Annotated in this window: 43 protein-coding genes and 1 pseudogene; 26 read left to right on the top strand and 18 right to left on the bottom strand. The window is 67.0% G+C overall.

What is annotated here, in order from left to right:
* From VEB62_RS10980 to VEB62_RS10990, 3 genes are all read left to right on the top strand, one after another.
* On the top strand, positions 1 to 5,089 hold a 5,089-nt coding region (locus VEB62_RS10980), incomplete at its 5' end, for a HAMP domain-containing protein (protein WP_324799312.1).
* Entirely contained in the window at positions 5,089 to 7,131 is a 2,043-nt protein-coding gene (locus tag VEB62_RS10985) for a response regulator (protein WP_324799314.1), read from the top strand. The genes VEB62_RS10980 and VEB62_RS10985, both read left to right, overlap by 1 nt.
* A gap of 57 nt (positions 7,132 to 7,188) precedes the next feature.
* Positions 7,189 to 8,337: an acyltransferase family protein gene (locus tag VEB62_RS10990; protein WP_324799317.1), complete on the top strand. Its 1,149-nt coding sequence runs from the start codon at positions 7,189 to 7,191 to the stop codon at positions 8,335 to 8,337.
* A gap of 68 nt (positions 8,338 to 8,405) precedes the next feature.
* Here VEB62_RS10990 and VEB62_RS10995 read toward each other — a convergent pair whose 3' ends face one another.
* The 4 genes from VEB62_RS10995 to flgB form a co-directional block, all read right to left on the bottom strand.
* The gene (locus VEB62_RS10995) at positions 8,406 to 8,789 is read right to left on the bottom strand and encodes a VOC family protein (RefSeq protein WP_324799319.1); all 384 of its coding nucleotides are present in this window, start codon (positions 8,787 to 8,789) and stop codon (positions 8,406 to 8,408) included.
* A 62-nt stretch (positions 8,790 to 8,851) separates the two neighbouring features.
* Positions 8,852 to 9,151 (bottom strand): flagellar hook-basal body complex protein FliE, encoded by a 300-nt coding sequence (fliE, locus tag VEB62_RS11000; protein ID WP_324799321.1) that lies wholly within the window; start codon positions 9,149 to 9,151, stop codon positions 8,852 to 8,854.
* A gap of 10 nt (positions 9,152 to 9,161) precedes the next feature.
* A complete protein-coding gene (gene flgC, locus VEB62_RS11005; RefSeq protein WP_324799415.1) occupies positions 9,162 to 9,548 on the bottom strand; it encodes a flagellar basal body rod protein FlgC in 387 nt (128 codons plus the stop codon).
* A 44-nt stretch (positions 9,549 to 9,592) separates the two neighbouring features.
* On the bottom strand, positions 9,593 to 9,997 hold the full coding sequence (flgB, locus tag VEB62_RS11010; RefSeq protein WP_324799324.1) for a flagellar basal body rod protein FlgB: 405 nt from the start codon (positions 9,995 to 9,997) through the stop codon (positions 9,593 to 9,595).
* Positions 9,998 to 10,160: 163 nt separating this feature from the next.
* On the opposite strand from flgB, the gene VEB62_RS11015 reads away from it, so the two are divergent.
* The 3 genes from VEB62_RS11015 (at position 10,161) to VEB62_RS11025 (ending at position 11,681) form a co-directional block, all read left to right on the top strand.
* Positions 10,161 to 10,448 (top strand): FliO/MopB family protein, encoded by a 288-nt coding sequence (locus VEB62_RS11015; RefSeq protein ID WP_324799326.1) that lies wholly within the window; start codon positions 10,161 to 10,163, stop codon positions 10,446 to 10,448.
* Positions 10,445 to 11,281, top strand: coding sequence for a flagellar type III secretion system pore protein FliP (gene fliP / locus VEB62_RS11020; protein ID WP_324799329.1), 837 nt, complete (start codon positions 10,445 to 10,447; stop codon positions 11,279 to 11,281). Before VEB62_RS11015 ends, fliP begins: the two co-directional genes overlap by 4 nt.
* A gap of 121 nt (positions 11,282 to 11,402) precedes the next feature.
* The gene (locus VEB62_RS11025) at positions 11,403 to 11,681 is read left to right on the top strand and encodes an HU family DNA-binding protein (protein ID WP_324799332.1); all 279 of its coding nucleotides are present in this window, start codon (positions 11,403 to 11,405) and stop codon (positions 11,679 to 11,681) included.
* Positions 11,682 to 11,728: 47 nt separating this feature from the next.
* On the opposite strand, the gene VEB62_RS11030 is transcribed toward VEB62_RS11025, so the two are convergent.
* Entirely contained in the window at positions 11,729 to 14,575 is a 2,847-nt protein-coding gene (locus tag VEB62_RS11030; protein ID WP_324799335.1) for a tetratricopeptide repeat protein, read from the bottom strand.
* Between the two features lie 37 nt (positions 14,576 to 14,612).
* A complete protein-coding gene (locus VEB62_RS11035; protein ID WP_324799338.1) occupies positions 14,613 to 15,125 on the bottom strand; it encodes a CinA family protein in 513 nt (170 codons plus the stop codon).
* A gap of 106 nt (positions 15,126 to 15,231) precedes the next feature.
* Between VEB62_RS11035 and VEB62_RS11040 the strand changes: the two genes are divergently transcribed.
* A complete protein-coding gene (locus VEB62_RS11040; protein WP_324799341.1) occupies positions 15,232 to 15,639 on the top strand; it encodes a DUF983 domain-containing protein in 408 nt (135 codons plus the stop codon).
* A gap of 10 nt (positions 15,640 to 15,649) precedes the next feature.
* Here VEB62_RS11040 and VEB62_RS11045 read toward each other — a convergent pair whose 3' ends face one another.
* The 4 genes from VEB62_RS11045 to VEB62_RS11060 form a co-directional block, all read right to left on the bottom strand.
* A complete protein-coding gene (locus VEB62_RS11045; protein WP_324799344.1) occupies positions 15,650 to 16,612 on the bottom strand; it encodes an NAD-dependent epimerase/dehydratase family protein in 963 nt (320 codons plus the stop codon).
* Positions 16,613 to 16,721: 109 nt separating this feature from the next.
* Positions 16,722 to 18,320 (bottom strand): sensor histidine kinase, encoded by a 1,599-nt coding sequence (locus VEB62_RS11050; RefSeq protein ID WP_324799348.1) that lies wholly within the window; start codon positions 18,318 to 18,320, stop codon positions 16,722 to 16,724.
* Positions 18,317 to 19,027: a response regulator gene (locus tag VEB62_RS11055; protein WP_324799351.1), complete on the bottom strand. Its 711-nt coding sequence runs from the start codon at positions 19,025 to 19,027 to the stop codon at positions 18,317 to 18,319. The genes VEB62_RS11050 and VEB62_RS11055 overlap by 4 nt, the downstream gene beginning before the upstream one ends.
* 2 nt (positions 19,028 to 19,029) lie before the next feature.
* Positions 19,030 to 20,616, bottom strand: coding sequence for a DUF4153 domain-containing protein (locus VEB62_RS11060; RefSeq protein WP_324799354.1), 1,587 nt, complete (start codon positions 20,614 to 20,616; stop codon positions 19,030 to 19,032).
* A gap of 356 nt (positions 20,617 to 20,972) precedes the next feature.
* On the opposite strand from VEB62_RS11060, the gene VEB62_RS11065 reads away from it, so the two are divergent.
* From VEB62_RS11065 to VEB62_RS11100, 8 genes are all read left to right on the top strand, one after another.
* Positions 20,973 to 22,313 (top strand): tyrosine-type recombinase/integrase, encoded by a 1,341-nt coding sequence (locus VEB62_RS11065; protein WP_324799357.1) that lies wholly within the window; start codon positions 20,973 to 20,975, stop codon positions 22,311 to 22,313.
* Positions 22,310 to 23,002 carry a hypothetical protein gene (locus tag VEB62_RS11070; RefSeq protein WP_324799361.1) on the top strand — a complete coding sequence of 231 codons (693 nt, stop codon included), beginning with the start codon at positions 22,310 to 22,312 and terminating at the stop codon, positions 23,000 to 23,002. Before VEB62_RS11065 ends, VEB62_RS11070 begins: the two co-directional genes overlap by 4 nt.
* Before the next feature lie 122 nt (positions 23,003 to 23,124).
* The gene (locus tag VEB62_RS11075) at positions 23,125 to 23,316 is read left to right on the top strand and encodes a helix-turn-helix transcriptional regulator (protein ID WP_324799363.1); all 192 of its coding nucleotides are present in this window, start codon (positions 23,125 to 23,127) and stop codon (positions 23,314 to 23,316) included.
* A complete protein-coding gene (locus VEB62_RS11080; protein ID WP_324799365.1) occupies positions 23,316 to 23,456 on the top strand; it encodes a hypothetical protein in 141 nt (46 codons plus the stop codon). Before VEB62_RS11075 ends, VEB62_RS11080 begins: the two co-directional genes overlap by 1 nt.
* A gap of 332 nt (positions 23,457 to 23,788) precedes the next feature.
* Positions 23,789 to 23,974 (top strand): hypothetical protein, encoded by a 186-nt coding sequence (locus tag VEB62_RS11085; RefSeq protein ID WP_324799368.1) that lies wholly within the window; start codon positions 23,789 to 23,791, stop codon positions 23,972 to 23,974.
* Between the two features lie 253 nt (positions 23,975 to 24,227).
* Positions 24,228 to 25,643 carry a replicative DNA helicase gene (locus VEB62_RS11090; RefSeq protein WP_324799370.1) on the top strand — a complete coding sequence of 472 codons (1,416 nt, stop codon included), beginning with the start codon at positions 24,228 to 24,230 and terminating at the stop codon, positions 25,641 to 25,643.
* Positions 25,640 to 26,587, top strand: a complete 948-nt coding sequence (locus VEB62_RS11095) for a DUF1376 domain-containing protein (protein WP_324799372.1) — start codon at positions 25,640 to 25,642, stop codon at positions 26,585 to 26,587. Before VEB62_RS11090 ends, VEB62_RS11095 begins: the two co-directional genes overlap by 4 nt.
* On the top strand, positions 26,584 to 26,961 hold the full coding sequence (locus VEB62_RS11100; protein WP_324799374.1) for a hypothetical protein: 378 nt from the start codon (positions 26,584 to 26,586) through the stop codon (positions 26,959 to 26,961). The genes VEB62_RS11095 and VEB62_RS11100 overlap by 4 nt, the downstream gene beginning before the upstream one ends.
* Before the next feature lie 507 nt (positions 26,962 to 27,468).
* Here the strand turns inward: VEB62_RS11100 and VEB62_RS16710 are convergent.
* Complete coding sequence (locus tag VEB62_RS16710) at positions 27,469 to 27,738, bottom strand: hypothetical protein (RefSeq protein WP_414642033.1); 270 nt, start codon at positions 27,736 to 27,738, stop codon at positions 27,469 to 27,471.
* Positions 27,739 to 27,763: 25 nt separating this feature from the next.
* Here VEB62_RS16710 and VEB62_RS16715 point away from each other — a divergent pair, with 25 nt between their 5' ends.
* The 9 genes from VEB62_RS16715 (at position 27,764) to VEB62_RS11145 (ending at position 39,603) form a co-directional block, all read left to right on the top strand.
* Complete coding sequence (locus VEB62_RS16715; protein WP_414642036.1) at positions 27,764 to 28,003, top strand: HGGxSTG domain-containing protein; 240 nt, start codon at positions 27,764 to 27,766, stop codon at positions 28,001 to 28,003.
* Positions 27,993 to 28,133, top strand: coding sequence for a hypothetical protein (locus tag VEB62_RS11110; protein WP_324799378.1), 141 nt, complete (start codon positions 27,993 to 27,995; stop codon positions 28,131 to 28,133). Before VEB62_RS16715 ends, VEB62_RS11110 begins: the two co-directional genes overlap by 11 nt.
* Positions 28,134 to 28,322: 189 nt before the next feature.
* A complete protein-coding gene (locus tag VEB62_RS11115) occupies positions 28,323 to 29,012 on the top strand; it encodes a hypothetical protein (protein ID WP_324799380.1) in 690 nt (229 codons plus the stop codon).
* A 114-nt stretch (positions 29,013 to 29,126) separates the two neighbouring features.
* Positions 29,127 to 29,699, top strand: coding sequence for a hypothetical protein (locus tag VEB62_RS11120; protein ID WP_324799383.1), 573 nt, complete (start codon positions 29,127 to 29,129; stop codon positions 29,697 to 29,699).
* Between the two features lie 11 nt (positions 29,700 to 29,710).
* A complete protein-coding gene (locus VEB62_RS11125; protein ID WP_324799386.1) occupies positions 29,711 to 31,150 on the top strand; it encodes a hypothetical protein in 1,440 nt (479 codons plus the stop codon).
* A 392-nt stretch (positions 31,151 to 31,542) separates the two neighbouring features.
* Positions 31,543 to 37,281 (top strand): LPD38 domain-containing protein, encoded by a 5,739-nt coding sequence (locus VEB62_RS11130; protein WP_324799388.1) that lies wholly within the window; start codon positions 31,543 to 31,545, stop codon positions 37,279 to 37,281.
* Between the two features lie 63 nt (positions 37,282 to 37,344).
* Positions 37,345 to 37,794, top strand: coding sequence for a hypothetical protein (locus VEB62_RS11135; RefSeq protein ID WP_324799390.1), 450 nt, complete (start codon positions 37,345 to 37,347; stop codon positions 37,792 to 37,794).
* Between the two features lie 99 nt (positions 37,795 to 37,893).
* Positions 37,894 to 38,973, top strand: a complete 1,080-nt coding sequence (locus tag VEB62_RS11140) for a hypothetical protein (protein WP_324799392.1) — start codon at positions 37,894 to 37,896, stop codon at positions 38,971 to 38,973.
* A gap of 9 nt (positions 38,974 to 38,982) precedes the next feature.
* Positions 38,983 to 39,603, top strand: a complete 621-nt coding sequence (locus VEB62_RS11145; protein WP_324799394.1) for a hypothetical protein — start codon at positions 38,983 to 38,985, stop codon at positions 39,601 to 39,603.
* Positions 39,604 to 39,605: 2 nt separating this feature from the next.
* Here the strand turns inward: VEB62_RS11145 and VEB62_RS16720 are convergent.
* Both VEB62_RS16720 and VEB62_RS11150 read right to left on the bottom strand, forming a co-directional pair.
* A pseudogene (locus VEB62_RS16720) lies at positions 39,606 to 39,701 on the bottom strand (DUF6471 domain-containing protein); the annotation flags it as partial.
* A 79-nt stretch (positions 39,702 to 39,780) separates the two neighbouring features.
* On the bottom strand, positions 39,781 to 41,001 hold the full coding sequence (locus tag VEB62_RS11150) for a hypothetical protein (RefSeq protein ID WP_324799397.1): 1,221 nt from the start codon (positions 40,999 to 41,001) through the stop codon (positions 39,781 to 39,783).
* A 130-nt stretch (positions 41,002 to 41,131) separates the two neighbouring features.
* Here VEB62_RS11150 and VEB62_RS16725 point away from each other — a divergent pair, with 130 nt between their 5' ends.
* On the top strand, positions 41,132 to 41,386 hold the full coding sequence (locus VEB62_RS16725; RefSeq protein WP_414642034.1) for a helix-turn-helix transcriptional regulator: 255 nt from the start codon (positions 41,132 to 41,134) through the stop codon (positions 41,384 to 41,386).
* Here the strand turns inward: VEB62_RS16725 and VEB62_RS11155 are convergent.
* Positions 41,379 to 42,137, bottom strand: coding sequence for a hypothetical protein (locus VEB62_RS11155; RefSeq protein ID WP_324799401.1), 759 nt, complete (start codon positions 42,135 to 42,137; stop codon positions 41,379 to 41,381). The genes VEB62_RS16725 and VEB62_RS11155 overlap by 8 nt on opposite strands.
* A 135-nt stretch (positions 42,138 to 42,272) precedes the next feature.
* Here VEB62_RS11155 and VEB62_RS11160 point away from each other — a divergent pair, with 135 nt between their 5' ends.
* Positions 42,273 to 42,704, top strand: a complete 432-nt coding sequence (locus VEB62_RS11160; protein ID WP_324799403.1) for a thermonuclease family protein — start codon at positions 42,273 to 42,275, stop codon at positions 42,702 to 42,704.
* A gap of 460 nt (positions 42,705 to 43,164) precedes the next feature.
* Here VEB62_RS11160 and VEB62_RS11165 read toward each other — a convergent pair whose 3' ends face one another.
* The 4 genes from VEB62_RS11165 to VEB62_RS11180 all read right to left on the bottom strand — a co-directional run.
* Positions 43,165 to 43,665 (bottom strand): hypothetical protein, encoded by a 501-nt coding sequence (locus VEB62_RS11165; RefSeq protein ID WP_324799406.1) that lies wholly within the window; start codon positions 43,663 to 43,665, stop codon positions 43,165 to 43,167.
* 806 nt (positions 43,666 to 44,471) lie between these two features.
* Entirely contained in the window at positions 44,472 to 44,633 is a 162-nt protein-coding gene (locus tag VEB62_RS11170; protein WP_324799408.1) for a DUF3606 domain-containing protein, read from the bottom strand.
* Between the two features lie 528 nt (positions 44,634 to 45,161).
* Positions 45,162 to 45,377: a hypothetical protein gene (locus VEB62_RS11175; RefSeq protein ID WP_324799410.1), complete on the bottom strand. Its 216-nt coding sequence runs from the start codon at positions 45,375 to 45,377 to the stop codon at positions 45,162 to 45,164.
* Positions 45,378 to 45,666: 289 nt separating this feature from the next.
* Positions 45,667 to 45,906, bottom strand: a 240-nt coding sequence (locus VEB62_RS11180) for a GNAT family N-acetyltransferase (RefSeq protein WP_324799412.1), incomplete at its 5' end; no start/stop codon positions are given.

A 45,906-nucleotide genomic window follows, 5' to 3' on the forward strand; every position in this document is an offset into this window, starting at 1 on the left:
GGACCAGCTGAACGCCTTCGCCTCGGAAGTGACCCGGATGGCCCGCGAGGTCGGCACCGAGGGCAAGCTGGGCGGTCAGGCCCAGGTGAAGGGCGTGACCGGCACCTGGAAGGACCTGACCGACAACGTGAACTTCATGGCGGCGAACCTGACCAGCCAGGTGCGCAACATCGCCGAGGTCACCACCGCCGTGGCCAAGGGCGACCTCAGCAAGAAGATCACCGTCGACGTGAAGGGCGAGATCCTCGAGCTGAAGATCACCATCAACACCATGGTGGACCAGCTGAACGCCTTCGCCTCGGAGGTCACGCGCGTGGCGCGCGAGGTCGGCACCGAGGGCAAGCTGGGCGGTCAGGCGCGGGTGGAAGGCGTCGGCGGCACCTGGAAGGACCTGACCGACAACGTCAACCTGATGGCTGACAACCTGACCGGCCAGGTCCGCAACATCGCCGAGGTGACCACCGCGGTGGCCAAGGGCGACCTGTCCAAGAAGATCACCGTGCAGGTGCGCGGCGAGGTGCTGGAGCTGAAGAACACCATCAACGTCATGGTGGACCAGCTGAACGCCTTCGCCTCGGAAGTGACGCGCGTGGCCAAGGAGGTCGGCACCGACGGCAAGCTGGGCGGCCAGGCCCAGGTGGAGGGCGTCACCGGGGCCTGGAAGGACCTGACCGACAACGTCAACCTGATGGCCGACAACCTGACCGGTCAGGTCCGCAACATCGCCGAGGTGACCACCGCCGTGGCCAACGGCGACCTGTCCAAGAAGATCACCGTCGACGTGAAGGGCGAGATCCTCGAGCTGAAGTCGACCATCAACGTCATGGTCGACCAGCTGAACTCGTTCGCCTCGGAAGTGTCGCGGGTGGCGCGCGAGGTCGGCACCGAGGGCAAGCTGGGCGGTCAGGCGAACGTGAAGGGCGTCGGCGGGGCGTGGAAGGACCTGACCGACAACGTGAACTTCATGGCCGCGAACCTGACGGGTCAGGTGCGCAACATCGCCGAGGTCACCACCGCCGTGGCCAACGGCGACCTCTCCAAGAAGATCACCGTCGACGTGAAGGGCGAGATCCTCGAGCTGAAGTCGACCATCAACGTCATGGTCGACCAGCTGAACGCCTTCGCATCCGAGGTGACGCGCGTGGCGCGCGAGGTCGGCACCGAAGGCAAGCTGGGCGGCCAGGCCCAGGTCACCGGCGTGACCGGGACGTGGAAGGACCTGACCGACAACGTCAACCTGATGGCCGACAACCTGACCGGCCAGGTCCGCAACATCGCCGAGGTGACCACCGCCGTGGCCAACGGCGACCTGTCGAAGAAGATCACCGTCGACGTGAAGGGCGAGATCCTCGAGCTGAAGTCGACCATCAACACCATGGTGGACCAGCTGAACGCCTTCGCCTCGGAGGTCACGCGCGTGGCCCGCGAAGTGGGCACCGAGGGCAAGCTGGGCGGCCAGGCCTCGGTCAAGGGGGTGGCCGGCACCTGGAAGGACCTCACCGATAGCGTGAACCTGATGGCCTCCAACCTCACCGCCCAGGTGCGCAACATCGCCGACGTCACCACCGCGGTGGCACGCGGCGATCTCTCCAAGAAGATCACCGTGGACGTGAAGGGCGAGATGCTCGAGCTGAAGTCGACCATCAACACCATGGTGGACCAGCTGAACGCCTTCGCCTCGGAAGTGACCCTGGTGGCCAAGGAAGTCGGCACCGAGGGCAAGCTGGGCGGTCAGGCGCGGGTGGAAGGCGTCGGCGGCACCTGGAAGGACCTGACCGACAACGTCAACTCGATGGCCGCCAACCTGACCGGTCAGGTGCGCGGCATCGCCGACATCGTGACCGCGGTGGCCAACGGCGACCTGAAGCGCAAGCTGACGCTGGACGCCAAGGGCGAGATCGCCTCGCTGGCCGACACCATCAACGGCATGATCGAGACGCTGGCCACCTTCGCCGACCAGGTCACCAACGTGGCCCGCGAGGTGGGCATCGAGGGCAAGCTGGGCGGCCAGGCGCGGGTGCCCGGCGCCGCGGGCCTGTGGCGCGACCTGACCGACAACGTCAACCAGCTGGCCGGCAACCTGACCACCCAGGTGCGCGCCATCGCCGAGGTGTCGACCGCGGTGACCAAGGGCGAGCTGACCCGCTCCATCACCGTCGAGGCCTCGGGCGAGGTCGCGGCGCTGAAGGACAACATCAACGAGATGATCCGCAATCTGAAGGATCAGACGCTGAAGAATACCGAGCAGGACTGGCTGAAGACCAACCTGGCCCGGTTCACCCGCATGCTGCAGGGCGAGCGCGACCTGGCCACCGTGTCGAACATGGTGCTGTCCGAGCTGGCCCCGCTGATCAACGCCCAGCACGCGGTCTTCTACGTGGCCGACAAGGACGCCGAGGACGAGCCGATGCTGGTTCTGGCCGCAGCCTACGCCTCGACCGAGCGGGAGCAGCTGTCCCCGACCTTCCGCCTCGGCCAGAGCCTGATCGGGCAGTGCGCCAAGGAGAAGGAGCGCATCCTGCTGACCAATGTGCCGAAGGACTATGTGCAGATCGGCTCGGGGCTGGGCGGCGCGGCGCCGCTGAACATCATCATCCTGCCGGCCCTCTTCGAGGGCGAGGTCAAGGCGGTGATCGAGCTGGCGACGTTCGGCGAATTCTCGGAAACCCACCAGTCCTTCCTGAGCCAGTTGATGGAATCGGTCGGCATCGTGCTGAGCACCATCGCCGCCAACATGCGAACCGAAGGCCTGCTGAGCCAGTCGCAGCTGCTGACCGCCGAGCTCCAGGCGCAGCAGGAAGAGCTGAAGATGACCAACGACCGGCTGGAACAGCAGGCCGCGAGCCTGCGTCAGTCGGAAGAGCTGCTGCGCGCCAAGCAGGAGGAGCTGCAACAGTCCAACGCCGAGCTGGAGGAGAAGGCGGTCCTGCTCTCGACCCAGAACAAACAGGTCGAGGCCAAGAATATCGAGGTCGAACAGGCCCGCTTCGCGCTGGAGGAAAAGGCCGAGCAGCTGGCGCTGACGTCCAAGTACAAGTCCGAGTTCCTGGCCAATATGAGCCACGAGCTGCGGACGCCGCTGAACAGCCTGCTGATCCTGTCGAAGATGCTCAGCGAGAACACCCAGGGGAACCTGACCGGCAAGCAGGTCGAGTTCGCCAAGAACATCCACGCCGCCGGTTCGGACCTGCTGGGGCTGATCAACGACATCCTCGACCTGTCCAAGATCGAGTCGGGCACGGTCACCCTCGACATCGGCGAGACCCGGTTCGACTCGCTGCGCGACCAGATGGAGCGGACGTTCGCCCAGATCGCCCAGGACAAGCGGCTCGACTTCCGGATCGATCTCGACCCGGCCCTGCCGCCGGCCATGTACACCGACGACAAGCGGCTGCAGCAGATCATCAAGAACCTGCTGTCCAACGCCTTCAAATTCACCGCCTCGGGCGAGGTCCGCCTGAGCGTGCGGCGGGTGGACGGCGGCTGGAACCGGGGCAACGAGCACCTGAACACGGCCGGGCAGGTGCTGGCCTTCTCGGTGAGCGACAGCGGCATCGGCATCCCCGAGGACAAGCAGCGCATCATCTTCGAGGCCTTCCAGCAGGCGGACGGCACGACCAGCCGGAAATACGGCGGCACCGGCCTGGGCCTGTCGATCAGCCGGGAGATCACCCGCACCCTGGGCGGCGAACTGAAGGTCGAGAGCGAGCCGGACAAGGGCTCGACCTTCACCCTCTATCTGCCGCTGAACTTCAGCCCGACCGCAGCGGTCGTCGGACCGGCGGGCCGCGACCCGGGCAAGGCCGTGACGGTGCGCACCCTGCCGGTGGAGGAAGAGGCCGAGACGATCGAAACGGTCAGCGACGATCGCGACAGCCTCGCCCCCGGCGAGCCGGTGATCCTGATCGTCGAGGACGATCCGCGCTTCGCCGCCATCCTGCTGGCGCTGGTGCGCGACTGCGGCTTCAAGGGCGTCACCACCCAGCAAGGCGCCGCCGTCGCCTCGCTGGCGCGGCGGTATGCGCCGGAAGCCATCATGCTGGACGTCGGCCTGCCGGACATGGACGGGCTGGCGCTGCTGGATCTGCTGAAGCGGACGCCGGAGACCCGCCACATCCCGGTGCACGTCATTTCGGCCGACGACCAGGCCGCGCTCGGCCTGTCGATCGGGGCGTTCGGCTACACGTCCAAGCCGATCGACCGCGAGGGCGTCGTGGCCAGTCTGGACGGGGTGCGGAATTTCATCACCGCCACCGACCGCCGGCTGATCTTCGTCGGGCCGACCGGCCCGGCCGCCGCGAGCCTGAAGAAGGCCTTCAAGTCCGTTACCCGCGTGGACAGCCTCAAGGCGCTGGCCAAGGCCAGGGTCAAGGCGGCCGACAGCCTGGTCGTGGACACGGCCGGCACGCCCGTGCGGGCGCTGGTCGACTATATGAAGGCCGCGGACCGGCCCGTGCTGGTCTATGCGGCGGAGCGGCTGGATGCGGCCGACGAGCGCCGGCTGCGCCTGGCGGTGTTCGCCGGACAGGCGCGGATGGCGCGGACGCCGGAGCAACTGCTGGAGCAGGCCACCCTGCTGCTGCACGAGCCGACGGAGCGGCTGTCGGAGCAGGCGCGCACGACGCTGGCCCTGACCCGAAAGGAAGACGCCATCCTGACCGGGCGGACGGCGCTGGTGATCGACGACGACATCCGCAACATCTTCTCGATGGCTAGCGCGCTGGAGGAGTTCGGCGTTGGCCTGCACTACGCCGAAAGCGGTCGGGCGGGGCTGGACCTGTTGCGGCAGCATCCCGAGGTCGACATCGTCCTGGTCGATATCATGATGCCGGACATGGACGGCTACGAGACGATCCGGGAGATCCGGTCGATCGCGCAGTTCGCCGACCTGCCGATCATCGCCGTGACGGCCAAGGCGATGAAGGGCGACCGCTCGAAATGCATCCAGGCCGGGGCGTCCGACTATGTCTCCAAGCCGGTCGACATCGACTATCTGATCTCGGTGATGCGGGTCTCGATCCAGCGGACCGACGCGCACCGGCTGGCCGACGAACCGGCGAGGACGCCGCGCGAGTCGGCGGACGCCTGATGCCGCGCCCCCGCCGCAAACCGCCGGTCCCGGGCCCGCTGACCGCGCGCGTGCTGATCGTCGACGACGACGACCGCAACGCGTTCGCGGCGTCCGAGGCGCTGGAGATCCTCGGCCATGAACTGGTCGTGGCGCGGTCCGGCGAGGAGGCGCTGCGCCTGCTGCTGCAGCAGGAGTTCGCGGTCATCCTGCTGGACCTGCACATGCCCGGCATGGACGGCTACGAGACGGCGCGCCTGATCCGCGAACACCCCCGCACCCGGGATACGCCGATCGTCTTCGTCACCGCCGTGTTCCGCGACGAGGCGCACATCTTCCAAGCCTATTCCGTCGGCGCGGTCGACGTGGTGTTCAAGCCGGTCGACCCCTTCATCCTGCGCTCCAAGGTGGCCATTCTGGCCGACCTGTACCTGAAGACCATCGAGGTCCGGCGCCAGGGCGAGGAGCGCTCGGCCCTGCTGGAGGAGAACGCCCGGATCAGCGAGGCGAAACTGGCGGCGGAGCTGGCGCTGAGGAAGACCCGGGAGCGGCAGGACGCCATCCTCAAGTCGCTGCCCGTCGTCTTCACCGCCCGGACCAGCGCCCATCCGTTCGGCGCGCGGTTCGTCAGCGACAGCATCACGCCGCTGACCGGGTTCGCGCCGAACCGCTTCGTCGAGGAGCCCGAGATCGGGCTGGGCCGTGTCCACCCCGACGACGTCGAGGAGGTGGCGAACTGCCTGATGAAGGCGGCGGAGACCGGAGCCTACGCCTGCGAATACCGCTGGCGATGCGCCGACGGCCAGTACCGAACCTTCCTCGACCAGGGCGTCTGGACGGTGGACGAGGACGGCGAGAGCCAGATCCTCGGCACCCTGCTGGACGTGACCGAGCGGCGGCAGCTCGAGGAGCAGCTGACGCAGGCCCGCAAGATGGAGGCGGTCGGCCAGCTGACCGGCGGCGTGGCGCACGACTTCAACAATCTGCTGACGGTGGTGCTGGGCAACGCCGACATCCTGCTGCGCCGGATCGAGGGCCAGCCGAACGTGGTCAAGCATCTGGCCGCCATCCGCGCCGCCGCGGACAAGGGGCAGACGCTGACCCGACAGCTGCTGGCCTTCTCGCGCCGGCAGCAGTTGAACCCCAGCGTCGTCGATCTGAACACGCTGATCCGCAACTTCCTGCCGCTGATGAAGCAGGCGGTCGGAGAGGGCGTCCAGATCGAACTGGAGCTGGGGGCGGAGCCGCTGCACGCCTTCGTCGACCCGACCCATCTGGAGACCGCGCTGCTGAACCTGGCGGTCAACGCCCGCGACGCCATGGACAGCGACGGGGTGCTGATGATCAACGCCCGACGCGCCTCGAGGGACGACAGCGCCGACCTCGCGGTGATCCGGGTGTCCGACACCGGCTCGGGCATGACCGCCGAGGTGGCCGACCGGGTGTTCGAGCCGTTCTACACCACCAAGGACATCGGCCGCGGATCCGGTCTCGGCCTGTCCCAGGTCTATGGCTTCGTCGCCCAGTCGGGCGGACAGGTCGAGGTGTCCAGCACGCCGGGCGAGGGCGCGGCCTTCACCCTGACCCTGCCCCTGACCGCCGAGCAGCCGGCGGAGATAGTCAACCGTGGCGAAGCCCCGGAGGCGGAGACCGGTTCGGAACGGATCCTGATCGTCGAGGACGATCCGGCCGTGCTGAGCGTCTGCCTCGATATGCTCAACGGCCTGGGCTACCGGTGCGAGGTGGCGGCCGACGCCGCCGGCGCCCTGCACAGACTGGCCGGCGACCAGGCCTATGACCTGCTGTTCTCGGACGTGGTCATGCCGGGCGGCCTGAACGGCATCGAGCTGGCCCGCCGGGCCCAGGCGAAGCGCCCGGAAATGAAGGTCCTGCTGACGTCCGGATACCTCGGCGACGCCGCCCAGGGCCTGTCCCACGAGTTCGCCCTGATCGAGAAGCCCTACGAACGGGCGGCGCTGGCGACGCAGATCCGCAGGGTGCTGGCGGACAAGCCGATGCCGGTCATGCCGCGTTCCGCCAGCCGGGAGGCGTCGTCTCACTGAGTTTGCGCCCGCCGCGGCCCGGTCCTTGCGGAATTCGCCTCCGAGGAGGCTTTTCGGATGGCCTGGACCGCGATTTCGACCCGGAATGAGACACTTCCCATCGTCAGGGGAGGATGGCTCGACGCGCTGCGTTTCATCGTGGCCGGACTGATCATCCTGCACCACTTCCAGGGCGCGGGCCCGATCGCGCTGGCCGAGGGCCTGCATCCGGTGTTCGAGCGCGGCGGTTTCCTGCTGACCAACTTCTTCCTGATCGACAGCGGCTATGTGCTGATGCGGGTCTACGGCGCCTCGGTGGCGGCGGGCCGGATGTCGGCGGGCGACTTCTTCCTCAAGCGCTATCTACGGGTGCTGCCCGCCCATCTGATCATGGGCCTTGGGCTGGTCGCCCTGATCGTCGGCGGCGGCGCGCTGGGCTTCTCGCCGCGGGCCCCCGAGTGGTTCCGCTGGGACCAGCTGTGGGCGCAACTGTCCCTGACGCAGGCCTACGGGGTTCCGGGGGGCTACGGCTGGAACGCGCCGAGCTGGTCGATCTCGGCCCTGATCGGTTGCTACCTGGCCTTCCCGTGGCTGCTGAAGGGCATCGTCCGTCTGGGGCCGTGGAGCGTGCTGGCTCTGGGCGTCGGCGGCTACCTGCTGGTCAACCAGCTGACCTGGAGCCTGTTCGGCTATCCGGTCTACCAGATGCCGATGGGCTACGGCTTCATCCGCGCCCTGCCCCTGTTCTTCCTCGGCGTGGCGCTGGCCTGGTTCGCGCAGAAGGTCTGGATCAGCCCGAAACTGGCCGGCTGGGCCGGGATCGGCGCGGCGCTGCTGCTCGCCTTCGTCCAGTATTTCGACAAGCACGCCCTGGTCTCGCTGGCCTGCATCTCGGTCATCATTCTGGCGGCGGGCGCCACGCCCACGCCCCGACCCTCGAAATGGGTCGAGAAGGCCGCGCAGGTCTCGTTCTCGATGTTCATCACCAATGAGGTGGTGCGGATCGCCTGGTTCGGCGTGGCCAATGTCGCCATCGCCCGCCTCGCCCTGCCGGTCGGCGTGCAATGGGCGCTGTGGGTCGCGGGCGTGGTCGCGGCCTTCGCCTTCGCCTTCCTGTTCCACTTCATGATCGACAACCCCATCCAGAACCGGATTCGCGGCTGGCTCAAGGGGCGGTCGAGGCGCCCGGCGGCGGCCGCGCAGCCGGTGGCTTCGCTGGAGGGGTGAGGCCTCCCTTCCCGGTCATCCTCGGGCTTGACCCGAGGATGACGGGACGGTGAGGTGATGAGGGGATGCTACATCCCCTCGATCAGATGCAGGAAATTGCCGTCCGGGTCCCTGAACCAGGCCAGCTTCACGGGCCCGGCCTCATGGACGCCGTCGCGCCACTCCATGCCGGGGAAGTCATAGCGCTCGAAGGTCACGCCCTTCGTCTTCAGGTCCTTCACCGTCTCGACCAGATCGCCCTTCATCCGCCAGGTGACGGCGTTGGCCTTGTTGGTCCCGGCGAATTCGGACTTGTAGACGGTCAGGTGGGTGTCGCCGGTGCGAAAGCCGAGTGTGCACTCCTCCTCGCCGCCCGGCTCTCGGGCCAGGCCGAGGGTGTCCTCGTAGAAGGCGCGGGCGCGCTCGAGGTCGCTGACGGCGACGATGGCGGACGAGTTGCGGTCCTTCAGCATGACGGTCTCTCCGGGTGCCGCCAGAAAGCGGGCGCCGCGCCGGACGGTTCCCGCCAACGCCGTCAGATCGGCATCCGCATGATCTCCTGATAGGCGGAGATGACCTGGTCGCGGACCGCCATCACCGTCTCCAGCGAGGCCTCGGCCGAGGAGACGGCGGTGACGACGTCGATCAGGCTGCCCTGGCCCTGGACCATGGCGGTCATCTGGGTCTCGGCGGCCTTCGAGGTCTGGGTCATGTCGCCCAGGACGTTGCTCAGCAGGCCGGCGAAGTCGGAACCGGCCGGAGCGGCGGCCGGCGATGTGGGCATGGCCCCGCCCTGAACCGCCGCATAGGCCTTGGCCGCCATCAAGGGATTCATCGGTCAGCCTCTATCGCTTCAGAAGGTCGAGGGTGCGGCTGTCCATCGACCGCGCCGTCTCGATGACGTTCAGGTTGGCTTCGTAGGCGCGCTGGGCCTCGCGCATGTCCATGGCCTCGACCAGGGTGTCGACGTTGGGACGCAGGACGTAGCCCTCGGCGTTGGCGGCCGGGTGGGACGGATCGTATTCGGAGCGGAAGTCGCTCTGGTCCGGGCGGACCTCGGCGAGGGTGACGCCGGTGGCGCCGTCGATCTCGCGGGCCTGGAAGACCGGGATCTGGCGGCGGTAGGGCTCGCCGCCGGCCACCTCGGCCGTCGACTGGGCGTTGGCGATGTTCTCGGCGATGACGCGCATGCGCGACTGCTGGGCCTTGAGCGCGCTGGCGGCGACGGCCATGGCGCTGTTCCGGGGCGGGACGGGATCGGTCATCGGCTAGTCCCTCATCGGCCGGGCGGCTTGGCCGCCATGCGCAGCATCTGCATGGATTTCTGGTAGAGGCCGATGGCGGCGTCATAGGCCATGCGGCTCTCGGCCATCTTGAGCATCTGCTCCTCGACCACGACGGAGTTGCCGTCGAGGGTGGTTTCCGAGTCGGGCGCCGCCTTCGCCTCGAAGCGGGCGGTCGGGCCGGCGGGCGCGATATGCATGGCGCTGGTGCGCGTCATCGACAGCGGCCCGCCCCCGCGCAGGGCGGAGGCGAAGTCGGCCGGCTGGTTCAGATCGCGGCCGACGTAGCCGGGCGTATCGGCGTTGGCGACGTTCTCGGCGATGACGCGCTGGCGCTCGTCCAGCCAGGCGAGGCGGCCCTTGATCTGGCCGAGCAGCGGCAGGTCGGTGATGGCCAAGGGCGTCGGGCTCGCTCTGGGTTTCCGGCGGGCGTGATTCGCCCACGGTTCGATGGGCAGAAACTGCCGCCCGCATGGTTAACGGGGCGTTATCTCAACACCTCGTTAACCATGATCGCGGAAGGCTGGGCCGCCGGACATGCTTCGCCGGCGGGGCTGTCGCATGAATTTTCTCGATCTGCTGCGGGCGGTGTTCGCCCTGGCCTTCACTCTCGGCATCATCGGCCTGGCCGCCTGGGCCGCACGGCGCTACGCGCCCCAGATCATGGCCCGGCTGAGCGCCGAACGCGGCGAGCGCCGGATGACGGTGGTCGAGACCCTGGTGCTGGATCCGGCGCGGCGGCTGGTGCTGGTGAAGATCGACGACGAGGAGCGGCTGCTGATTCTCGGCGAGGGCCGGGAGCTGATCGAGCCGCGCGGCCGGGAACCGGGCACGGGAGCGGACACGTGAGTCTCAAGGACGTCTTCGTCCTGCCCGACCGCGCCGAGCTCAAGCGGGCGGCGCTGCTGTCGTTGTTGACCACGGGTCTGTGCCTGCTGTGGCCGCTGGCGGCGCTGGCGCAGGATGTGGCGGGAGCGGCGGCGGCGGCAGGCGGTCCCGGCGCGGCGATCAATGTCGACCTCGGCACCGGCGCCGGCCTGACCGAACGGGTGGTGCAGCTGGTCGGTCTCATGACCGTGCTGTCGCTGGCCCCGTCGATCGTGATCATGACCACCAGCTTCGTGCGCATCGTGGTGGTGCTGTCGCTGCTGCGCACCGCCCTGGGCATGCAGCAGGCGCCCCCCAACGCCGTGCTGGTGTCGCTGGCCCTGTTCCTGAGCGCCATCGTCATGGCCCCGACGTGGCAGGACGCCTATGATTCGGGCATCCGACCCCTGCTGGACCAGCAGATGGAGCTGCCCCAGGCCTTCGATGCGGCGTCGGAACCTGTGAAGACTTTCATGCTCGGCCAGGTGGACCGGGACGACCTCGCGCTGTTCACCCGCCTGTCCGAAGTTGAGGCCGCCACGCCCCCCGCCGACCTGCCCCTCAGGGTAGTCACTCCGGCCTTCATGATCAGCGAGTTGAAGCGGGCCTTCGAAATCGGATTTCTCCTTTTCGTTCCGTTCCTTGTGATCGATCTGGTGGTCGCCAGCGTGCTCATGTCGATGGGTATGATGATGCTGCCTCCAGTGGTGATTTCCCTGCCGTTCAAGCTGATCTTTTTCGTGCTCGTGGACGGCTGGAGACTGGTCGCCGGGAGCCTCGTCGAGAGCTTCCAGAGGGCGTCCGGAAGCGGTTAAATCCCCAGCCCGTGGGGGTTTGAACGGCAAAGTCGCTTGCCAAGGGAAGAAAAAGCGGCGTCAATCCATCCGTCATCGCCCTTGAATTGGGGGGCGAGCTTCAATCGGGAAACGACCCACAATGACCACTCAAGCCGAACTCATCGCCGCCGTCGCCAAGGACGCGGGCGTCTCGCAAGCCGACGCCGGCAAGGTGTTGGCCGCCATCGTCGAGAACATTCAGAAGTCGCTGACCTCGGGCGGCGATGTTCGCATCTCGAACCTGGGCGTGTTCGACACCGCCGCCCGCGCCGCCCGCGAAGGCCGCAACCCGGCCACCGGCGCGACCATCAAGATCGCCGCCTCCAAGGCCGTGCGCTTCCGCGTGTCGAAGCCGCTCAAGGACGCGGTCAACAAGTAAGACCCACCCGATACCCGCTCACCCCGGCGAAGGCCGGGATGAGCGGATCAGTTGGATGCTTGAGGACGGGCGGGGGCCGCGGGTCGGTTCCCGCCCGTTTTCTGTCTGAGCTCGGCCTTCATGGCCGAGACCCATCCGGCGAAGGTGTCGGCCGAGGCGGTCAGGGCGGCGAAGTCGCCGGCGGAGGGACCGTCGCCCTCCCCCGCGTCCAGCGCGATGGCCAGGGCCGACTTCCCCCGCGCCCCGGCGACGAAGGGGCGGTAGTTGCGCGACAGGCGCGTCAGGGCGCCGGCGTCCCGGCCCAGCGAATAGCCGACGCCGGCGCGGATCAGCCGGGCCTCCTCGTCGACGCTCAGCGCGGCCGGATTCCTGAAGCGGTCGCCGAGGCGCGCTTCGTAGAGGGCGGCGGCCTCAGCCCATTTCTCCTGCTTCCACAGCACCTCGGCGCGGACGTCGCGGCCCTCCGGGCTGGCGTCGGCGCCGAGCACCTCCAGTGCATGGTCGTAGCGGCCGAGGCCGGCCAGGGCGCGGGCCTCAAGCGCGCGGCGCTCGGCGTTCAGCGGCGTCGGCAGCAGGGTGGTGCGGGAGCCCCAGATCGCCTGCAGGGCGGCCTCGGGCTGGCGGTCCATCAGATAGACGGTGGCCAGATCGGTGGCGACCTGCGCCTTGGCGACGCCCTCCAGCCGGTTGTCGACCTGGTATTTGAGCAGTTCGGCGGCCTGGTCGAGCAGGTCGACATCGACCAGCCGGCGGGCGAGGCGGCGGACCATCTCGTCGCCGTCCGCGCCGATCGGGGTCAGTTCGCGGAAATCGTAGAACAGGCCGAGCGCCTGCACCGGCTGGAGCCCGTCCGCGCCGCCCTCAAGGAACAGCATGCGGAAGGCGGCGCCGAGGTCGGCCTGGATGTCGGCGGCCTCGTCGAGCCTGTTCAGCCCGGGGCCGGCGCCCTTCAGGGCGGTCAGAGCCTCTCGGTACAGGCCCTGCGACAGATACAGCTGACCCAGCTGACGGATCACGGCCAGTTCGGTGGCGTCGCCGCGCCAGCGCCAGCGCAGGCTCTCGAGGGCCGCGGCGGCGGCGTCGGGCTTCATCGCCCCCCTGGCCAGCGACAGGCGGACCACGGCGAGCCTGGCGGGGACGGCGACGGCGTCGCGCGGCGCGCGGCCGATCGCGGTGTAGACCGCCAGGGCGCGATCCGACTGTCCGTCCAGCTCGAACAGCCGGGCCTGGACGAGGCGGGCGGTCAGCTGGTCGGCGGCGGGGGCGTTCTGGCTGAAGCTGTAGGCCAGCAGCGACCGGGCGGCCTCGAGATCGCCGGTCTCCAGCGCCGACAGGGCGTGGGCCGCGCCGAAGCGGGCGCGCCAGGCCGTCGGGAAGGCGTCGACCGCCTTGGCCCCGGCGGCGAAGGCCTGGCGGGCCGCGGCATGGTCGCCCGCCGCCGAGGCCATGTAGCCGCGCCAGACGGCGGAGGCGGGATCGCCGGCGACGGCGGCGGAGGCGAAGTCGCCCCCGGCCTCCTCGAAGCGGCCGATCGAGGCGCGGGCGGCGCCCCGCAGGCCGCGCAGTTCGGGCTCGCCGGCCATGTTCGGGGCCTTGGCGACGATGGCGTTGAGCACGCCGATGGCCTCATAGCCGAGGCCGGAGCCCACGAGGAACCGGGCGAAGGCGAAGCGGGCCTCGACGGGCGCGCGCGGATCCTCGCCGGCCGCATTGGCCTCAAGGGCGGCGGCGTCCTGGAGCTGGCGATAGCGGGCCGGGAAGCCGGCGTGGCCCACGTCGGCCCACTGGCTGAGGATCAGGCCGGGATGGCGGGCCCGGACCGGGGCGCCGCCGTCGACGGCGGCGGCGTCCAGTCCGGCGGACGGCGACGACAGGGTCAGGCCGCCGGGCCGGCTGAGGGTGACCAGATCGCCGTCGGCGTGGACGGCCAGATCGGCGGCGGCGGTCTCCACCGCGAGGCCGTGGGCGGTCGGCAGGAGCGCCAGATCGACCGTCCGGCGGCGATCCGCGAAGCCCTTGCCGGGCGCCAGGGCGGTGACGGCGGCGAAGCGGTCGCCGACCAGCGGATCGGTCAGCCAGATCGCCCGGGTCGCCCCGGCCATGCGGGCGATGAGGACGGGCTTGCCCGTGTCGTCGCGGTCGATGCGCACGCCTTCGACGGCGACGGGCGGTCCGCCGATGGACACGGTCCAGGTCGAGCCGTCGGCGGCGGCCGAGACCGGGGCGTTGGCGGGGGCGGCGACGCGGATGGCGACGTGGTCGGGCCCGGCGGTCCAGTGCGCGTCCGAGGCGGGGCCCAGCTGCGTGGCGCCGGACATGTCCAGCCGTGCCGGCGTGTCGAACACGATCCACACCGCCTCGCCGCGCCGGAACACGGCGGCGCCGACGGGGACCGGCCACCGGAAGGCCAGGGTGACCTTGCCCGCGGAGGCCTGGGCGACGACCGGCACGGTGCGGGCGGCCGAACCGGCCGGAGCGGCCGGAGCCTCGGCGTAGAGGTTCAGATAGACGGCGCCGTCGGCGACGCCCGAGCGGGCGTCGGCGCCGGCCGCGAGGGTCAGGACCAGTTCGGTGGCGCCCTGGACCGCGCGGGTCTCGACCCGGACCACGCCCTTCGGCGGATCGACCTTGAGGCGCGAAACGTCGGGCGCGGCGGTGGAGCCAATGCGGACGATGACCTGATCGCCCTCGCGACGCACGCGGGAGCGGGAGCCGACAACACCCGCGAACTCGATGCGGGTGAACTCGGCGTTGGCGCCGATCCGGATGCTGATCGGGTCCAGCGCGGCGCCGGCCTCCTGGGCCAGCGGCGCCAGGGGCGCGAAGACGACCGCGCCGGCCGCGGCGGCGGCGACGGTGGTTCGCAGGATACGCTTTGAGGTGGCCCCGGACATGCGCGCGCACCCTCGCGCGAGCCGCCTTTAAACGCGGTTAACGGTTGGTGACCGCGCGCTCCAGCATGCGCATCGCCGTCCGCAGGCATTCCAGCCGGACCGGCCCGCGCCCGCGATCGCCGAAATGATGCTCCTCGTGCACCGTCGGCGCCTCGGCCGCGGCCAGGGCGAAGTGAACCAGGCCCGGCTCGTCGTCCGGACCGGCGGGACCGGCGAACCCGGTGACGGCGATGGCCACGCCGGCGCCGGAAGACCGCAGCGCGCCCTCGGCCATGGCCCGGGCCACGGGTTCGGAGACGGCCCCGTTCTGCTCGATCAGCCGCAGCGGCACCGCCAGTTCGTCGGCCTTGGCGTCGTCGGTGTAGACCACATAGCCGCGCTCGAAGACGTGCGACCGTCCCTCCACGTCGGTCAGGACGGAGGCGATCAGCCCGCCGGTGCAGCTCTCGGCGGTGGCGAGGGTGACGCCGCGATCGCCGGCGGCCTTCAGCACGCGCTCGATCGAGGCCTCGATATCATTCGGCAAGGCCGGGCTCAGGGTTTCGGTCATGGACCCGGAACGGTCGCGCTTGCCCCCGCGTTCCCCGCGACAATGACGCCGGTTGCACCGGCCGCCGCCGAGGCCGACATCCGGGCCATCCCATCGAGGACACGCCGTGACCGACCCGGACTATCCCCGTCTCAACACGCTGTCGACCGGCCTGCGCTGCCGCTGCCCGCGGTGCGGCAAGGGGCCGTTGCTGAGGGGCTATCTGACCATTCGCGACGCCTGCCCCGAATGCGGGCTCGATTACAGCTTCGCCGAGCCCGCCGACGGCCCGGCCTTCTTCGGCATGAGCCTGGTCGGCGTGGTCGGCATGGCGCTGTTCATGTGGTTCGAGTTCACGGTGCACCCGCCGATCTGGGTGCACATGGTCGTCACCATGCCGCTGCTGGTGGTCGGCTGCCTCGGCGTGCTGCGGCCGCTGAAAGGCTGGCTGGTGTCCGAACAGTATGTCCACAAGGCCGCGCCGCCCGAGTTCGAGAGCATCGGCAAGCACGGCGAGGGGTCGAAGTGGCGCTGATCCGCCGGGGTCAGTGAGCGGCGCTTCCGCCGTCGCGCTCAAGATACCAGCGGGCCGTTCGCTCGATGCCCTCTTCCATGTCGATGCGGGTGCGGCCGTGGACCTCCTCGATCGGGCCGACGTCGTAGACGTACTCGGTCAGCATATTGTCCAGCCGCTGACTGGTCAGGGGAAAGCGGACGCCGCGCCTCGTCAGGATATCGCCCGTCAGGGCCAGCGACCTCGCCAGCGGCGTGGGCATGGTCGGAATGGGCTTGTGGAATCGTTTGGCGAAGCCCCGGGCCCAGTCGCGCAGATCGATCGGGTCGCTGTCGGCCAGATAGAAGGTGCGGCCATGCACCTGGTTGGCCGAGGCCGTCGCGAGGGTCACGAGCTGTTCGGCCAGGTTCTCGATGTAGGAGTAGGACTTCATCAGCGGCCGGCCGCCGACATGGAAATACAGGCCGCGGCGGATCATGCCGAGGACGGCGGCGTAGTGTTCGCTCATGCCCGGCCCCCAGATGGTCGTTGAGCGGAAGATCACCCATTCCTTGCCGCCGCCGTTGCGGGACCGGATCATCTTTTCGGCCAGGACCTTGCTCTCGCCGTAGCCGCCTTCGGGATCGTAATCGGTGTCGTGGGCCGGGGTCTTGCCCGGCTTGCAGACCAGCTGTGACGAGGCCCAGATCACCCGCCTGACCGACGGCGCGTGGGCCAGGGCGTCCAGCAGGTTCCTGACCCCCGCCGTGTTGGCCGCATAGCCGCCCTTCGCCACGCCCTTGAGATCGGTCTCGGCCGCGAGATTGAAGACGACCTCAGGCCGGAATTCGCCGAGGGCCCTGGCGATGGAATCCGGATTCAGCAGGTCGCCGACCAGGGTGCGGCCGTCCCTCGCCTGCCGGCTGAAGCCCATGGCCTCGTGCCCGTTCGCCTGGAGCTCCCGCATCAGCGCCTTGCCGACGAAGCCCGAGCTTCCCGTCACCAATACCCGCATGGTCCACGCCCCGGCGCGGAGACCCCGCGCATGCCGGGCGAGCCCTCCCGCGCTCGGCGCGGGTCAACCGGGATGAAACGGGATTGTTCCCAAGGGCTTCCAAGAAATTTCAGGTCGCGGGCGGTGCGGCTCCGGCGGCGGGAAAGCCGAGCTCGAACACCGCTCCCCGATCGGAGGGCCGCAAGTCGAGGGTGGCCTGGTTGGCGGCGAGCAGGGCGCGGGCGATCGACAGGCCCAGACCAGCCCCGCCCTCGCCCCGCCGGGTGGTGAAGAAGGGTTCGAAGATGCGCCGGGCGTCGGCGGGGGCGACCCCGGGACCGTCGTCGCTGACGGTCAGCATGACCAGTTCGCCGGCCTCGCGCGCCTCGATCCGCACCGTGGTGGCGCCCGCCTGACGGCTGTTCTCAAGCAGGGTCGAGACGACCATCTCCAGCGTGGCGGCGGGGGCGGCGACCGGCGGCAGATCGTCCGGCAGGACGAGGTCGACGTTCAGGTCCGGAGCCCGCGCGTCCACGGCCTTTCTCAGGGCGGGGCGGAGGTCGACCGCCAGCCCGGCCTCGGGACGGGCCATATCCGCCCGGGCCAGATCCAGCAGGCGCGTGACGAGGGCGGAGAGCCGGCGGCCGTCGGCGGCGATATTGTCGAGGAAGCGGCGGCGCTGGGCGGGCTCCATGCCGTCGCCGTGGTCCTGCAGCAGTTCGACCGCGCCCTGTATCCCCGCCAGCGGGGTCTTGAACTCGTGGCTGACGGCGGCGGCGAAGTCGCGCAGGTAGCGGGAGCGCCGCTCGACGGCCTCGGCCATGCGGCCGAAGTCTTCGTACAGGGTGCGGATCTCGACCGCCGCCGTGGCCGGGGGCGGCGGCAGCGAGCCGGCGCCGGAGGTGACGTCGCGGGCGGCGCGGCTGAGCGCCTCGATGGGCCGGGCGATGCCGCGCGAGACCAGAACGGCGAGCAGGGCGATCAGCGCCAGGGTGCCCCCGGCGCCGAGCCCGATCTTGATGCGGTCCTGGTAGATGCCGCGGAACAGGGCGCGGGGCGAGCGGGAGGTCAGGATCACCCCCCTCACCTCGCCGCCGACGACCACCGGCCGGGCGTGGTGGATGCGCAGGGCGGAGGCGCGGCTGAGCCATTCCATCGAATAGCGCGGATGGTAGGAATCGTTGCGCCGCAGCACCGTCTGCGCACGGCCGGCGAGCGCGGCGCGGATCTCCGGGAGGTCGCGCCAGCTGCCTCCCTCGCCAAAACCCTCGACCACGACGCCCGAGCGATCGAGGAAGATGATCGAGGCCAGGGTGGTCTGGCTGGTGCGCTCCATCACCGGCGCCAGCCGCTCGCTGACGATGACGGCGGCGGGATCGGCCGGGGCCCGGGGCGCGCCGGGCGAGGGACGGGCCGGCAGCACCGGCGTCGAGCCCAGGTCGATCGTGGCCGGCTCGGGCCGGTAGTAGCCGGGCGCGTCGCGGCGGACGGCGTCCGGGTCGAAGACGGGCGCGCCCGGCCAGAAGGTTTCCGCGGTCGCGGCGAGGGTCGCGGCCTGGGCGACCAGTTCCGCCTCGGTCTGGCGCACCAGGGTGTTCTCGTAGACCCTGAGGAAGATGGCGCTGATCCCCGGCAGGATGGCCGCGAAGAGCAGCACCGACAGCAGGATGGTGCGCAGCCTCAGCGCCGGCCAGTGCGCCCGGAGCCAGGCGCGCAGGCGGCCGATCACGCCGGTCCGCCGAGGCAGGGTCCGAGCTGGTAGCCGACCCCGGCGCGGGTCTCGACCACGTCGGTCCCGCCGGCGGCGGCGAATTTGATGCGCAGGTTGCGGACGTGGCTGTCGATGGTGCGGTCGGTCATGGCGAAGCCGGGGCCATGGACGCGATCGATGATGGCGTCGCGGCTGAACACCCGGCGCGGGCCGTCGGCCAGCACCCGCACGATGCTGAACTCGGTCACCGTCAGGGGCACCTCGGCGCCGTTCCAGCGGGCCCGCCAGCCGTCGGCGTCGAGCGTCAGGCGGCCATGGGTCAGCATCCCTGACGGCTCGACGGGCGGCGTGCGCGCGGTGCGGCGCAGAATGGCGGCGACGCGGGCCACGACCTCGCGCGGGCTGAACGGCTTGACCACATAGTCGTCGGCCCCGAGCTCGATGCCCAGCACCCGGTCGATCTCGTCGTCGCGCGACGACAGAAACAGCACCGGCAGGTCGCTCCGGGCGCGGATGCGGCGGCAGACCTCGATCCCGTCCATGCGCGGCATGTTGATGTCCAGCACCACCAGATCGGGGGCGTGGGCGGCGATATCGGCCAGCGCCGCCTCGCCGTCCGCCGCCTCGCGCGTGGCGAGGCCGGCCTTCTGCAGCGCGAAGGTCAACAGGTCGCGGATGTGCGGGTCGTCGTCGACCACAAGGACGGTGCGCTGCATGGCGGTCATGTTCAGGCTCCCGGTCTCGAGGTCAACGGCTGGACCGGAAAGGCTTGTCCCGAGAGGACCGGAACCGGCGCCGGGAGCGACCCGGGCCGACCCTCCCGGTCGCGGGGTCCGGGCCGCGGTCCCATGAGGGGGCGATCCCTCGTCAGCGCCTCGATCCGCTCCAGCCGGCGCGCGTCGCGCCAGGTCCAGACACGCCAGTCCGACTGCCGGCGTCGGACGTCGGCGTGAAGTTCGGCCCGCACGGCGGCGGCGCGGTCCCGCAGCTCCGGGTCGCGGGCGGTCTGCTCCAGCTCGACCAGCGAGACCAGCGCCGGGGCGCCGAGGAAGCGGAGATAGTCGAGATCCAGTTCCGCGCCCGTGCCGTCGATCTCGCGGGCGTGACGGACGTTCCACGCGGCGGCGACCGCGCCCAGGTCGACCGTGCTGACCGCCGCCAGCACGACCAGCATCAGGCGGACGTTGGCGTCGATCAGCCAGTGCCCGTCCTTGCCACGCAGCATCCGCCAGAGGATCAGCAGCAGGCCGGCGGCGACGAGGACCATCCAGATCATCGCGGCGATGCGGAAGCGGGTCAGGGCGTAGGCCTCGATATAGTCGGCGGTCCGCAGCAGGCTGGAGGCCACCAGCAGCATGTTCTGGCCGACCCAGAGCACGACCAGGGCGCGGACCAGCGGCCTTTTCGCCGTCTCCGAGCCGGGCCGCAGCGCGACCAGCACGAACAGGCCGGCCAGCAGGGCGGTGGCGATCAACGGATAAGCCCCGCGGTGGGCGTACTCCGCCAGCGTCACGCCCTCCGGAAGCTCTGCACCGCTCCACAGGAAGGCCAGGTCGAGGCCGTTCTGCAGGGCGAACAGGGCGTTGAACACGACCAGCGACAGGGTGATCGAGGCCCCGGTCACGCCCGGCATCCGGGCCCCCGCGAAGGACGGCAGGGCGATCAGCTTGCGCCGCCAGCGCGGCCTGAACGTCGCGCCGACCGTCAGCAGGACAAGGCCCCAGAACCAGGCGCGGAGGATGGTCTCCACCGAGAAGGCGGGCAGGCGGACCTGGTCGAGGGCGTCGGAGATCAGCGGATTGGCGCTGGCGAACAGCATCAGGAAGACCGCCCCGCCGATGAGGGGCAGGACCAGCATCTTAACCAGGGTCCACAGCGACAGCCCGCCCCGCCGGCTGCGGCGGCGCGGGCGGGTCAGCCGGACGAGATCGATCACCGGACCGACCGCGGAGACGACGCCGTGCACGATCAACCGCTGGGCCCAGCGCCACACCGAATCGCCCGCCCGCACCCGCGCAGACAGGACGGCGACGCTCAACATCAGGCCGAACAGCGCCCACGCCAGCGGACCGGGGCGATCGACCAGCACGAGGGCCAGCAGCACAGCGGCGGCCATGGCGAAGAGGGCGCGGGGGTCGCGGGCCAGGCCGGGTCGGACGAAGACAACGCCGATCCCCCAGGCCAGGGCGAAGGCCCCGAGCGTGGCCCCGGCCGGATGGATGAAGAACAGCGCATCGGCCAGACCGGCCAGCAGGACGCCGACGCCGACCTTCAGCCAGAAGGACGCGCGGGTGAATGGATGACTTCGCAGCATGAACCGCCTCCCCTTTCGAGGCCGCCGTTGTCGCGCGGCGGGGTCCAGACGTGCGGGGGACCGGGAGGAGGTTGCACGCAGGCCCGGTGCAGAAGCGGTGCAGTGGGGGATGGCGACCCCGGCAGGACTCCAACCTGCGACCTCGGCTTTAGGAAAGCCCTTATCCCCCGATCCAAGGGCATCCATCCCCGTCTATAATCTCCTGTGCTGGCGGGCTCTATTGTCTATCCCGGTCAATCAGCGCACATAGCTAGCAAGGTGTTTTGTGTCCCCCGCTTCGGTTCGGGGACACAGGCCGCCCGGATATTCGGACAACTTGTCCGAATAAGTCCGAACGTCTGGCGACGGGAACAATCATGGCGCGGGTCTTTCTGACCGATAGCGCGGTCAAGGCGGCGAAGGCCGAACCGGGCAAGCGGCTAGAGCTAAGCGACACCGGAACCCCTTGGCTGTGGCTGAGGGTCACGGACGCTGGCGTGAAGTCGTGGGTGCTGCGCTACCGGAACGCCAAGGGCGAGGCTCGCCGGTTCAAGTTCGGCGATGCGGCGACTATGAGCCTCAAGGCCGCTCGCCAGAGGGCCGCCAGTCTGAAAGCCGACATAGACAATGGCGCGGACCCTGCCGCCGCAAAGCGTCAGGTCAGGGCGGAGGCTCAGTCCCTGACCATCCGCACCGTTGGCGATCTGCTGGACGCATACGAGAAGGCTTGCGCCTCGGGCGAGTGGAAACCGAAGAAGAAGAAGAAGCGCGCTTCGACCATCGCTTATGAGAAGCGGCTGACTGATCGGCATATCCGCCCCGTCATCGGTAAGCTGGCCGTCGTGGACGTGAAGCGGGCCACGGTTAAGGCCCTGCTGCGCGGGATGATTGACGCCGGGATAGGGGCACAGACCAACCGCGTTCACGCGATCATCCGCCAAGCCTTCAACTTCGCGATTGCGGAGGAACTATTGCCAGTCAACCCGGCTATGGGCTTCGACACCTTCCACGACTCCAAGCCCCGGCAACGCATCTGGACGGATGCTGAGCTTAAGGCGGTGTGGCCGGTCCTGCGCGAACCTACGAACCTCAAGGATGCGGAGGGCGAACCGGTCTATGTCGGTCGCCCTGTCGCCATTGCCTTGCAGCTCTGCGCCCTGCTCTTGCAGCGCCGGAGCGAGGTCGCGGGCATGGCCCTATCCGAGCTGGACCTAGACGGGGCCGCGTGGCTGATACCGGGCGAGCGGATGAAGGCCGACAAGCCGCACCGCGTTCCTCTCCCACCCCACGCCCTGAGCCTGATACGCGAGGCCATTGCCTTGGCCGCGCTCCGCACCAATGAGCCGCTAACGGTCGTGTTCCCCTCCCCGTCTGACGTTCATTCGGCCATCACGGCGGATAGCCTGACCCACGCCCTAGCCAAGCTGCGGCCCGTCGCGGGTATCGAGGGCGTGACGGTTCACGATCTGCGCCGCACGGGCTCAACGCTGATGACCGGCGAACGGCTGGGCGTCTCTCCGTTCATCCGGTCCAAGGTGCTGGGCCACGGGTCGGACGCGGGCGGCGGGGCTTCCGTGTCGATGCTCCACTATGACGCCAACGAATATCTAACCGAGAAGCGGCGAGCCCTAGAGGCTTGGGAAAACCTGCTGCTTGAAATCGTCGGGGAGCGCGAGCGCGCCTCAAACGTTACGCCCATGCGGGAGGCCGCGCATTGAGCATCGCTGATCTGAAAGAAGCCATACGCCCCACGGCTGCGGAGGTAGCTGAGGCGCGTGAGCGCGACCCCGGCGAGGGCATGGTTGCCGCGCTGGTTCGGACGGCGATGGCGACGGTGTTCACGTTGGCGGAGGAAGGAATAACGCTGGGGGTCACGCGCGGGACGCTGACCAATGAACAGTATCTAGACGCCCTATGGCCGCCAGCCCTCGCACTGGCCGAACGACAAGCGCCCGGCTCCCGCGCACACATGGCCGCTGAGCTACTCGGGATGATCTGCACCCTGTTTGACCATTGGCGGGCTTTGGCAGACCGCGACCTCGCTCCTAGCGCTGTCGATTTCAAGAGCCTCAACCTGTCGTTGGCAATCGGCTATCGCGCCGGGATGCTGACCCTTGATGAAGCTGGATTGTTCGACGTTGCCGGGAAAGCGGAGAAGGCGAAGCAAGGCCGGTCGGACGCCATCCGAAAGCGGAATCTCGAAAAGACCGCGTGGCATGAACCGGCGCTCGCCCTCGCTCGCCGTCACCGTCAGACCTTCCCGCACCGGGCGACGGCCCAAATAGCTAGCGTTATCGACAACGACGCCTCTATTCACTCGCCTAGCCCTACTCAGGTGCTGGAAACCCTGCGGGAATGGGAGCGGACCGGTAAGCTTCCGAAGCGAAAACGGGCGGGCGAAAAGTAGGGGCTCAGTTCTGAAAGGTTCGGGTTCTGTTCTGTGCCCCGGCGCGGGCCGCTGAACCCTCCGCCATCTTCCTTGTCGAACCGGGGGCAAACACGCCGAACCGGTGACAAGGAACGCACCTGATGGCGGACGAAACCCCCCGGTTTGTCTCTATCCCTCAGTTCTGCGAGCGAACCACGCTCTGCCGACAAACAGTCTACAACATGATCGAACGGGGCGAGATTGCGCCGCCGGTTCGCCTCACGCCAAACCGCGTCGCCTTCCCGGCTCCCGTGGTCGATGCGTGGTTCGCCTCTCGCGCGGAGGCCGCATGATGCGTCTGGACGCCAACAAACTGCGGCGCTTCATCGCCGCCGCTCGCCAAGGCTTCGGGTCTGCCCGTCGCCAGCAAGCCGCCCGTATCGCTATTTTCCGCCGCGCTTTCGTCGCCGCTCGCAAGACGGGGGGCGCTTGAAACATGACGCACAGTGAAAAGCCCGCCACGCGGGCAACGCGGGCAGGCCTCTCGGTCGTTCATTTGTCTGGCGAGGACAAGGAACAACGTAGCGGGAGCCGGACCGAAACTCAAGGGACGGGCTCCTGTCCCCTCTTCAACCCCAAGACCCGTGACGCCGCCTTGCACACGGCGAACGAACTCAACGCCGCCGCCGTCCGTCATCGGCAATCCGCACTCACTAACCCCGACGCCGGGGCTGTCCTGCATCGGGTCGCTGCCCTCTACGCTCAACAGGCTGCTGATTGGTTCAGGCGTGCGGACACGCTGCCCTCGATCATGGGAGCGGCGCATTGACCTACCCTAACACCACGCCCGGCTGTGGAGTGAAGGCTCAAACCTCTACGATCATCCGGGGCCTTCGAGCTCAAGCCAACGATGGTCGCCTGCCGCTTCGCCACCAACTGGCGGCGTTCGTCGCCATCCTCGCCGCGCTGCTTATCGCCCTCTCCCTCTGGATCAAGGGGGACAGCCAATGACCGCGCCTCCGATGCGAACCATTGCGACAATCCCCCTGCCGCGCGACTGCGAACTGCGCGCCATTCTGACCGAAGAGCGGGGGGAGCCCGTCTTGGATCTCCGCGTCTACTGGCCCCCAGAGACACCCGCTCGGGTGCGTATGCCGCGAGGCGGAGTGGCCGTTCCGCTCTCCCAACTGCCGACCCTAGCGCTCGCCCTCAGTGAGGCGGAAAGCCTCGCCCGGTCGATGGGCTTGATCGGCGGTGACGACGCATGACCGCTCAGAGCCTTCATGCGCTCGCGTCCAGCTACACCACGGCTCCGCAGTCCGACGCATGGCTTGAGGCGCAACAGGCCGCTATCGGCGTCATGCTGTTGGACGCGGACGCGGCGCACCGTCTGGCCCCACATTTAGCACCCCACCACTTCGGAGAGCCCGCATTTAGCGCCATCGCCGGGGCCATCGACAAGCTGCGGGCGGACGGCAAGCGGGTTGACGCTGTGACCGTGAAGGATGCGGCCCCGGAAGCGGTCGAGGCGCTGGGAGGGTTTCACCAGCTCGTGACCCTTATGGACCAAGCGCCGATCACCCCGGCCATTGTCGATCACGCGGCCATCGTGACCGACCAATATGCCCGCCGTGAAATGGCGCGGCTATGTGGCGAGGCGTTCAGCGACGACGGCCCGGCAACCGAAGTCCTGTCCCGTCTCAAGGGGCAGCTTGAGGCCCTAGCATGCGAGGCTGCACCGGAGCCGACGACGGCGATTGACGCCCGCTCCTCTGCGCTGGCGATGCTGGCGGAAAAAGTCGCGGACCAAAAGGCGGGGCGGATGCGCGGGGCCGCTACGAGTCTGCACTGCTTCGACCGTCGCCTAGGCGGTCTGGTTCCCGGCTGCTTGCTGGTCATCGGCGGCCGCCCGTCGATGGGCAAGACCGCCTTGATGCGCTCGGCCATGTATGGGGCCGCCCGCAATCAACCCGGGGATCTGTTCGGCGTGTTCTCTCTCGAAATGGACGACGCGGAAGTGTCGGAGCGGGCGGTTTCGGAGCTTTCGATTGATGAAGCCGCGCCGGTCGAGACGGACGCCCTGCACAAGGGGTTGGTGAAGGCTGACCGGCTGGTGGGGCTGATCGAAGCTGCGGACGCCATCCCGTCAAACCTGCTGATCGACTGCCGGGGAAGCGTGTCTGTGGACGACGTTCGTAAGGCGGTGTGGGCTTGGAAGCGCAAGGGCAAGCTGCGGGCTGTCGCTATCGACTACCTGCAACTCATGCGCCGCCCCCGGTCCGACGGCCGGAACGACGCCGCCGTTATCGGTCAGATGACACGCGAGCTTAAGCAACTCGCTCGGGACGCCCAAATCTGCATCGTCCTGCTGTCGCAACTCTCGCGTCAGGTTGAGCAGCGCGAGGACAAGCGCCCCACGATGGCCGATCTGCGGGAGTCAGGGACCATTGAACAGGACGCCAACGTGGTCCTGTTTCCCTACCGGGAAGCCTACTATCTGGAGCGGGCGGAGGTGCCGATTGGCAAGCCGGGCCGGGCAGAATGGGAAATGGCCTTCTATGGCTGTCGCACCCGGCTAGACGTGATCTGCGCCAAGGTCCGGCAAGGGTCCATCGGGACGGACGTTCAGGAGTATGAGGCCGCCTTTGACGCGATCTCCAATCCGGGGGAACGCCGATGACCGCAACCCCGATCACGAAGCTGGGCCACGCCAAGACGCGCCCTTGGCACAAGCGCTGGCATGGCAACGCCCTCAATGGGTACCGCCCGCTCTCGCTTGAGGAGCGAGGGGCCTACACGACGTTCCTGGACACCATGTACGACCAAGGCGGCCCGATCCGCGACAACAAGTGGAACCTCGCCAATATCCTCGGCACCGATCCCCGCGTGACGAGCCGCCTTCGGACGCGTTTGATCGAGACCGGGAAGCTGGTCGCGGTCGCGGATGATGATGGGGAATGGCTCGTCAATGACCGTGTTCAGCAAGAGCTAGGACTACCAACTAGCGACCTACTTACGCCGGACCTAGGCCGAACATTGCCGATAGCTACGGCGGACGTAACTGATAGCGCGCTCCAAAACGCCAACGAAAACAGTAAATCGGCCGAAGCTGGCGGGTCCAAAAGTGCCTCTAAGAAGAAGAGGATAGAGAAAGAAACCCCTACCCCTTCGGGTTCGGGGGTCTCAGAGGCTGTCCGGGTTTGGAATGAGGCTGCAGTCCGCGCCGGACTTCCCCGCTGTCTCGGCCTGAACGACAAGCGGGAGAAGTCCATTGCCGCCCGCCTCGCCGATCATGGCCCGGATGGCTGGGCGAAGGCCGTCCAAGCTGTCGAGCGGTCCCGGTTCTGCTGCGGAGAAAATGACCGCAAGTGGAAGGCAGGGATTGATTACGTCGCAAGCCCGGCGGGCTTCCTCAAGCTGATTGAAGGCACATGGGCGGCAGACCGGGAGACGAGCGGCCCCGCCATCGTGGTCGATATTGAAGACGTGTGGCGCGAGCGGCTCGCCCGGCACCGTGAAAGCAACGGGCGGTTCTGGAAATCAGCGGATTGGGGTCCCCGCCCCGGCGAGGAAGGCTGCACCGTCCCGCCTGCCCTACTAGCCGAAAGGGGGGAAGCCGCATGACCCGGGACCTCCGCAAACAGGCGCGCGGACCTCGGATGGTGAACGGGGAGAAGCGCAACGAGACGGTCAAGGCCTCGATCACCTATAGCGAGCTTCAACGAACGGACGCCAACAGGGCTCGCCTAGGAATGTCACGCGCCCTCTACGCGGCCACGGCGCTGGAGGCGATGAACGATCTGGTAGAGTCCGGATCCGTCCCGACCGGCCCGATGGAACATTGGCAACAGATAGCCGTGGCCGCTCGGGGCTCGCTGATCGCCATGCGAGATCAGGTTGACCGGCAGATTGAAGCGCTCGGAACGATAGCTCTGGCGGCAAGCGGAGAGATCGCAGCGACGGAAGCCGAAGCGGAGGGCGAGCGCCATGCAGCCTGATCGGACCCGCAAACTCCCGATAGAGGGCCTTTCCCGCTGGCTAGGCCCCGTCAAACTCAGCGGCATGGAAACCCGCCACCAATGCAGCGGAGGCCCCGCATGACCAAGGCGAAGGCCCCGGCCAAACCGGGGAAGCCCGACCCCTCGGAACGGGAGGCGACGGAGGGCAAGGCCGCCGCAAGGCGGGTGATTGATGAGCGTGACACCCGCGCCGCAAGCCGGTCGGCGTTGCCGTTCATGGAGGGCGCATGGACCGACGCGGGATGGGTGTCAGTAACGTCGTCCCATAACGATACGAACATTTGGACCGCCGCGCTGGTGGAATCTCTCGGGGTCAACGACCCTCGGGCTGGTAGCTTCCTGCTGGTCGGCGCACTCAATGGCGGATGGTCGCCAACCAAGCCGCATGACGAGGCTTCGGCACAGGCTTTCGGCCAAGCGGTAGAGTGCGCCCTAGCGTTCGTGAGCGACATGCAGCCGACGAACGCCGTTGAGGCCGCGCTGATCCTACAGATGGCCGCCGCGCACAACGCCACCATGACATTGAGCCGTCATGCCGCTCGCGCCGATGACCGGGAAGAACTGAGCGAGCACACCCGGATGATGAACGCCACCATGCGGACGTTCACGGCGCAGGCCGAAGCCCTGCACAAGCTCCGCACCGGAGGGAAACAGCAAGTTGAGGTCCGACACGTCTATGTCGATGCGAGAACCCAAACCGTCTTCAAAGCTGGGGGTCAGGGGGGAATCGTCCCCGATTATCTCCAACAACCCCATGCACCCGCTGGCGGAGCCCTTGGTTATGCGCCTCCGCAGGGCTTGCCGGTGTGGGGCGAGAACGCGCGCGGGGACGCCCTGCCAGTCGCCAGCGATCAAGGGGAAGCGACGTTGCCGGATGCACGGAGGCAAGAGCCCCGGAGCACCGCGCGGCGAGGCGAACGGAAACTACGTCCGGGGACGCTGGACGCAACAGACCATCGCGGCGAGGGGAAGCGTTCGGGCTCTCGTCAAAATGTGCCGGGAGACGCTGCGTGACCTGTGACCCAGACGAGACGGGGGACGGCGAGACCCCGGACATTGACCCGGCTGAGTTCCCGGCGATCATCGCCCACCTTCGGGAGCATGACGCCGCCGCCTATGTCGCCGCCGTGGTTCGACTGCTGTTCGACTAGCCAATGGGTTGCGCGGAGGCGGTCGTTGATCTCGCCGAGCCTGAGTTTTCCCGCACGGTAAAAAGGGCGCGGGCCTGAGTTCCGGCGGCCCCGTAATCGGCCCCTGTTTCTCCCGTTATCGGCCCTTTCCTGCTGGCGCAGCTCCCGCAGTGTGGGCGGCATGGAAACCCGCGCCGGAGCCGTTGCGACATGGGCATGATTTACACGCAAGACACCGACCGCAAGAACCAGACGCCGGTCAGCGCGACCAACCCGCTTCCAACGACCACTGCGGGTGCGGCGGCCGACGGTGCGGCGGCCACGGCCAATCCGATCCCCGTCGGTGGCAAGTTCAACACCACGCGCCCGACGTACGACAACGGCGACCAGACAGTTCTTCAGGCCGACAGCCGGGGCAACATCGCCGTGGCTCTCTACACCGGCGGGACCCCGGCGGGCATCGCGGCGGCCACTGTCGTCACGTTGGTTTCTGCGGCTACGGTCGGGCTGGACACCAGAGCCTATCAGTACAAGGCGGACGGCACCGGCTGGAGGGCGGATAGCCGTCCCGCCTCATCCTCGTTGCTGCCCTCTGCTGCGGCCTCGGTCAACGCCACTATCGTCAAGGCTGCTGCTGGAGACCTTCATCGCCTCTCCGGCTACAACGCCGCCGCGTCGGTCCGCTATCTCAAGTTCTACAACAAGGCCACGGAACCGAGCGAAGCCGACACGCCCATCCTGATCTACGCGCTTCAGCCTACGTCCGACTTCGCCATAGACGCAGGCGGCTTCTACTGTTCGGCGGGCATCAGCTACCGCATGACGACTGGCGCGGCCAACAACGATACCGGCGCGCTGACGCTGGCTGACATCGTGGCGCTGACGGTGACGTACGCCTGATGACCCCGACGAAGCCCCTAGCTGTGGCCCATTCCGCCTTCGCTCCTGACCCGAACTGTAAGGCCTTCGGCCACACCCCCTCGCGACAACTCACCGTCGAAAAGGCCCATTGATATGTCGTTCTCCCTCGGTGGCGGAAAGAACAAGTCCAAGTCCAGCGAACAGTCCAAGTTCAGCCAGACCAACACGCTGTCTAACCGGGCGGCGGGCTTGCTGGGCGGCGGGATCAGCGATCTTCGCGGCAAGTCCTACAAGGACTTCGACCCGGCTTCGCTCGGAAAGTTCCAAGATCCCTACGCGGCGGACGTTCGCGACGCCACTTTGGCGCAAATGGACCACGCCGATAGCGTCGCCTTCACCAAGCTCAAGGACCAGATTGCAGGCTCCGGAGGTTTCAACAACAGCCGCCGGGGCGTCATGGAGGCCGAGCTTGCCGGGCAGCAGGCCCGTGACCGGGCGTCGATGATCGCCGGAATGAATCAGCAGGGCTGGCAACAGGCTCTCGAAGCCGCGTTGGGCGAGAACCAGAACCGCAACACCTACGACCTCGGCACCCAAGACCTGATCACCCGCCTGCTTTCGGAGTTCGGCAGAGAGGGGACGTCCAGCGGAACGTCGAGCGGCACGTCGAAAAGCTCGGGCACAAACCTCGGGTTCAGCTTCTCCCCGTTTGCCCCGCAAAAGTGAGGCGCTGACGCATGGCCCGTAAACCCCAACGCACTCCCGACCCGCCCACCATCGAAACCCTGTTGCAGGAGATTGAGAAGCGCGAGGGACCGGAGTTCCTTTCCTCGGTCATCTCGAACCGGGGCACCGGCAACGCGCCACCCTCGAGCCCCATGCGCGAAGGCCTGCCGGTTCTGCGAGAAATAGAGGACCGGTTCGCGGCCAATCCCGGCATGACTGAGCCTCCCGCCGGCGCGCGCTCGCCGGACAGAACCGCGAACAGGTTCGGGGGCCTGTTGGCCTCGGGTACGCCAGCGTCCGGCGCGACGGGTCGTGGACCTGTAGACGTGAACCAGCCCAAGCCGGGCCTTCTCGGGATGGGATCACCTAAATATGGCGGGTTGCTGAGCCAAACACCGCCCCCGCCTCGCCCCGCGCCGCCCCAACCGGCCGCCCGATCGTCGCTGGCCCGTGCCGGAAACTTTCTTGACGACCTATTCCTCGGGGGCGCCGCAGGCGAACGTCGGGACGAACGCCGGACCCGTGACGAAAACCGCGCCGCCGCCGCTGCCCACCGCGACGCGTTCGCCTTCGCCAGCCAAGGGCCGGGAGGCTTCAACCCGGACCTCTATTCCGCCCGCCTCGCATCGCTCGGGCAGGCCCCGGATATGTCCGGCCTCATGAACCTTGAGGGAATGGAAGACAGTCAGGATGTGCGCGGGTATCGCGGACGGCAAGAGCGCCGGGGCGTAGTCGCCGGAGCCGTGGCCCCGACCCTCACGATCCCGCCCGACCAACGCCCCGGTGTGATGGGCAACGTGGCCGAATATCTGCGGAACCAAGAGGGTTACGAGATTGATCCGGCTATGGACCCGCGCGCCGCTGTCGGCGTCGGTATCGGTGCGGGCGCGTATCTGGACAACGACCGGGGCGACCGCTCGCTGGCCGAGCAACAGCGCCAAGCCCAAGCGGGAGAGATGTTCCGCGAAAGGGACTTGGGCTTCCGTGAAGGTGAAAGCGAATGGGAGCGGCGGTTCCGGGAAAGCCGAGCGACAGCGGACGACCTGTACCGGGAACAATCCCTAGACGTTCAGCGTCTTGGCATCTCGACGCCGAACACAACGGCGGACGTTGTTGCACCGATCCTGAACCAGATTGCGACGCAGGGGGAGGAGTCGCTCAATCCCGGCCAACTCGCGATATGGGAAAACTACAAACGCCAACAGCAGCTCGGGCCGTTTGCTGGTCTGCCCGGCTTCGGCGGCGCTCCCCCGGCCAATCCTTACGCCGCTCCGGCCGCCGCTGGACCGCTGCAGGCTCGTCCGGCCCCGAACACACCTGCTCGCGCTGCACCCAGCGGCGACGGGACGGCGGGCAACCCTGCGCGCCCGCAATCGCAAGCGGACCTCGATGCGCTCCCGGCGGGCAGCTACTTCCTCGATCCCGGCGACGGCGCGCTGTACCAAAAATGACCTTTCAAGAGCCCACCCGCCGTCGCTTGAGCGGGGGCGTCCGCGTTGGTGAACCGGCCACCTCTCCTCCGGCTCCGTCCCTTTCGACGGGACGCCCGGCGCTGGCTCATGACTCGCGGCGCATCGCCCGCTTTGACACGGACGCCGGCCCCGCATGGGTTTCCGCCGTAAACGATGATGGCCCTTGGGTTCGGACCAGTGACGGGCGATCCGCGCCGCTTAGTAGCTTCTCAGGCGTACGGCCGGTCTATGCGAGACCCGGCGACACGTCGCGCGGCGACGGTTCAAGTGTAACCGACTGGCAACCCCATCGCTCGCTAGGCGAACGGTTCAGCTCGACGGCGGACGCTCAGGTCGGCGAGACCCTGTTGCAGGCGGGCGGACGGCTGTCGATGCGCGGCGGCGATCAGCGCCACGTTGACCCGGCTTCGGGCGAGACGTTCGTTTATCAGTCCCTTGGCAACGCGTTGGCGCAGAACGAACGGCGGGCGCGCGACGACTACGCAACGAGGGTTCGGGGCGACGAATGGTATCGAGCGCCGGGCGGCCTGCCGGGCAAGTTCGCAGCCGGTGTCGCTACGCTGGCGGGCGCTGTCGGCGGCACGATGACCGATCCGACAAACCTGATCGGCTTGGGCGGACGCACCTTCGTTCAAAAGGCTATCGGCGAAGGTGTAGTCAACGCCGCGTCCGACGCGGGCGCGCAGGGGCTGGATCTGGCCGGAGACGTTCGCGACACATACGATCCGATGCAAACCGCCCTGTCCGGCGCGCTGGGCAGCGGCATCGGCGCGGCGGCGCATGGTGCGCCCATCGCTGGCCAGTTTGCGGTTTCTCAGGGGCGCCGAGCGCTTACGGGGGGTCGCAGGGTGGCGGCGAATGTGAGCGACCGTCTCAACCCTGTGCCGTCCTTTGGCGGGCAGGGAATGGATAGCGGTGCGGTGCGGAGCCGGGACGTTATGCCGAGTGGGCAGAGCGTCGCCGATTGGCTGCGGAACCCTGTGATTGATGTTGTGCCGGAACAGCGACGCGCCCCCCGCGCCGCGGCTGCCGTCAACGTCCCGCCAGCGTTCCGTCAATCCATAGGCCGCGCCTCGGCCGAGACGGGAGTGTCGGAGAGCTACCTTTCGCGGCTGGCGCAGCGGGAGTCCGGCTTCGACCCCACGGCGGACGCCGCCACCTCAACCGCGCGCGGCCTATATCAGTTCACGGAAGGGACGTGGCTGGATACGTTAGATCGACATGCCGCCGCGCTGGGCCTGTCGAACCTTCGCGGGCGCAGTCGCGCCGATTTGCTGGCACTGCGGGACAACCCCGACCTCGCCATCCGGGCGGCGGCGCTTCATTCGCGCGACAACGCGACCGCTCTCCGCAACGTATTGGGCCGCGATCCTACGGACGGCGAGCTTTACTCTGCTCACTTCCTTGGCGAGGGCGGGGCACGGACGCTGGCCCGTGCCGACGCAGACGCCCGCGCCGCCGATCTGTTCCCTGACGCCGCCGCCGCTAACCGGTCGATTTTCTATACCGGCAACCGCCCCCGCACCGTGGTCGAACTGCGGGCGCAGCTGGCGGAGGGCTTCGGCGGGTCCGTGACTTCGCCGGGCGCGTCTCTCTCGTCCTTTAGCGCCCCTCTCTCTCGCGAGCCGTCGCCCTTCGTCTCCGATACCCTGACGCGTCGCCCATTGTCGGACGACGCGCTAGGCATCGACGCCCCCGCCGGGCGGCAGGCTGAGCCCGTGCGCTCGGCTACGTTTGACCGCGCGCTGGCGGCTCAGGGCGACGAGGCTCCCCGCTTCCGGGCCGAAGATACGCCGGACGGATTCCGGGTGTTCCAGGAGGGACGCTTGCGCGATGTGCCGATGATGTGGGGCAGGCGCGAGGGCAACGATCTCCGTCTTGAAAACACCGCCCTTCCCCTCGAAATGCAGGGAAGGGGCTATGGCGTCGAGATTTACACCCGCGCTGCTGACGCCGCCGCCGAACGTGGCGGGCGGCTCCTGTCGGACTCTATCGTCCGGCCGGAGGCGGCCAACGTCTATGAGGCCCTAGCCCGTCGCGGCTACACCGTGGCCCGTGACCCCGACGCCCGCCTCGTAAGCGGAGCATGGGAGGCCCCGGACGGTCGCCCGGTGTTCACCGTCGCCAAGGCCTCCGACCTTGCCGCCCAGCCGCTCGCCGGTGTCGAAGGCATGGCCCCGGCCCGGCTCGCTGCTGGAGCCGGAGGCAAGCCCCGCCTCGCTACCAGCGCTCATCGCCGCGTCAGTGGGCCATCAGGCCGGAGCCCCGCCCCCGCCGCCCCGCCCGCGAAGGGCACGGGTCAGCCGCTCCTTGCGACCTCCGCCCACCGCCGCGTGGCGGCTTCGGGCAAGCTGGATATTGATATGTCCGGCTATGCTGACCGGCTTGGCGCTGGCCCGGCCACCCGCCCGGCTACACAGATGCGCGGCCAGCGCCTGTCCACCGGGCAAGGTGCTCCTGACTACGCAGGGCAGACCGTCAGCACACTGGCGGAGAAGGTGCGGACCTCTCTCGGATTGACGCACCGCCAAGGCCGCGTTTCGTCCAGCCGCGCCGCTGGTGAGTACGACACCAAGTCCGGCGTTATCCGCACCCGCGCCGCCCGTCACGCCATGTCGGTCCTCTCGCACGAGGGGGGCCACGCGCTCGAGTATAAGCGCACTGCCGCCCTCGCCGCCGCCCTCAAGGCACACGAGGCGGAGCTAAAGCCGATGGCCTATGAAGGCGCGGCTCCCGGTGTGTTGCGCGAGGAAGGCTTCGCGGAGTTTTTCCGGCTCTACCTGACAAACCCGGCCCTAGCCCGCAAGGATGCACCCCGGTTCTACGACGCTTTCGAGGCGGCCTTGCAGAAGGACATGCCGGAGACCGCTGCCGATCTGCTCGGAATCCAGAAGGGTTACGGCGACCTTCTGGCCGCAAACTCGCTGGACGTGGCCGCGTCGTCCGTCGCCTACACCGGAACGCCGGGTGTCCTTGGCGCTGTCCACAGGGCCGTGACTGAAAGCGGCCTCTCTGGCTCGCTGCTCAAGCTGGCGGACGAGGTATATCGCGGCGTCTACGACACCAACCACCCCTTCAACATGTGGGTTCGAGAGCTTCAAAAGCGGTCAAAGGCCAACACCGGCTCTCGGCAGAACATCGTCCCCGCCGATCACCCCTATGTGCTTGCCCGGATCGCAAACCATTCCGGCAACATCGCGCAATCTGACATCATGCACGGCGTCGCCCCCCATGGAGGGGCTGACCCGGAAGGCCCGTCGCTCTCTGACGCCGACCGCGTCGCCTTCAACGGCAAAGACCCGACGCCCGAACAAGATGCGCGGTTCGCCGGGTATCTGATCGCGCGCCGGATGGTTCAGGAATGGGACCGCTACTCGCGCGGCGAGCTGGACCGGACCCCCGACAAGCCCGAGCATGACAAGGCTTTTCATGAGCGCGTTATCGCCGACGCTGAGCGCCTGAATCCCACTTGGCGCGAAGCCTCTGACATGGCGAACGAGTGGGGGCGCAACCTCTGGAAGCTGAAATACGACAAGGGCCTGCTGACGCGGGAAATGTACGAGGCCGCTAACGCGAACCGCACCTATCACGTCCCGTTCCAGCGTGACGTGTCGGACCTGTCCAAGCCCGGCGGTCGCGGTCGCGCTGCGGGCGTCGGGCAGTTCGCGGGCGGAGCGAAGGGCTTTGAGGGGTCGGAACGCGACATCATCCACCCGCTCGTCTCGATGGTGAAAGATGCGTTTGAGACGCGCGCGGTTATCGCACGCAACGAGACCGTTTCCGCCATGCGCCGGGCCATGGAAAAGGCAGGCCCCAACGTGGGCGATCTGTTGGAAGAACTGCCCGCCGATCAAACCCACGCTATCGAGGTCGGCGCACTCGACGCCATGAAAGCGGCTGTCAAAGCTCTCGGTCTGGACGACCGCGACACGGCCATTTCCTCGATCTTTCAGGCGATGGAAGCCGAGAAGAATATCAAGGCGACCCTGTTTCAATCAGGACCGTTCACGCCCCGCAAGAATGAGGCCGTCGTGTTCGAGTGGCGTGACGGGAAGGCGACGCCCTACCTCCTGCCGGACGGTTGGCTGGGCAAGAAGCTGTTTGAAGCCATAGGCTCGATGACCGGCGACACCCGCACGGTTTGGGAGGAAGTGGCGGGCGCGGCGGCTCAGGCGCTCCGCCTCGGAATCACTGGCGTTCCCGAGTTCGCGATCAAGACGACGCTCCGCGACCAGCTTGCGGCGGCCATCCTGACGGATGTTGGCTTCGTGCCTTTCGTAGATACCGCTCGCGGGCTGTCGGACGCTGTGACCGGTTCGCAGAACATGCGCCGCTATCAGGCTGCGGGCGGGCTGATGGGCGGCGAGACGATGGCCGCCACGCGCCGGGCCTTCCCCAAGAATGACGTTGAGGCGAAGCGCCAGCTTAAGCGTCTGCGAACCCGCGTCGTGTCGTCGCCCGCCGATCTCATGAAGGGCATAGCGCACCTTGTGGACGTGGGCGACACCGCAACCCGCCTGTCTGTGTTCCGCAAGGAACTTGAGCGTCAGGTGAAGAACGGGGAAAGCCCGGCTCGCGCGGTCATCGCGGCCCGCCATATGTCGGCGAACTTCTTTGATCCGTCACGCATCGGAGGGTGGGCCGGCGTACGCCAACTCGCGCGTTCAGTTCCGTTCTTCAACTCCGGCCTTCAAGGCCCGGACATTGCCGTTCGGGTCATCCGTCACGCCTTTAGCAAGCCGGAGACGATGCGCGACAAAGCTGCCTTCCGTCAGGCCGTTTGGGCGCTCTCGATGCTGGGCGCGACCGCTATGCTCGGGCTGGGGGTGTGGGCCGCCAACCACGACGACCCGGACTTCCAAAATATCAATAATCAAACTCGCGGGACCCATTGGCCGTTGATGAAAACGGGCGACGGGGAATGGCTGCTCTATCCCAAGTCCTTTGAACTTGGGATGCCGTCGAACCTTACCGAACGTCTGGCGCAGGCTCTGACGGAAGGCGACGCCAAGGTTTTTGACCGCATCCGGGCGGATGTTCTCAATACGATGGCCCCCACCCGCGACGCGCCTATTCTGGCCGTCCCGTTCCAAGCCGCTGCCAATCAGGACCGCAACGGAACGCCGATCATCCCCGATCATCTGCGGACTGGCGTTGAGCCTGACCTACAGGTGAACGCTTGGACCTCAGACACCGCCAAGCTGTTGGCTGGCAACGCCATGTCGCCCGCGATCCTTGAGCACTATATCACCGGGTTCTTCGGTTCGGCCGGGCGGGACGCGCTTAAGCTGGGAGAGATGGCTATCGAAGCCGCGACGGGACAACCGTCTATGGCGGGCCGCGCCCCTGACATGATGCTGACGCGCGGGTTCGTCCGGCGCACGGCTCGCGGCTCCGATAGCGAGCGGACCTTTTGGGATTTGGCAGCGCGGGACGGGCAGCTTGAGCGGGCTTATCGGTCCTACAGCGCATATCTGCGGGACGGCAACACCGCTCGCGCGGACCGCTACCTAGCAGGCCTGAGCCCGCAAGAGCGTTCTTATGTCGGGGCGATGGCCGCGCTTGAAGGTGAGTCCCGCATGGCGCACCCGCTGTTCCGGGCGCGTGAGGCCGTGGGCGTAATCGGCGACATTCGCCGGGAGAACCGCGAGGGCGTGTTGCTCGGGCGTGACGGGCGGTTGGCGCAGATGACCCCGCAAGTCCGCCGGGCGATTGACGACGGGCTAGACGATCTGGCCCTCGCCGAAATCCATAACGCCCTCATCGCAACGGGAGCCCGTGGGTGGGAGACCCGCGACCGCATCGACGCCGGGGCTATCTTCGCCCGCATCGCAGAAGACGACCCGCTTGTAGCGGCGGTGCTCATGGCCCGGTGGAACGAGGCCAAGGTGCCCCCGGCTCCGGCTGCGGAACAAGTCTGGTTGCAGCTCCGCCCCGCTTTCGAGGGCGTCACGAGCGAACAGCTCTCGCCCGCGATGCAGGCCCGCAGGCTACAGGGTTCAGGCAAGAACGACGAGATTCGCCGTCGTGTCGCTGAGATGCAGCAGCCGCCCCGCCGTGGTCTGCTGGGCTCTCAACCGCCCCGAACCGGGCTGCTGGCTCCGCAGTAATCGGCCCCACAAACAGGCGTTAGCGGTCCTTTTTGCTGACGTGGTTCGGGCACTCTCGGTGTCATGGAAACCGCCGCCCGGCGCATCGATCACGAGCTAGCGTCTCTGTTCCCCCCGCATTGGGCGAACGAGACGAGCGCGACGGAATGGCTGTGGCCGTGGGGACCGGACGCGCCGGCCGATCCATCGCCCACCGTGTTGATGGGAGATGGAACCGCCCGCATTGTCCTGACCGCAGCGCCGACACCCGGCGGATCATGGGTGCGGCCTGAGCCGGAAGGCGTTGTCCTTCATCTGAGCGCCCGCGATGCAGCCTCGATCAAGGGGCGTGAGGTCGTGTTCGCGCTGTGGGTTGCGCCACCGGTCTTGCCGACCGTTGACAACTTCGCCGCTTTCGCCGCCTACGTCGCCGCCCTCCCGGACCCATACGTAGAGCCTGCGGTGAACGCCGACGCCTACGGCCTGTTCGTGGTAAGTGATTGGGCGGCGACGCCTCACGCAGGTACGGCATGAGCCCAGCCCAACCGGCGGAGAGTCTAACTATCCAGAAGTCCGGCATCGGGTAGCAACACCATAAACGGTGATGTCTGCACCGCAGCTATCGACTCAGAGTTGAAAGGCTGTTTCGTTGCGCCCGACGACTGGGGGCTATTCGGCATGGCGGCATCCGCGACCGAGCGACGAGTTTATCAGTGGCACATCGCGCTATCGACAAAGCCGAGCGAGGCGGCGGGGACGGTTACGTTGTCCATGGACGACGTGATCGGGGTTCTGGAATCGGAGTGGACCGCCAAACGGGCCCGCGTCCTTATGGCCAAGGGAACCAGTCGGTTCGTTGACGCTGATGATCCCGAGGCGGACCCCAAGAACCAGATTTACATCGCAGACATCACCCGGGATGAGGCGTCCAACACCGTCACCCTTCTGATAAATCGGGGAGACCCTGAGGCCTTGGGACCGGCTTACATCGAGATCGAAGCCAACGCCGTAGCGGGCAAGATCAGATCAACGAAGGCGACGGCGAAAGAGACGCCCGGCTGGTCCGCACATCTGGTGCTGTCGCTAAAGCCGAAGGGCAGCCTGCACAGGGCCTGCTTTGAGCGTATGCCGAAGGTGAACACCTCGATTGTGGAAATGGCGATCAATCGGATTGTCGCGACTGCTCTCGCGGGCAATCCCCACTACACGTTCGAGCACGTCAGCCGGGCGAAGGGCAAATCGCGTATGACCCGCAAGCCCTATGCGCCCGTGATCGCTGCAAACCGGGTTGCTACGGAGAATGCCGCCGACGATCTTAAGAATGCCGAGTTATCACAAGTAACCTTCACTCGAAGGATGGTGCAATACAGCGGAGTTGGCGCTCCGGAGATCGTAGATTACGTCGAAGAAAAGCTGGTTGTGCACACTAAGCCGGTTGGTGAGAGCAAAATGGTCGTCGGACTAAAGAACCTGATTTCTCGCGCCAAGGATGAAGGATACAGTAAAGTAACATTTGGCATTCACAAGCTACCCGGTAACGCGAGCAGCAATCCAACCATTGATCTGGATACCGAAGACGCGCTGGAAACGCTTTATGTGCGGGCCAGACGTCTGGAGCACTTCAGCGAAGAGCTCTTGTCATGCTACTCTAAGATCAATACCGCTATCCAAACAAAGATGATTGCTGTTGTCACTACCAACGGAAACTGGTAGCATACGCCCATGATGATCTGGGCCTTCAGGCAACTGGCCACACCGTGCAACTATCTTCGGATAAGACATGGAAGTGGTGTGCTGACATCAAAGGCGGTTTACGATTTCGTGCTTCCCGCGATACTCGCGGGTCTTACGTTTGGCGTGGCGGTGCTCTTTGACCTGCCGCTGGACGTGCTGGGAAACAACGACCTGTTCGGCGCTCTGTCGGGACTGTTGTCGATTTTGATTGGTTTCTACATGGCCGCTCTCGCGGCTGTCGCCACTTTCGACCGAGCCGGAATAGACAACAAGCTCGCGGGGGGCGACGCCTTATTGTCGGTTAGAAACACAGACGGACCCGGGCGAAAAGACAAGAAGCTTTCGTATCGTCAGTTCATTTCATATCTGTTCGGATACGCTTCGTTTCTGTCGTTTCTGATATACACTGTCCTCTTGCTCTCAAAGAGCGTCTGGCCAAAGGCCTCGGCAGCCATCGAAGCTCTGCGCTTTGGAAACTTTGCCATGACGCACGTCATTGAACCCGCCAGCTTTGCGCTGATTTTTTTCTTTCTCTGGCAGCTATTCCTCGTGTCCCTGCTCGGAATCTATTTCCTCGCGGAGCGGATACAGGAGCTACACGAAAGCTAATCTTACAAGGCGGCTGGTCGCCGTCGGGGCGACCAGCACTGGACGAAGAAGGCGGCGGTGAATCTGCCGCGCGCGATCTTGATGGCCATGTTCCGCTCGCTCTCGGCCTCGAAAGCGGCGAGGAAGGTGCGAGCGTCGAAGGCGGGAGAGGCGCGGCCTCCCCCGTGTTCCCCCGGATCAACGGGCTTCCAGCCCTATTGCAGCCAGCTTGGCGCGCGCGTCGTCGCGTTCTGCGTCCTCGAAAGTGTTCAGCAGCCCGTTGATGAAGATGGGACGGAGATCAACCGGCGGCGCGGGAACCGGCGGCGGGGCGTGCCGCGCACGCTCGCGCTCAGCCGACTTGGCGCGGGCGCACGCGTGCTGGGTCACGCCGAACTCGTGCGACGGGTGCAAGGCGTTCCGCTCAGCAGCTGCAGTGGTGGCGTCGCCGCCCTCGAACTCAGCGTTGCCGTACGAGTCGCTAGGCGTCAGCATGGAACCCGTGCGAGTCTCGACATCGGCCAGCCATTCTTCAGCGTCGAAGGGATCGGGCTCGGCGACCACAGTGGCGTCGGCGCAGCCGGCGAGCGCCAAGCCGTCCTGATAGATGGACGCGACGAACACCTCTTCGGCTTCGCCCGCCAACAGTCGGGAGATGAACGCCGGATCAGTTATCTCGTCACCACGCCAACTGGCGTGCAGGTTGATGATGGCCAACCGGGCTTTTTCGCCCATGGCCTGCGCGTCGGGCGCGCGGGTCATCAGAAGGGCTTCGAGCGCCCGGTGCTTGGCAGCATTGGCGGCGCTCCACACGTCGGTATGGTCGATTTCCTTCTCGGCTTCCGTGACCGCATCTTCCATGGCCTGCGCGGCTTCATAGGCGGCAAGGGCGCTGTCCCATCCGGCGCGAGCCACGGCCCGCGCGTCGGCCAGTGCCGTCAGGTCGAGATACAGAGCCAGCAGGCCCTTTGCTGGCTCGTTCTGCGAAGTGGCGATCCGGCGTTGTGTGGCGGGGTCGGACAGATTGCCGGACGTGCAGCCGTGCAGCCACAGGAAGGCGTTGACCTTCTCCGCGATCTGCGCCGGGTCGGACGCGGGAACGCCAATCAGCCTGTCGGCGCGCTCTGCGATCAGGTCTGCCGTTGCATCATTTTCCGCCTCGCTGGTCGCTGTGCCGTCCAGAGCGACAGCGGCCCGGAAAGCTTCGGCGGCGGCGGCGAAGTCCAGCGATTGAACGCTGGCGGTGGCTTGAGCCGGGACGAACCCGCGCTTACCTGTGGTCCTGCTCATCACGGTGAGCCTTTCTTCGGAAAGGGGGCGGGCCGTTCTTTGCCGGAGGGTCCGCCCCGATTGAGCGTCGCCGTTGGAGGCGAAGCCGGGGAAGCTGCGAGCGGCGTCGTTCTGGTCGAGCATGGTCATGACGGTGGTCCTTGGTCGCAGGATCGCGACCCCTTCAAACCGCCTTCGACCCTTGGTCCGTTCCTAGACGACGCATCAAGAAGCTGTTACGTACATAACAGTTTCTCGCTCCGAAAGTCAACTAACTGACATGAACATACCAACTACTGCCCCTCTCACGGGTCCGGCCTGTCGGGCTGGAAGGGCGCTGCTCCAGTGGTCCACGCAAGACCTGGCCAAAGCGGCAGGCGTCTCGCCGACGACCGTCAACGCGATCGAAGGTGGCAAGCCGTTTCGACCGGGCAGTGCACGCAAGATCGTGGAGGCCTTTGCAGCCAACAGTGTGGAGATCACCAACGGTGCCGGGACCGGGGCGCGGCTAGTCGCCGATGGCGGCGCTACCTGACCAGCCGCAAGTGCGGCTCCGGTGGAGCCCGTGTGATGGTCGGTCTGGGGATGAGGCCTTCACCGCGAAGCGGCATCCATAGCCATCCATCTTCACCAGCTTCGCCTTCGAGCTGAACGGTATCGAACAAGCGTTCGGCAATACGGATCATGGCTCGCTGACGCCGCGTGAAGCCCAAATGCGAAGGCATCTCTTCGGGGGCGCGGCCCTCATACTCCAAGGGGAAGGGCAGGGTCAGGGCGCAGGCGCAGTCAGCCAGAAGGGTGTCGAAGAGTGTCGCCAACGCCGGAACCCACGGGGACTCGCGGCTGGCCGATCGCGCGGACCAGATGTCCTCGATGACGGCGATCGAGCCGAACGCCGCCAGTTCCGTGCCCGGATCGTCCCAGTTCTCTTGAAGAGCCACGGCGAGGCGCGCTTCCATGTCGGAGTCGGCGTCCAGCGGGGCGAAGAGATCGAAACCCTCCAATGGGAATAGGCGATACTCGGCGCAGCGTATCGCCGTCACCCATTCTTCGCCCCGGTGAAGGTGGAACAGGGACCGGCGACGCTTGGCCCCTGAGTCAGTCCAGCCGACATGTCGCCAACCCTGCCGCGCGATGGAAAAACCGTAGTCGGCGATGGTCCCAGCATGGGCGGGAATTTTGCCGTCGAGGTCCCGGAAGAACGGGCGTGGTGCGTCCTCCCGGCGGATACGGGGCCTCCGCATCAGTAGCTCGCTTCGTCGGCGATCGTCTTGCCACCACTCCATCAGAGGAAGCTAGCGCGCTCGGCGGTGGTCGTCACGAGGGGGTATCAGGCCCCACGGTTCTTGTGACCGTCGCCGCGTTCCCAGCCGGTTAGTCTCCGCCGCTTCAGGGACTCCCGTTCTGTGATATGAGGGGTGATGCGCCTAGCCCTCCTACCGGTTCTCGCCGTGGCCCTCGCTGCTTGCCAAGCTCAGGCAGTCGCGCCAGTCCCCGCCGCCAACGGCCCGGCTTCCATCGTCCGAGTCATCGACGGCGACACGTTCGTTCTGGACGGCGAAACGATCCGCATTGCCAATCTCGATGCACCCGAGAGCGGCAACGGGGCAGAGTGTCCGGCAGAGGCCATGCTTGCGGTAGAGGCCACTTCAGCGCTTGAGGAGATCGCGCGCCTTTGGGCCGTGAAGGCCCCCACGGTCGAGCGGCAAGGGCGGGACCGCTATGGACGGACGCTGGCGCGGGTGAGCGACCCGATCCACGGCGACACGGGCGAAGCCATGATTGACAAAGGATGGGCGGTCGAATGGACGGGCGCGCGATTCAATTGGTGCGGCCCAATCCGTCCGACATGACTGGGCTAGACAGCGCATTGCAGCTTCCCGTCGTGGCCTTGGCCACCTAGACCTCAGCCTCCCAGCCCCCCTTTGTATGTGTCGGGCCGAGATTGACGCTCCAGTTATGGGGCGAAACCCGACCGTTTCCCCCAGACGGCCACCACCAATGTAGCTCCAGACCGAAGTGAACGGCGGCGCGGTCCATTGCCTCGGCGATATCGCTGAACGCCTGCCAGTCCGCGTTGCGAGATGGGTATCGGTCCATAAGACGGTACAGCTCATGACGTGCGGCCGTCAGCTTTTGGAAGTGGCGGTCCGGCTGCTGGATGGGGCGGTCCGGCTTTGTCATGGCGGCGACGTTCTCCGTCTGTTCACCCGGAGTCAACGCTCCCCCCTCACCTACTAACGGTTAGCCAAGCGGCCAGACCTTCTCCACATTCAGCGAACCGGCGGGCGCCGAGATTCGGGCAGCTCACGCTCAGGAACAGCGGATCTCAGCGACCCGCGCAGATACAATGCCCCGGTCATAAGTTTTGAAGACCAGTCTCGCCCGTTCTTCGGGTTGGACGCTTTGGGCCGTTTCCGCAGTCCAGCCCGATATCTGGCCAGCAGCGTTGAGGAGCGTGATCGACATATACAGACTGAGGGGGCAGTCGTTCTCGGTGACCACGTTGACGACGAAGCAGCTGGCCCGGTCTCCGCTGCACTCCGCCGGGGTCGGTTCGTCCCATTGGGTCGCCACGCCGCCGCCCCTTGTGCTTTTGTAGACATTGAACCCGGGCGGCGCGATCCAGGACGTGGTGACATCGTTGGTGGCGAGCGAATCGCCAGCGCTTGAGTACATCCCGACGATGCCAAGGATGAAAATCAGGCAGAGCCCTCCCAGCAGGAAGGCGCCGGTAGAGCCCTCCGATCCGGCACTCTTCGGTCGGACGATCTTCACCCTTCGCTCGCCGATCTCGACGTCGCCGTCCTGCAATCCGTGCTCCCCCATCGCCCCGCTCAGCGAGCCAAGGTCAGGCGAACGGGAACCCCTGACACCGCGCTGGCGGTAAAACGATCCGGCGGATCTGATCAAATCGGCCCCAATCAGGTCTGTGGGTGTCGACGCCACAGGGACAGGTCATCAAACTCCCGCCATGGGCGGGCTAGCATCCGCTTGACCCGATCCCTTCGTCCGGGGCCCTTCCCGGCGCGCGGGCGGATTTGGCCGCGGACGCGGTGAAGGCGCGTCGAGCAAGGACCGAACGAAATCTCCCGCGCCGAGGATCGGCAGGGGTTCCCCAAAACTCTCGCGCCACAAGGCGTCGAGCTCACGGTCCTCGTCAGTCATCGGCTTCGACATTACCACACGGTATCAACAAAGCGTGGTCTGATCCTCAAGATTGGTGGTTAACGGAGCCATGCGTTCAATTACTCGCGACATGGACCATTGTCCTTCAGGCCGAACCATCCCACGGAGATCTACGGCGATGATTCCGAGGCGCTCCGCCCGCCTTGGGCGGCCTGAACCACATGCGGCGTCGCTTGCGATCGGCGATAAGTGCTCGGACAGAGGTCAGGACCGCTTCGGCGAGGCGACGGCCCGGCGCTAGAAGGGGATTCAGAGAGCCGGGCCGTCATGTCGGGTGCATCCCCCCCGACAGACCGACCTTAGCTGTTCGGGACATCGACATCCAGCCGCGTCTGATCCCCCTCCACGATCGGCGGACGTGTGAGTTTACAGGGGACCACAGAGACCTGGCGTCCGCCGTCCGGCGTCCATTCCCCCGCAGGATTCCGTCATTACGCTCGCAGCTCTCGCTCGACGTCGTCGGCCATGTTGCCGACCTTGGCGACCGCCGCGCGGAGGCGCTCTTCACTGACCCCGAACTTCGTTGCCCAGTCACGAACCTCGTAGTCCTCGTAGAGGCTGATTCGGGTGCGGTCCTGGAAAAGCAGACGCATACGGGCGAGGTCTTCCGGAGCGTCCGGATCATCGGCCTCGATCGTTTCACTTGCGGCGGACCGCGTTAGATATTGGAGCTCGTAACGGGGCATGTCGGGCTAACAAGGATGTTAATCCGTTCCCCGGGGTCCGATTAGACAGGAGTGAACGCGCCTATCTTCACGGCGAAAGCGGACCAGCGTCGCGGGCCGAAAGAGACTCACTGGAAGCGTCCGACGAGTCTTCGCAGGCGCGAATAAGCCTTGAAGCGAACAACGATATGTGACCTCTGCAACGGAAGGATTAGCGGGGCCACGGCAGATGATGAAGTTTCTTCGGCGGTTGTTTTGCCGGCACGTTTTGACGTGGTCGGAGCGACGTCAGCTTGAGTTTTGCGTCAAATGCGGAGTTTCTCGTGCTGCGAAGTAATTCGCATCTATGCGAACAGTTCGTCCCGCGCTGGTCATTCCAAACACCAGGCTGGTGCGCATGGTCCGATCCCGGGTTCCGGCCTTAAGGACAAGGTGCAGAAGGTGGCGACCGCGCGCTTAAACCTGAATAGACGTCTGAACGCTTGTCCGACGTTCGCGGCGGATGGTGGCGATGCGGTCATCGTCATCAAATATGTGGGCCGCATAGCCGCTTGCGTGCTGCTCTAGCAGGGCCTCGGCTTCCAGCTTGGCCGAGTCCAGATCGTCGGCGTCCAGCGGCTCCATATGTGGCACGGTCAGGATTTCGGATTCGATGTAGCAGAAGTAGGTCACGGCAATCTCCCGAACCAAACAGGCGGGAGTTTGCGGCGTGCGTTACCGATCTCCCTCGGCAGCGAGCGCCCGATGTTCCTTGCCCGCGATGCAAACTGATTGGGCGCATGGAGGAGGGAACGCAAGCGGTGCCGCAAGCTAGCGCGCGTGCGTAACTACACGGCCGCCTTATCCGCGCGGTAGGGGCGGATATCACGCACGATCTGGTCGACTCGTGTCCGGCCAGCAATGACAGCCTAGGGTGGCGAGCGAACTGTCGCCTATGGGTGGAAAGCGGACATGGAGCTCGTCAGTTGGCGCCCCATTCGCTGGCGAGCAGCGCGTACCCGACGGAGTCCACCCAACGCTCTGCGCGATAGTCGTAGAAGGCGGATGCATAGTGGGCTTCCAGCCGAAACCCCAGCCGCGTCAGCAACGCGCGCGAGGCCGAATTATCCGCCACCGTAACAGCCACCACCCGATGGAGACCTCGCCGGGAGAACATGTCAGCCAGGAGAGATTTCAGCGCTTCACTCGCATACCCCGCTCC

The sequence above is a fragment of the Brevundimonas sp. genome, from assembly GCF_035626975.1.
Lineage (GTDB): Bacteria > Pseudomonadota > Alphaproteobacteria > Caulobacterales > Caulobacteraceae > Brevundimonas.

Excerpts from the sequence above, each read along its gene's own strand:
- VEB62_RS10985 (WP_324799314.1), top strand. The coding sequence starts at position 5,089 with ATGCCGCGCCCCCGCCGCAAACCGCCGGTCCCGGGCCCGCTGACCGCG.
- VEB62_RS10990 (WP_324799317.1), top strand. The coding sequence starts at position 7,189 with ATGGCCTGGACCGCGATTTCGACCCGGAATGAGACACTTCCCATCGTC.
- VEB62_RS10995 (WP_324799319.1), bottom strand. The coding sequence starts at position 8,789 with ATGCTGAAGGACCGCAACTCGTCCGCCATCGTCGCCGTCAGCGACCTC.
- fliE (WP_324799321.1), bottom strand. The coding sequence starts at position 9,151 with ATGAATCCCTTGATGGCGGCCAAGGCCTATGCGGCGGTTCAGGGCGGG.
- flgC (WP_324799415.1), bottom strand. The coding sequence starts at position 9,548 with ATGGCCGTCGCCGCCAGCGCGCTCAAGGCCCAGCAGTCGCGCATGCGC.
- VEB62_RS11015 (WP_324799326.1), top strand. The coding sequence starts at position 10,161 with ATGAATTTTCTCGATCTGCTGCGGGCGGTGTTCGCCCTGGCCTTCACT.
- VEB62_RS11025 (WP_324799332.1), top strand. The coding sequence starts at position 11,403 with ATGACCACTCAAGCCGAACTCATCGCCGCCGTCGCCAAGGACGCGGGC.
- VEB62_RS11030 (WP_324799335.1), bottom strand. The coding sequence starts at position 14,575 with ATGTCCGGGGCCACCTCAAAGCGTATCCTGCGAACCACCGTCGCCGCC.
- VEB62_RS11035 (WP_324799338.1), bottom strand. The coding sequence starts at position 15,125 with ATGACCGAAACCCTGAGCCCGGCCTTGCCGAATGATATCGAGGCCTCG.
- VEB62_RS11045 (WP_324799344.1), bottom strand. The coding sequence starts at position 16,612 with ATGCGGGTATTGGTGACGGGAAGCTCGGGCTTCGTCGGCAAGGCGCTG.
- VEB62_RS11055 (WP_324799351.1), bottom strand. The coding sequence starts at position 19,027 with ATGACCGCCATGCAGCGCACCGTCCTTGTGGTCGACGACGACCCGCAC.
- VEB62_RS11060 (WP_324799354.1), bottom strand. The coding sequence starts at position 20,616 with ATGCTGCGAAGTCATCCATTCACCCGCGCGTCCTTCTGGCTGAAGGTC.
- VEB62_RS11065 (WP_324799357.1), top strand. The coding sequence starts at position 20,973 with ATGGCGCGGGTCTTTCTGACCGATAGCGCGGTCAAGGCGGCGAAGGCC.
- VEB62_RS11075 (WP_324799363.1), top strand. The coding sequence starts at position 23,125 with ATGGCGGACGAAACCCCCCGGTTTGTCTCTATCCCTCAGTTCTGCGAG.
- VEB62_RS11080 (WP_324799365.1), top strand. The coding sequence starts at position 23,316 with ATGCGTCTGGACGCCAACAAACTGCGGCGCTTCATCGCCGCCGCTCGC.
- VEB62_RS11090 (WP_324799370.1), top strand. The coding sequence starts at position 24,228 with ATGACCGCTCAGAGCCTTCATGCGCTCGCGTCCAGCTACACCACGGCT.
- VEB62_RS11095 (WP_324799372.1), top strand. The coding sequence starts at position 25,640 with ATGACCGCAACCCCGATCACGAAGCTGGGCCACGCCAAGACGCGCCCT.
- VEB62_RS11100 (WP_324799374.1), top strand. The coding sequence starts at position 26,584 with ATGACCCGGGACCTCCGCAAACAGGCGCGCGGACCTCGGATGGTGAAC.
- VEB62_RS16710 (WP_414642033.1), bottom strand. The coding sequence starts at position 27,738 with ATGGGGTTGTTGGAGATAATCGGGGACGATTCCCCCCTGACCCCCAGC.
- VEB62_RS16715 (WP_414642036.1), top strand. The coding sequence starts at position 27,764 with ATGCGCCTCCGCAGGGCTTGCCGGTGTGGGGCGAGAACGCGCGCGGGG.
- VEB62_RS11115 (WP_324799380.1), top strand. The coding sequence starts at position 28,323 with ATGGGCATGATTTACACGCAAGACACCGACCGCAAGAACCAGACGCCG.
- VEB62_RS11120 (WP_324799383.1), top strand. The coding sequence starts at position 29,127 with ATGTCGTTCTCCCTCGGTGGCGGAAAGAACAAGTCCAAGTCCAGCGAA.
- VEB62_RS11125 (WP_324799386.1), top strand. The coding sequence starts at position 29,711 with ATGGCCCGTAAACCCCAACGCACTCCCGACCCGCCCACCATCGAAACC.
- VEB62_RS11130 (WP_324799388.1), top strand. The coding sequence starts at position 31,543 with ATGCGCGGCGGCGATCAGCGCCACGTTGACCCGGCTTCGGGCGAGACG.
- VEB62_RS11135 (WP_324799390.1), top strand. The coding sequence starts at position 37,345 with ATGGAAACCGCCGCCCGGCGCATCGATCACGAGCTAGCGTCTCTGTTC.
- VEB62_RS11145 (WP_324799394.1), top strand. The coding sequence starts at position 38,983 with ATGATGATCTGGGCCTTCAGGCAACTGGCCACACCGTGCAACTATCTT.
- VEB62_RS11150 (WP_324799397.1), bottom strand. The coding sequence starts at position 41,001 with ATGACCATGCTCGACCAGAACGACGCCGCTCGCAGCTTCCCCGGCTTC.
- VEB62_RS16725 (WP_414642034.1), top strand. The coding sequence starts at position 41,132 with ATGAACATACCAACTACTGCCCCTCTCACGGGTCCGGCCTGTCGGGCT.
- VEB62_RS11155 (WP_324799401.1), bottom strand. The coding sequence starts at position 42,137 with ATGGAGTGGTGGCAAGACGATCGCCGACGAAGCGAGCTACTGATGCGG.
- VEB62_RS11160 (WP_324799403.1), top strand. The coding sequence starts at position 42,273 with ATGCGCCTAGCCCTCCTACCGGTTCTCGCCGTGGCCCTCGCTGCTTGC.
- VEB62_RS11170 (WP_324799408.1), bottom strand. The coding sequence starts at position 44,633 with ATGCGTCTGCTTTTCCAGGACCGCACCCGAATCAGCCTCTACGAGGAC.